This window comes from Aneurinibacillus sp. Ricciae_BoGa-3, assembly GCF_028421645.1.
In the GTDB taxonomy this organism is placed as follows: Bacteria; Bacillota; Bacilli; order Aneurinibacillales; family Aneurinibacillaceae; genus Aneurinibacillus_B.
This window is the reverse complement of record NZ_CP116887.1, coordinates 3270563-3328233: the sequence shown is the minus strand read 5'-3', so window position 1 is coordinate 3328233 and position 57671 is coordinate 3270563. Positions and strand designations below refer to the sequence as shown.

Here is a 57671-nt window from a genome sequence, read left to right as displayed (position 1 = left end):
AACGCATTGTGGATTTCTTAAGCGGCACGGTGTACGCACTGAGTGGCGCCATGCAGAAAATCGGGTATGGCACATTCCTTTGCGTGCCGGAACACATGGAAATGCAGGGAATGATAACAGAAATGATGTTAGATGAAAGAGGTTAATAAATCGAGGTGAAAAGATGATTCAACTTATTAGCTTAATACAAGTTTTGTTTGAGATATACAGCTACGCGATTATCATTTACATTTTAATGTCCTGGGTACCACAGATACGGGAAACGTCCATCGGGCGGTTACTTGGCCGTATCGTTGAGCCCTACCTATCCATATTCAGGCGCATTATCCCGCCGCTCGGCATGATCGACATCTCGCCGATTCTTGCTTTCTTCGCGCTTCGGCTTGCGGAGAGCGGCCTGCTTACGATAATCGGTTATATTGCGGGATTGCGTGCGTAGACTATGAGTTTGTATCATCATTTCAGACCGGAAGAACGCCCCTTTGTTGAGCGGGTGCTGGAGTGGACGCAGCGGGTGCGGGATCGGTACGAAATCATTCGGACCGATTTTCTAGATCCGCGGCAGGCATTTATTGTCCAAGCGCTGGCAAGTCGCGAACCAGGGGTTTTTTTCATGGCCCGTGGAGGTTTTGACGGTGCTGAACGGATGCGTGGTGTTCTGCACCCTGAGTTCATTGAACCTGTAGAAGAGGATTTTGGACTGGCTATCCTGAATGTGACTGGCGCAAACCAATTTCTTTCACTGGAGCACCGTGATTACCTTGGGGCGCTGCTTGGCCTGGGCATTAAACGTGAAAAATTTGGCGATATTCTCGTACATGCTGAACATGCACAAATCATTGTCGCACAGGAAATTGCAGATTATGTCCGGCTGCATATGACTCAGGTTCACAGGGCAAACGTTCTGGTAGAAGTCATTTCGTCTGACCGGCTAATCCTGCCGAATCAATCCTTTCGCAGCCTCTCCTTTACTGTGCAGTCTCCGCGGCTCGATGCGATTGCAGGGGACGTATTCCGGATTTCCCGTGCCAAAATCTTGCCGCCCATTCATAATGGCCGGGTAAAGGTAAATTGGCGTGAAGTGAATGACCCTTCGCTTCGGTTAGAAGAAGGGGATGTCGTGTCGTTTAAAGGCTTTGGCCGTTTTAAAGTTGCATCTGTTGGTGGGGAAACAAAAAAAGGCCGCATTAGAATCGAAGTAAGCATTTATGACTGATGGAGTTCTTGCCTTCGACGGCAGGATTCTGGCCATTTTTGTCGAAAAATAAAAGTTAGAAATTAGCGGGAGGTCGATTACGGTGTCACTTACGCCATTAGATATTCACAATAAGGAATTCAGCCGCTCATTCCGCGGATATGATGAAGACCAGGTTAACGAGTTTTTAGACCAGATTATTAAGGAATTTGATTTGCTGCTTCGTGAAAAAAGAGAGCTGGAGGAGAAAATCGCGGAGCGGGATAAAAAAATCGCTTCCTTTGAGAACATTGAAGAGACGCTGAAGAAAGCGATGTTTGTTGCCCAGGGAGCAGCGGATGAAATGAAAAGCAACGCGCGCAAAGAGGCAGAGCTGATTGTGAAAGAAGCCGAGAAAAATGCTGACCGCATGATTAATGAGGCCCTCTCTAAATCACAGAAGTATTCTAACGAAGTAGAAGAACTTAAGAAGCGGGCGGCTGTTTATCGTTCCCGTTTCCGCTCCATGCTGGAAGCCCAGCTGGCTATGCTCGATAACGCAGACTGGGAGCAGTTTGAGAAGTTGGAAGAAGGTTTCTCCCAGCGCGTCGAGGGATAAAGGTACATATCGGTATAAAAGATTGACTGTTTGTTAACAATTGATTTATAATTTTTAAGACGTGCGAAAAAAGATTCAGGGATAAGATATAACATAGCCTTCTCGTCCCGTGTGGGTAGGGAAGGCTATTTTCTCATTAATAAGTAGAACACTGTAGGAGATGAAGAGATATGGATTATGGTAAGACACTGCATCTGCCGAAGACAGAGTTTCCGATGCGCGGAAACCTGCCAAAACGCGAACCTGACATGCAACAGTGGTGGGAAGAAAGGGATATTTATAATAAAGTGCAGGAACGCACAAAAGACCGCCCTAAATTTATACTCCATGACGGACCGCCTTATGCAAACGGGGACATCCATATCGGCCATGCACTAAACAAAGTACTAAAAGATTTTATTGTCCGCTATAAATCAGCAGCAGGCTTCAACGCACCATATGTACCAGGCTGGGATACACATGGCCTCCCGATTGAGCATGCCATCATTAAAAATGAAAAAATTGATCGCCATAAAGTTGGTGTGGTAGAGTTCCGTGATCGCTGCACGGAGTATGCATGGACATACGTCGAGAAGCAGAAAGGCCAGTTCAAACGCCTCGGCGTACGCGGGGATTGGGACCATCCGTATGTTACACTCCAGCCTGAATATGAAGCGCGCCAGATCAAAGTTTTCGGTGAAATGGCGAAGAAAGGCTATATTTATAAAGGCCTTAAAGCCGTCTACTGGTCACCTTCCTCCGAAACGGCACTGGCTGAAGCTGAGATTGAATACAAAGATAAAAAATCTGCCTCTATTTATGTAGCGTTCCCTGTGGTTGATGGGAATGGGAAGTTAAGCGAGGGGGATAAAGTGGTAATTTGGACCACCACACCGTGGACCATTCCGGCTAATCTTGCCATTGCCATTCACCCGGATTTTGAGTATTCACTTGTTCAGGTAGGCAGTGAGAAATTCCTCGTTGCATCTGGCCTTCTTGAATCGGTAGCGAAGCAGGTTGGTTGGGATTCCTATACGACTGTTACCACCTTTAAAGGCAGCGACTTAGAAGGTGTTGTCTGCCGCCATCCATTCTACGACCGCAAGTCCCCGCTGCTGCTCGGCGAACACGTAACGCTCGAGGCCGGTACAGGCTGTGTACACACAGCGCCTGGGCACGGGGAGGAAGACTTTAATCTCGGACAAAGATACGGACTCGATGTGCTATGCCCGGTCGATGAGAAGGGCATGATGACCAAAGAAGCCCCTGGATTTGAGGGCGTGTTTTACGATAAAGCAAACAAACTGGTTACGGAGAAATTAGAGGAAGTCGGTGTGCTTCTTAACCTTGGCTTCATTACGCACTCCTATCCGCATGACTGGCGCTCAAAGCAGCCTATCATTTTCCGGGCCACTGAACAGTGGTTTGCTTCAATTGACGGTTTCCGCGAGCAGATGCTAGAAGCAATAAAAAAGGTTAAATGGACTCCGTACTGGGGTGAACAGCGGCTGCACAATATGATCGCTGACCGGGGAGATTGGTGTATTTCCCGCCAGCGTGTATGGGGTGTTCCGATTCCGATTTTCTACTGCCGCGACTGCAACGAGCCGCTCATCAACGATGATACCATTAATAAAGTGTCTGATATTTTCCGTCAGGAAGGCTCTTCTGCCTGGTTTGCCAAAGACGTTCAGGAACTGCTTCCGCAAGGCAGTGTATGCGCAAAATGCGGCCACCACGAATTCCGCAAAGAAACAGACATCATGGACGTATGGTTCGATTCCGGCTCCAGCCATGCAGCTGTGCTGCGCGGGCGCGATGAATTGCAGTGGCCGGCCGACCTGTACCTGGAAGGTTCTGACCAGTACCGTGGATGGTTCAACTCATCCCTTTCGACGGCTGTAGCCGTATACGGACAGGCTCCTTATAAAGGTGTATTAAGCCATGGCTTTACGCTTGACGGTGAAGGACGCAAAATGTCCAAGTCACTGGGCAATGTAATTGCACCGCAACAAATTATGGATAAACTCGGCGCCGATATCCTTCGCCTCTGGGTATCCTCAGTTGATTACCAGGCCGACGTGCGTATCTCAGATGGGATTCTGACGCAGATTGCTGAAGTGTATCGTAAAATCCGCAACACATTCCGTTTTCTGCTGGGCAATCTGGAAGGTTTCAACCCTGCGGTGGACCGCCTTCCGTACGACCAATTAGATGAACTGGACCGATACATGATCAATAAAGGCCAGCATGTGATTCAGAAGGTGCGCAGCGCTTACGATGAATATCAGTTCCACACGGTTTACCACACGATTCATAATTTCTGCACCATTCAGCTCAGCGCATTCTATCTGGATATCTCTAAAGACCGCTTATATGCAGATGCGACCAACTCTGTTTCACGCCGATCTGCCCAGACGGTTATGTATGATATTCTTTGTGATTTAGTCCGCCTGCTTTCCCCTATTATTCCGCATACAGCAGATGAAGTATGGCAGTATGTTCCTGGCAAGCAAGCTGAGAGCGTACAGCTTGTGGATATGCCGGAAGCACAAACAGAGTTGTTTGACAGTGCGCTTGAAGCTAAGTGGGATCGGCTGGTTGAAATTCGCGATGAAGTACTCAAGGCGCTTGAAGAGGCCCGCCGTGATAAAGTTATCGGTCAATCACTTGCTGCAGCACTGGACATTTACCCGAGTGAAGAAGTGGCGCAGGCTCTCGCAGGCTGCCGCGATCTCAAAGAGCTGTTTATTGTTTCGGAAGTGAATGTGCATCAACCAGGTGAATCCCCTGCAGAGAACGCCGTACAGCTTGAGGGCCTGTCGGTTCGCGTGTCTCCTGCACAAGGAGAGAAGTGCGAGCGCTGCTGGATTATTACGCCTGAAGTAGGAAAGGATAAAGACCATCCTACCTTATGCCAGCGCTGCGCAAGCGTGCTGAAAGAAGAAGTGGACGCATAGGAGCCCGTACATTGATCTATTATGTGATAGCTCTCATCGTGTTTGCCCTTGACCGCTTAACCAAATGGATGATCGTCAAATACATGGTATTTGGCGAATCCATTCCCGTTTGGAAGGGTGTATTTTACATCACATCCCACAGAAACCGCGGAGCTGCTTTCGGCATTCTGCAAAACCAACGGGTATTCTTCATCATTATTACGCTGGCAGTTATAGTAGGAATTATTTGGTATCTACGCCGGGTTAGCCGGAAGAGTCCGGTGATTGCGTGGGCGCTTGCGCTCATACTAGGTGGTGCGGTGGGAAATTTCTATGATCGTTTTGTAACGGGGGAAGTGGTAGACTTTCTTGATTTCTCACTCATTAACTACCCGATATTCAACGTGGCTGATTCGGCTATCGTTATCGGTGTATGCCTCTTTATCTTTGATGTGCTGCGTGAAATACTACGGGACGGACGGATGAAACGATCATGAACGAGCACCAATTCGAACGGTATGACTGGATAGTTGAAACGGAGGATGCAGGCGAGCGCATCGATAAGTTTCTTGCCGCTGTTCAGGAAGGCTATTCGCGCAGCCAGCTGCAAATCTGGCTCAAAGAAGGCCATGTTACGGTCAACGGCAAGGAAGTCAAGGGAAATTACCGGCTGCAGGATGGGGATGAAATAGTTCTCACCGTGCCGCCGCCAAAGGACCTCGATATCGCTGCCGAGCCGATGGATCTCGCTGTCGTTTATGAGGACAGTGATGTCATCGTGGTCAACAAACCCCGCGGGCTTGTTGTGCACCCTGCACCGGGGCACTACTCCGGGACGCTGGTGAACGGTCTGCTTGCACACTGTAACGATTTATCCGGCATTAACGGCGTGTTAAGGCCGGGAATTGTACATCGCATCGACAAGGATACGTCAGGCCTTATCATGGCCGCGAAAAACGATCGCGCACACGAATCGCTTGCGGCCCAGCTTAAGGCACATACGGTCACCCGTCGTTACATTGCGTTAGTGCACGGGGTAATCGGGCATGATAAGGGGACCATCGATGCTCCAATCGGCCGCGATCCGAAGAACCGCCAGCAAATGGCAGTCGTGTTTGAGAACAGCAAGCCCGCTGTTTCCCATTTTGCTGTTCTCGAGCGTTTCAAGGACTTCACACTTGTTGAACTTAAGCTGGAAACCGGTCGGACCCACCAGATTCGGGTTCACATGAAGTACATCAATCACCCGCTGCTGGGTGATCCGAAGTACGGGCCTAAGAGCGATAGTGATTTTCCCATTGAAGGCCAGGCTCTTCATGCCCGTGATCTTGGGTTTGTTCATCCCACAACAGGGGAGTATATGGAGTTTACTTCACCGCTTCCGGATGATATGGAAAGTATTATTCGGCTGCTTCATCTGCGTGATTAATAACTTCCTGTTGACTTATGTCGAAGACCATGTAATAATTTGTTTAACCACAAAGAAACCTTTAAATCAGTCCAGAGAGACTGGCAAGGGAACCGGATGCGTTCGGTGTTTAGCACGCAGAGATTTGCGTATCTCTGCACTTGCTATACGCCTACGCAAAAAAGCTTCCTGCCTCTGGCGGGAAGCTTTTTTTGTTCAATGAACGAATTGCCAGTACAAATTAAAGGAAGTAGGTGAAGTCAGTGCCTGAGTGGGAAGAAAAAAATATTCTTCTGGATGAAGAGGCGATGCGCCGGGCGTTAACCCGGATTGCGCATGAAATTATCGAACGCAATAAAGGGATTGAGAACTGCGTGCTTGTCGGTATCCGCACACGTGGCATTTATCTGGCAAACCGCCTTGCGGAACGGATTCATCAGATTGAAGGGCGCAAAATTGAGGTAGGAGAACTGGATATAACCCTTTACCGCGATGATCTAACCAACAAACAGGATGAGCCGGTTATCCAGGGAAGCCATCTGCCTTATGACAGCACCAACAAAAAAGTGATTCTTGTCGATGATGTCTTGTTTACCGGCCGTACGGTGCGGGCTGCTCTTGATGCGTTAATGGATATTGGACGCCCACAAAGCATTCAGCTTGCCGTATTAATTGACAGAGGGCATAGGGAACTTCCCATCCGCCCGGATTATGTCGGCAAAAATGTACCCACATCCCGCGATGAGATGATTGTCGTGGAACTCAAAGAAGTAGATGACCGCGAATGTGTGGCTATTAAAGCAAGAAGCAAGGAAAAATAACCTTTAAATCAGTCCGGCGAGGCTGGAAAGGGAGGAGATTTAAAATGAAAAATTTTGTTGATGTAAATGAACCTGTATCCCTGCAGAAACTGTTTCCACTAAGCCTGCAGCACTTATTTGCCATGTTCGGCTCAACGGTACTTGTCCCGCTTCTAACGAAACTCGATGTATCTGTTGCTCTACTCAGCAGTGGCATCGGCACGCTATTGTTTCTCTTTATCACAAAGGGTAAGCTGCCAAACTATCTCGGATCTTCCTTCGCGTTTATCGGGCCAATTCTAACGGTGAGCGCGAGCCAGGGACAAGGGGCTGCAATGCTCGGCTGTCTGCTGGCGGGTGTGGTCTACTTGATTGTCGCGTTGATTGTTAAAGCTATCGGTGTTAACTGGCTGAATAAATTGCTGCCGCCTGTAGTCATTGCCTCGATTATTGTCGTTATCGGCTTAAGCCTGTCAGGCACCGCAGTTGGCTGGGCGCTAAATGACCCGCTGAGCAATCCGCTAAAGCCTGATTACTCGCTCGGCGCTGTAGAAGTCGCGTTTGTTACACTGGCTACAACCGTTATCGCTACAATTTTCTTCCGTGGGTTCCTTTCCGTCATTCCCATTCTCACTGGTATGGTTGTCGGCTATGTCTATACAGTTATTCGCCATCCTGAGTGGATTAATATGGCAAGTGTTCAGCAGGCACCATGGTTTATTACACCACAGCAATGGGTTTCGCACCATCTTATCACAGGTCAATTGGTTTCTGCTTTTCACTCACCGCTTTCCTGGATGACTGCCCTTATCATTGCGCCGGTAGCTCTCGTTACGCTTGCAGAGCATATTGGACATTTGCTTGTCACAGCGAACGTCATGCAGCGCGATTTAATGCGTGACCCTGGTCTGCATCGCTCCCTGCTGGGTGATGGCGTGTCTGTTATTATTGCTTCTTTCCTTGGAGGCCCACCAACCACCACATACGGTGAAAACATTGGTGTGCTTGCGATTACTAAGGTATACAGCCGCATGGTTATTGGAGGAGCAGCGGTTCTCGCCATCGTGTTTGCCTTCGTCGGTAAAGTGGGCGCGTTTCTCATGACCATCCCTAAGCCGGTGCTTGGCGGGGTGACCATTGTCCTCTTCGGGCTGATTGCTGCACAGGGTATGCGTATGTACGTTGAGCACAAAATTGACTTTGCTAACAAACGGAATATGGTGATCTCCGCCATTGTCCTTGTCACGGGGATTGGTGGTTTCAAAATGGATTTTCACCAAATCACGTTCAGCAACTTTATCCATCACCTTACGATTGACAACATTGCAATGGCGACATTCCTGGGGATCATCCTTCATGCTGTGCTTCCGGGTAAAGAAGCGGCATTCGGCGAAGCTCCAGCGAATGAATTAAATACAAAAGTATCGTAAAAACCTTTAAAAACAGTCCTGTGAGGCTGGCAAGGCAGCTGCGATTCTTTTATGCATGCGGGCACGCAGGTACGCTACCCACTCTCCATTAGAGAGCGGCACAGCACCCTGCTCCCCAGGCATGAAAAGAAAAAGCTTCCTTCCCGCCAATCGGCAGGCTGGAAGCTTTTTTTTCACACAAGCGAAGGGACGTCGTTTCTATCGCTATGCTAAACGATGCACGTTAGCGAAGTTTTCGCACAACAATAAAGTTAGGGAGTGAATGAAGAATGGGAATTTTACTTAGGGACGGATTTATTCTAGTCAACGGGGAGCAAGTGAAGCGAGACCTTCTCATTGATGGTAAGGTAATACGGGAAATTACAGAGGGCATAACACCACACGGCCACACTGTTATTGAGGCTGACGGCAAGCTCATATCTCCTGGATTTATCGATATGCATGTACATCTGCGCGAACCGGGATTTGAAGCGAAAGAAACAATTGAGACGGGTACAGCAGCCGCTGCGCGCGGGGGTTTCACCACAGTGGCCTGCATGCCAAATACCCGTCCGGTAATCGATACACCGGAGACGGTTAAACACATTGCGGTTAAAGCGAAGCAGGCCGGGAACGCACGTGTACTGCAGATTGGTGCGATTACGGTGCGGGAACTTGGAGAAGAACTCACCGATATGGCAGCGTTAAAGGAAGCGGGTGTCATTGCCGTATCCGACGATGGAGTCGGAATTCAGAGCAGCCGCATGATGAAAGAAGCCATGATAAAGGCGAACCAGCTGGGCCTGCCAGTCGTCGCACACTGTGAAGATGACAGCCTGGCAGAGGGCGGGTGTGTCCACGAAGGTGATTTCAGCCGGAAAATGGGTCTGCGAGGCATTCCGTCCGAGGCGGAATCTATCCAGATAGCCCGCGATATTTTATTGGCTGAGGCAACAGGCGCTCACTACCATGTGTGCCACATCAGCACGGCAGAATCAGTAAGGCTTGTCAGAGAAGCCAAGCAGCGTGGCGCCCGTGTAACAGCTGAGGTATGCCCGCATCACCTGCTGCTCTGTGATGAAGATATACCGGGTGATGATGCGAATTATAAAATGAACCCGCCCCTGCGTTCCAGTCGAGACCGGGACGCGCTTATTGAGGGGCTTAAAGATGGGTCTATCGATATGATAGTGACCGACCATGCGCCGCACACAGAAGAAGAGAAAGCGCGTGGAATGGCTTTGGCTCCTTTCGGCATCGTAGGACTGGAAACCGCCTTCCCGCTTATCTATACCCAATTAGTAGAGACAGGAATTCTTGACCTGAACGAAGCGATCGATAGAATGACAAGGGTCCCTGCTGAAGTCTTTGGTCTGCCTTATGGTGAAATAAAAGAAGGAGCGCTTGCTGACCTAACACTTGTTGACCTGGCTTCGGTTCGGGAAGTCAATCCGGAGCAATTTGCAAGCAAAGGACGAAACACGCCTTTTGCCGGCTGGAAGTTAAGGGGCTGGCCGATTTTAACCATGCTTGAAGGGAAAATAACCTGGCACGATAACGATGCTGTCGAGGGGGAGGTACACCATGAATAAATGGGCGAGGCTAGTATTAGAAGATGGAACTGTATTTCAAGGAAAATCGTTTGGTGCAGCTGGGGAGTCGCTTGGCGAGGTTGTTTTTAACACCGGTATGACAGGCTATCAGGAAGTATTATCCGACCCATCCTACTGCGGACAGATTGTTACGATGACCTATCCGTTAATCGGCAACTACGGAATAAACCGCGACGACTTTGAATCCATTCGTCCCTTTGTGCACGGGTTTGTTGTGCGTGAACATTGCGAATACGCAAGTAACTGGCGGAATGAAGAGAGCCTGGATTCTCTCCTAAAAGAATATAACATTCCAGGTATCGCAGAGATCGACACACGAAAACTTACCCGGCTCATCCGCCGCCATGGCACGCTAAAAGGCGTACTGACCACAGCGGATACACCGATCGATAGCCTGCTTGAAAGCCTGAAAGCTCCTTTTATGACGGATCAGGTTTCCCGGGTTTCTACGAAAAACATGTTTGCAGTTCCCGGCCAGGACGGTCCCCGCATTGTGTTGGTGGATTTCGGCGCCAAACAGGGGATTTTGCGGGAACTAACCAAACGCAGCTGCGATGTTATTGTCGTCCCATACAATGTGGGCGCGGATGAAATCCGCCGCATTCGGCCTGATGGCGTATTCCTTTCAAACGGGCCTGGCGATCCGAAAGATGTTCCGGAAGCTGTGACCATGCTGCGGGAAATCCTTGGCAGCTACCCGGTATTCGGGGTTTGCCTGGGCCACCAGCTGCTTGCGCTCGCCTGCGGGGCAGATACAGCCAAACTGACATTCGGACACCGGGGCGGGAATCACCCGGTCAAAGAGCTGGCAACAGGGCGTACGCATATTACATCGCAAAACCATGGCTATGCAGTAACCGCAGAATCTGTACAAGGCACTGATCTTGAAGTGAGTCATATTTCGTTAAATGACAATACGGTTGAAGGGCTCGTCCACAAAATTTATCCGGCTTTTTCTGTTCAATACCACCCTGAAGCGGCCCCGGGCCCATTTGATTCAGGCTACCTGTTTGACCGGTTCTTAGAGCAAATTGCACAGCACAAGAAAGGGGATGCGACTTATGCCACGACTCGATAATCTGAAAAAAATACTTGTGATTGGTTCCGGGCCGATTGTTATCGGGCAGGCCGCCGAATTCGACTATGCCGGTACTCAGGCATGTGAGGCGCTGAAAGAAGAAGGCTATGAAGTGATACTGGTAAACAGCAACCCGGCTACGATTATGACGGATACGAATATGGCGGACCGCGTGTATATCGAACCGCTGACGCTAGAATTTGTAACCCGCATCATCCGCAAAGAAAAGCCGGATGGCCTGCTTGCTACGCTTGGCGGACAGACAGGTCTCAATCTGGCAATGGAATTAAACGAAGCAGGCGTACTGGAAGAGGAGAATGTTGTCCTGCTGGGAACGGATTTGGCAGCGATCAAAAAAGCGGAAGATCGGGAATTGTTCCGCTCCCTCATGCAGGAAATCAATGAACCAGTGCCAGCGAGCGATATCATCCATACGGTGGACGAGGCATTGGTTTTTGCAGAGCGAATTGGCTACCCCATCATTGTTCGTCCCGCTTACACCCTAGGCGGCACCGGTGGGGGGATCGTGGCTAACGAACAGGAACTGCGGGAGATTGTAGCAAGCGGCCTCAAGTACAGTCCGATTACCCAGTGCCTGGTAGAAAAAAGCATCGCGGGTTTTAAAGAGATTGAATACGAAGTGATGCGTGATGCTAATGACAATGCGATAGTGGTCTGCAACATGGAAAACATCGATCCGGTTGGCATTCACACAGGAGACAGCATTGTCGTTGCGCCGAGCCAGACGCTGTCTGACCGGGAATATCAAATGCTCCGCTCTGCCTCTTTAAAAATCATCCGTTCCCTGAATATTAAAGGGGGCTGTAACGTTCAGCTTGCGCTGGACCCCCACAGCTACCAGTATTATGTCATTGAAGTGAATCCGCGCGTTAGCCGCTCTTCCGCCCTTGCATCGAAGGCGACTGGCTATCCAATTGCCAAAATGGCGGCGAAAATAGCGGTGGGTTATACGCTTGATGAACTGCAAAATCCGGTTACGAAACAGACATACGCTTGCTTTGAACCGGCGCTGGATTATATCGTGACTAAAATTCCGCGCTGGCCGTTTGACAAATTTATATCGGCTAACCGCAAACTGGGCACACAGATGAAGGCCACAGGTGAAGTGATGGCGATCGGCCGCACGTTCGAGGAATCCATTCACAAAGCTGTCCGCTCATTAGAAATCGGGCTTCACTCCCTGGAACTTCCGGAAGTTGGGGAACTTAGCCGTGAGGAGCTGGAAACCCGCCTCGCAAAGGCGGATGATGAGCGCATCTTCCTCGTGATGGAAGCCTTGCGCCGCGGCCTAACCAAGGAAGAAATTCATAGGCTAACACGTATTGATTATTTCTTCTTAGCCAAATTTGAAAAAATCGTTAACTTTGAACAAGAACTGCGTGACAGTTCATCACCAGGAACTATCAGCTTAGACCGCATAAGAGAAGCAAAGCGGATGGGCTTTACCGACAGGCGTATCGCCTCGCTTGCAGGACTTGCGGAAGAGGAGATCAGCAAGGCACGCCGGGAAGCCGGGATTGTCCCGGTATACAAAATGGTCGATACATGCGCGGCGGAATTTGAAGCTGCGACCCCCTATTACTACTCAACGTATGAAGAAGAAGATGAACGGGAAGAAACGGCTAAACCAAGCGTGATTGTCCTTGGTTCCGGTCCAATTCGGATTGGACAGGGGATTGAGTTTGATTACTCAACCGTACATGCTGTTTGGGCGCTTAAAGAAATGGGTTATGAGGCGGTTATTATTAACAACAATCCGGAAACGGTATCCACCGACTTCAGCACGTCTGACCGCCTGTATTTTGAACCGCTTTTCCTTGAGGATGTCCTGCATATTGTGGAAAAAGAAAAACCTGTCGGTGTCATCGTACAATTCGGCGGACAAACGGCGATTAACCTGGCTGCAGGCCTGGAAAAAGCAGGTGTTACGATTCTCGGGACATCGCTTGAAAACATCGATGCGGCGGAAGATCGCGAGAAATTCGAGCAGGTGCTCCGTTCCTTGCGGATAGCCCAGCCGCCGGGAAAAACGGCTACATCTGTCGAGGTTGCTGTAGAGGCCGCACGATCGCTGAGTTACCCGGTTCTTGTACGGCCTTCATACGTACTCGGCGGGCGCGCAATGGAGATCGTATATAACGAGCAGGAGCTTCTCACCTACATGACAGAAGCTGTAAAAATTAATCCGGATCATCCGGTATTAATCGACACATACCTCATGGGTACAGAAGTCGAAGTGGACGGCATTAGCGATGGGGAAAATGTGCTCATCCCGGGGATTATGGAGCATATTGAACGGGCAGGCGTACACTCCGGTGATTCGATTGCCGTATACCCGGCGCAAAATATTTCGCCCACACTAAAAGACGAATTAATTGAAATGACGACGAACATCGCACGCGGTTTACAGATAAAAGGGCTGTTCAACATTCAGTTTGTTATCCATAAAGGAAAACCTTATGTTCTTGAAGTCAACCCGCGCTCGTCCCGGACCGTACCTTTTCTAAGTAAAATTACAAACATTCCAATGGCTAATATCGCGACTAAAATTATTCTCGGTTCCACCATCCCAGAGCTAGGGCTTACGCCTGGTTATCACAAGGAAGCGGACTATGTATCGGTGAAAGTGCCGGTATTCTCCTTTGCGAAGCTTCGCCGTGTGGATACAACCCTCGGGCCTGAAATGAAGTCTACCGGGGAAGTGATGGGCCGTGACCGAACATTGGCTAAAGCCCTGTACAAAGGTTTGATTGCATCCGGTATTAAAATCCCGACCCACGGGTCCCTGCTTGTAACGGTCGCTGATAAAGATAAAGAGGAAGCACGCGATATTTGCCAGGGATTCAGCGAGCTTGGTTTTACTCTTATGGCCACGGAAGGAACGGCTAACTTTTTACAAAAGGCAGGTATGGCTGTTAAGCGAGTGCGCAAGATTCATGAAGATTCGCCAAACCTCCTCGATGTTATTCGGACCGGAGAAGCCAGCTTTGTCATTAATACGCTCACCAAGGGCAAGACGCCGCAGCGCGATGGTTTCCGCATTCGCCGGGAAGCGGTAGAAAATGGCGTCGTATGCTTAACATCGCTTGATACGGCCCGGGCACTGCTGAAAGTTCTGGAAACGATCACGTTTACCGCTGAAGCGATTCCGCATGAGCCTGTTCGAAAAGAGGTGTTAGCCCGTGGTTAATGGCACAGCAAGTGGCGCACACGTATCGGTCAAGTCGAACAGGCAGATCGCGGATCGTATTTTTCGCATGGAGGTTCAGGGGGAGCAGATCGCGAAGATGACGGCTCCCGGCCAGTTTGTCCACGTAAAATGCGGGACAGGCATTGACCCTCTCCTGCGGCGCCCGATCAGCATATGCGATCTGAACCAAGAGGAGGAGGTACTCACGATGATTTACCGGGCAGAAGGACACGGCACCCGCGTGCTGAGCGAATACGTGCCAGGTCAGTCTGTCGATATACTAGGTCCGCTTGGGCAGGGTTTTCCTATAGACGGAAGGGAGAAGGGCGAGCATGCCCTTCTAGTCGGCGGCGGAATCGGGGTGCCTCCCCTTTATTACCTGGGAAAACAGCTTAAAAGCATGGGGGTTAACGTAACGTATGTGATTGGTTTTGGAAACGCCGGGCAGGTGTTTCTGGAAGAGGAACTTAGCCATGTAGGAACCGTTCATGTGGTCACAGTGGACGGAAGCCGCGGGGTGAAAGGTTTTGTAACCGATGTGCTGAAAGAGGAGTACCAGCTTGCTGAAAACGATTGGGACGCTCTGTATGCCTGTGGTCCGCTCCCGATGCTCACCGCTCTGCAGGAACGTTATCAATCCTCCGGCAAAGAAGGCTATATTTCACTGGAGCAGCGGATGGGATGCGGCATCGGAGCCTGTCTCGCATGCGTCTGTCCGGTACAGGATGCGGCAGGCGGCAAGAAATACCGCAAGATTTGTTCAGACGGACCGGTCTTTCCGTTCGGGGAGGTTAAGCTATCATGAGCTTTAGTCATTCACAGCGGCTTGCTGTATCTTTGGCGGGCATTGAAATGAAAAACCCGATTATGCCTGCTTCCGGCTGTTTTGGCTTTGGGCGGGAATATGCACAGTTTTATGATTTGAACCAGCTCGGTGCCATTGCCGTAAAAGCCACAACGGTTGAAGAAAGACAGGGGAACCCGGCACCCCGTGTGGCCGAGACACCGGGTGGGATGCTGAACGCGATTGGCCTGCAAAACCCGGGGCTTGATGAAGTGATGGAGTCAGAGCTTCCATGGCTTGAGCGGTTTGGCCAGCTTCCTGTTATCGTGAATGTAGCCGGTACGGTCAGCGAAGATTATATTGCCGTAGCAGAGCGCATTAGCCAGGCATCGAATGTGGCCGCGATCGAGCTTAATATCTCCTGCCCGAACGTGAAATGCGGCGGAATTACATTTGGAACGGATCCGGTTATTGCTGCAGAACTGACGTCGGCTGTAAAAGAAGTAAGCCGGGTCCCTGTGTTTGTCAAACTTTCACCAAATGTGACGGATGTCGCATCTATTGCGAAATCCGTGGAGCGGGCTGGAGCAGATGGTTTGAGCATGATCAATACACTGCTTGGCATGCGGATTGATTTAAAGACACGCAAGCCTATTCTAGCGAATAAAACAGGCGGCCTGTCAGGACCGGCCATCAAACCGGTTGCCATCCGGATGATTTATGAAGTGAGCCAGCAGGTAAATATACCGATTATCGGCATGGGCGGCATCCAATCGGCAGATGATGTGATTGAGTTTTTTATGGCCGGAGCATCTGCAGTGGCTATCGGGACTGCGAATTTTGTAGAGCCGATGATCTGTCCACAAATCATTGCAGATTTAGAGGAAAAGCTTGATCAATACGGGGTAGATACAATCGCGGAATTAACAGGAGCGGGGTGGAGATGATGGACGCATCCAGAATTATGGTGGCGCTGGACTATCCTGGTGTCAAGGAAGCTTCATCCTGTGTGCAGGACTTAAGCGGGAGCGGTGTTTATCTAAAGGTCGGCATGCAGCTGTATTATGCAGCAGGTCCAGCTTATGTAGCAGCTTTAAAAGAAAACGGTTATTCCGTTTTCCTGGATTTAAAAGTACACGATATTCCCAATACCGCCAGCGGTGCGATGCAAAGCCTTGCCTCGCTCGGCGTGGATATGGTCAATGTGCATGCTGCCGGCGGCCGCCGGATGATGGAGGCGGCACGTGAAGGGCTTGAGAAAGGCACACCTGCGGGCGGCAAACGATCTCTTCTAATCGGTGTTACGCAGTTGACCAGTACGAACATCGAAACGATGAACTGGGAGATCGGCATACCCGGTTCGGTAGAAGAATGCGTTGTGCGTTATGCGCAGCTTGTGAAAGATTCTGGGCTTGACGGGGTGGTTGCTTCCCCGAGGGAAGTGCCGCTCATTAAACAAGCTTGCGGAGCGGATTTTCTGACCGTCACGCCGGGGATAAGACCGGCTGGTGCGGATGCCGGGGATCAACAGAGAATTACTACACCTGAGGAAGCCATAAAGCTGGGCTCTGATTATCTCGTCATTGGGCGAGCGATCACACAGGCTGCCCAGCCGAGGCAGGCGCTGGATGATATTGTGCAGCAGATAAGCAGCCTTGGGGTGTAAAAATATAAACAATGAAAGGCAGTGTGAGACATATGAGTACAGCCCGTAAAATTGCGGAAGAACTTTTGCGAATAGAAGCCGTATCCCTGAGGCCGGATGAACCATTCACATGGACTTCAGGAATTAAAAGCCCCATATATTGTGACAATAGGCTGACCATGTCTTACCCTGAAGTCCGCCGCTTAATTTGCCGGTCATTTGCCTCTATCGTACGGGAACAATTCCCGGAAACAGAAGTCATAGCCGGAACCGCCACAGCAGGCATTCCTCATGCAGCCTGGCTGGCGGAAGAATTAAATCTTCCGATGATTTATATTCGCTCCAAACCAAAAGGCCATGGAAAAGGAAATCAGATTGAGGGAAGGCTTGCTGAAGGTGCGAAAACGATTGTCATTGAAGATTTAATTTCGACAGGCGGAAGCTCTATTGAAGCAGCTAAGGCCATACAGGACGCTGGCGGGCAAGTTGTTAGCGTACTGGCCATTTTCTCCTATCAATTTCCCCGGGCTGAGCAGGCCTTCGAACAAGCAGGCCTTATATTCCAAACGCTCAGCCATTACACCGCTTTACTGGAAACAGCAGGTGAGGCAGGGATTATAAAATCCGAGCAGATAGATGCACTTGCGGCCTGGCGGAAGTACCCGGAAGAATACAGGTAAGAATAAACATCGCGGACATGCCGCTCTGTCCTTTCCCCCCGCAGAAGATTTTTCGCCCTCTGTTCCAGATGCTCCTAAAGGGGAAAGAAAGGAGCCGGCATTGCCTCGCGATGTTTTTCTTTAGCATTTTGGGGACCATATGGTCCCATTTAAGAAATTACATGTTACTTTAATGCTTTATAGTAACATATAATTTCTTTCTGTATAAAACAAGGACCTAGCTCATATGGTGAGCAGGTCCTTTGCATTTTTTGGAAATTGAGGAATGCTGTTTTAGCATACTGTCAAGTGGTAAATAATAAACATAAAGCAAGAAGGTATGGATTTCGATTTCTACGCGCCAGAAGAAGAATAAAACAGAGAAGCACTCTCATACATGCCTATCGAAAAACCATAACCGTGTATACAGCAGTAGAGAGGGCGGATTATGAGATGGATAAGAAAGAGTGGGAAGCGCTATATTTGTCGCATAAGAACTGGAAAGAGTTTATATCCGAACTGCTTGAGAATAAAGAAGAAGCAGCTGATAACCCGATGGTAAAACAAATCCAGCTTGAAATACATGAAATAGATAATCTACTTAAGAAGCTTTCGGATAACGAGCATATGGCTTGACAAAAGAGTGGACGCATTAATGAAGTCCACTCTTTTGCTGTTCAATAAAGGCAGGAAGAATCCGGTAGCGCGACAACACGTGGTACACACGCTGGAAGACGCCTGGCAGATACTGAATTTCACGGATATCGATCCCGTTAAGCCAGAAGAGGCCTATGCCATACGCTGAGAGGCTGACAAGAGCGATTATGCAAGATTCGAGGCCATAAAACAAGAAATTAGGCAAAGGGATAGAGGGCCTTATACGTAACCCCATCTCGACAATTACCCAGCCTACCAATACCATCGCAAAGCAAGAAACGAGAAATCCTCTCCACTTTTTCCCCAGTATTGAAAGCTTCGTATACCTGTTTATCGAACGCATATTTAACACCATCACGACTACAAAGCAAAGTGTCGTGGCCAGAATGATGCCATATATACCGAATAGAGGGGCAAAAATATAGTTTCCAATCCATTTAATCAGCACACCGATTGCCACATGCAGCATTGGCAGGTGACTGCGGCCCAGCCCCTGCAAAATGCCGCTGGAGGTCATCATCATAATTTGAAAAATGGTGCCGAAGCACAAGGCCGCAATGATACCTGAAGCGGTCGTGAAAATCTCACTCGAGTTTTTAAACAAAAACCCATTCACAGGATAAGCGGCAACCGTTAGGTACAGAGCGGCGGGCACCCCTGTTAGAAGCGACATGCGCAGCGCGAGCGAACTCATGCGCTGGACTTCCCGGCGGTCTCTGCGCGAATGAGCGGCAGAAACGACCGGGATAATGGACATGCTGAGCGCCGTGGCGAGGATAATCGGCAATCCAGCCAGCGACTGCGCACTGCCGGATAGAATTCCATTCAATTCCATAGCCTGGTTATAACCTTGCAGCTGATCGGTAAAAAATCGCTGCGGAACCATCGGCACGGAACCCTTATATTTATTAGGTTGAAACATGCCAAGATTTTTTCCGTTGACGACAACTGGCTTTTTTAGGGTAAGCCAGACATCGGTTTTTCCGCGCACATAATGAACCATTTGCCGCGACTCGTTCCAGCTAATGCGGGCGCCCAGCGCCTTTCCAACACTGTCGAACGGAACCATCGCCACATTGTGGTCGAGATAGGGAGCTGCAGGCAGCGTGAGGCTCTGGCCTGCAACGATGGCTGATTGGCTGTTAATCGTGAAATTCACGCGTTCCTGTACCGGAGTCAGCAGGCGCAGCCCTGTGGACGAATCGATGAAGTAAAGCAGCGGTACGGCCAGTGCTGACAGCGTAATCGGTACGGATAGCCTGAATAATTTACCATAGATTTCACGCAGCGGCAGAATGCTGTAAGATCGCTGTGTGGCAAGTTTTCTCTTCTGGTCCGGTCTGTGTTTCTTGTAGAAATACATCATCACGGCAAGCGCTGCAATGCTTCCAGTAAATGCGCCAAAGGAAGCACCGGCAACCGCTACATCCTTGTTGTACCCGATATGGAGCAGGACAATTGGAAAAACCACGGCTGTTACCACGCGCAGGATTTGTTCGTTTATTTGCGAAATGCCAGTCGGGTGCATAATCTGCTGTCCCTGAAAGTACCCGCGCATAATTGAAATAACCGGAAAGAATAGCAGCGTAGGCGCAATCGCTTTGATAGCCTTCTCTGCTTCCGGGGCCAGGACCCAATCTGCATAAAAGGGAGCGGCGAGATATAACAGAAGCGCCATAAAGACGCCTCCTACCAGCGTAAAGTTGCGGGCAGCCCGGTACGTTTGGAAGGCTTCATGATACCTTCCCAGTGCATTGTAACCGGCCACCTGCTTGCTTAAAGCGCTTGGGATGCCAAGGGTGGCAATCGTAAACAAAAGGTTATAGATGTTGTAAGAAATGCTGTATAAATTCATGCCGTCATTGCCCATAATGTGCTGCAGCGGCACGCGCTGGACAACGCCCAGCAGCCTTGCCACGACCGCTGCCAGGGTTAGGATCAGCGTACCTTTTAAAAATGAATTATTTGACATACTGTTTCCTCATTAAGCTAGTTCTACTTATCCGCTAAATTCCGGATTACCGATTCATCCGGTGTTACGAACAGCGTTTTTTGCTGCTCATAAATGACAAAGCCGGGTTTTGCTCCTTTGGGTTTTTTGACATGGCGAACCAGCGTGTAATCAACAGGCACCTGGCTGGACTCCCGTCCTTTGCTGAAGTAGGCGGCCAACTGCGCTGCTTCATGAAGCGTTGCTTCTCCATAAGAAGCGGATTTAATCACAACATGGGAACCCGGTATGTCTTTCGTATGCAGCCAGGTATCCTCGCTGCCGGCGACTTTGCTGGTCAGGTAATCGTTTTGCCGGTTGTTTTTACCGACATAAATCGGAATGCCCTCGCTGGATGTGTACTGTGCAATGACAGGGGCCTTCGGTTTTGCTTTGCGGTTGTTTTTCGCATGCCGAGCCCTGATATACCCCTGCTCGATCAATTCTTCTCGTATTTCTTCAATATCCTGTAAGCCGGCCCCTTCGATTTGCTGTAAAATGGTATCAAAGTAAGCTATTTCCTTTCTCGCATGCTCGATTTGATCACCTACAATAGCCACGCTGTTCTTTGCCTTCGTATATTTCTTGAAATAAGCCTGCGCGTTTTCGGAGGGTGTGAGTGCGGGATCGAGGGGAATCGACACAATTGGTGCGTCTTCCTTATAATAGTTTAACACGTTTGCCTCCGTTTGGCCCCGCTCAAGCTGATAAATATTTGCGGTAATCAATTCACCGAACTGCTGAAATCGTTTGGCATCTTCCGCTTCTTCAAGGGTCAGCTTCAGCTTTTCGATTTTTTTTGCGTTTTTATTGCGTTCGTTGCTGACGAACCGGATAAGATCATGCAGTTTTTGTTTAACGGCGTCGCGCTGCGCTTTTCCGTGGTAAAAGGCTTCCAGGCATTCGCTTACCGTGCCGAATACTTCGTTCGTGCCGCTCGTAAACTGGGTTAGCTGGATCACGGAGAAAGCTGTTTTATCGCCGAATTGAATATTTGGCACATATTTGTTGTTCTTGACCGGTCCCATTATGGTATTAAAGGCTTTCCACAACGCTTCGCGGGTGGAAAGCCCCGCCCGGTAGACTATTTCATCTGCGACAAGCGGGCTGATGCCCGCGAAACTTGCTACAATTTGCCTGCTGATTTTTCCCTGGTTCAAATCGATCAGCCGGATAAAATCGTTATAGTCCGCCGTTAGCGGATTTATTTTGTCCTGAGGAGGCGGAGCTACATAGGGACGTCCGGGAAGTACAACCCGGTGCTGGCTTATCGCAGGCGTCACATGGTGCAGGCCATCGTGAATCAAGCCGGTTTCAGGATCAAGCAAGATTAAGTTACTGTGACGGCCCATAATTTCAAGAACGAGACGCTTGCGCCTGTCATCGCCAAGTTCATCCCGGCTTTTGATATCTATATGAATAATCCGTTCCATGCCAGCCTGCGTAATCGATTCAATAATCGCTCCCTCACAGTATTTACGAAGCAGCATGCAGAACATAGGAGGCTCAAGCGGATTCTGGTACTCTTTCTTCGTAATATGTAACCGGGGAAAACTGTGGCTGGCCGACAGCAGCAGGCGTGTATTGCCATTTCGAGCCCGAATTTGCATCACAATCTCTGTATCCGTGGGCTGGTAAACCTTTGTAATGCGCCCGGTAACAAGAGAAGCCAATTCATGAACAGCGGCTCGCGTTACAATGCCATCAAAGGCCATAAAGAAATCACCTACCTCTTTTCTTGGTTCCAAAACACCCAAGAAAAACATCGTGAGGCACATTCCGCACCTTTCTTTCCCGTGTGGAGCGTGTGGAACAGAGGGCGAAATAGACCGGCAACTGTCTCCATCGCTGAGATACCCAAATGTTTTGCCGGTCCGACCGTCGTTCCACAAAGCGGCCTTATAAACTTCTATGTGGGGAAAGGAGAGAGCGGAATGGCCTGCGATGTTTTTCTACAATGTTAACAGTATAGCATTTTTTACAGCTTGTCAGAATAAGTTAGCTAATGGAAAGTAAGACGGGAATGGGAGGGACGGCAAAGTGAGTCAACAGCACTACTGGTTCAGCTACGAAACAGACGAGCTTGCAAGAATACTAAAGACCAACGTAAAAAACGGTCTATCAAACGAAGATGCGCGTGAGAGATTGGAGGGAATCGGGGAGAACGTACTCGCAGAAAAAGAAAAAATATCTTTGCTGGCCCTTTTTCTGGGACAATTCAAGGATTTCATGGTGCTCGTGCTGCTGGCAGCTACTTTAATATCCGGATTTCTCGGTGAATATATTGATGCGATTGCCATTATTGCCATTGTAATCATTAACGGCATCCTTGGTTTCATCCAGGAATCCCGGGCGGAAAAATCCCTCTCCGCTTTAAAGGAACTAACCGCCCCGCTCGCCCACGTGATTAGAGGCGGAAAGCTGGAACAGGTTGCGGCTAGGAGCCTCGTGCCGGGAGATATCGTATATATAGAAAGCGGAGATCGCGTACCGGCTGACATCCGCCTGATTCAGGCAAACGGCCTTCATATTGAAGAGTCTACACTTACAGGGGAATCGGTGCCTGTATTAAAAAATATAAAAACATTGGAGCATTCGCAAATCTCGCTAGGTGACCAGCATAACATGGCTTTTATGGGTACGATGGTTACCGCTGGCACCGGGTACGGTGTTGTGGTGACAACCGGCATGATGACAGAAATGGGGAAAATAGCAGACCTGATCAATACTGCAGAAACCATGCAGACACCCTTGCAGCACAAGCTGGAACAGCTCGGCAAAATATTAATCGCCGTCGCGCTTGGTTTAACCGCGCTTGTTGTAGCGGTGGGCATCTGGCACGGCCAAAATATTTATAACATGTTTTTAGCGGGTGTAAGCCTTGCCGTGGCGGCCATTCCCGAGGGACTTCCCGCCATCGTTACGGTTGCACTCGCGCTAGGCGTGCAGCGCATGATCAGGCGCAACGCGATTGTCAGAAAGCTGCCATCTGTAGAGACGCTCGGCAGCGCAAGCATAATCTGTTCAGATAAAACCGGAACGCTAACCCAGAATAAGATGACCATCACCCACATGTATGTGGACCAAACGATGTTTGAAATAAGCGGTACAGGTTACGCACCAGAAGGCTCCTTTACCCTCGACCAGCGGGAAGTAAGGCCGCGGAGCCACGCAGTTCTCTTTAAAATGCTCCAGCTGGGTGTGGCCTGCAACAACGCCGTTCTCGATTTGCAGGTTGACAAGAAAGGCCTATTTAAAAAAACACAGGAGAACTGGGTCATCACCGGTGATCCAACAGAAGGAGCGCTGCTGGTAGCAGGAGCGAAAGCGAACCTCAACCGGGAAGAAGTGGAGACGTCGTGGACTCGAATCGGAGAATTTCCATTTGATTCCGTGCGCAAAATGATGACGGTTATCCTGCAGGATCCATACGGCAAGCGGATGCTGGCAGCAAAGGGAGCTCCCGATATGCTAGTTGGCAAGTGCTCCCATATTCTGCTTGGCGGGCGTGTTGTCCAGCTTACTCCCACCATACGAAGGCAAATTGTACTTTCGAATGAAGCGCTTGCCAAAAAAGCGCTGCGTGTGCTGGGTGTAGCCTATAGGGATTTAAATGCAGGAGAACTACCCCGTGATGAGAGAGGCGCTGAACGCAATCTGGTCTTTGTCGGGCTAGCCGGCATGATCGACCCGCCCCGCGAGGAAGTAAAGCTTTCCATAAAAAAATGCCGTCAGGCGGGAATACGTACCGTTATGATTACCGGGGACCACCAGACGACGGCGGAAGCCATTGCTGCCCAGCTTGGAATTCTTACCCCGGACGCCTTGACATTAAATGGACAGGATTTATATAATATGTCCGATAATGAGTTCGATAATATAGTAGAAAAGGTATGTGTATATGCGAGGGTTTCGCCTGAGCATAAGCTCCGGATAGTGAAAGCCCTGCAGAAAAAAGGCCACGTTGTTGCAATGACCGGGGATGGTGTCAATGACGCGCCTGCCATTAAATCTGCGGATATTGGTATCGCCATGGGGATTACTGGAACCGATGTAACGAAAGAAGCAGCTTCCCTTGTTCTGGCGGATGATAATTTTGCGTCGATTGAAGCAGCCATTGAAGAAGGCCGTACCATTTATGATAACATCCGAAAGTTTATCCGTTATTTGCTGGCATCTAACGTCGGGGAGATCATGGTAATGTTCTTTGCCATGTTGGCCGGGCTTCCGCTTCCGTTGGTTCCAATTCAAATTCTCTGGGTTAACCTGGTCACAGACGGGCTGCCTGCCCTGGCACTCGGCGTAGACCAGCCGGAAGAGGCAACCATGCAGCGCCCGCCACGCTCCCGGCTTGAAGGCGTGTTCGCCAACGGCTTGGCCTGGAAGATTGTATCGCGGGGCATTTTGATCGGTCTTGTGACACTGGCCGCCTTCTGGATTACCTATCAGGCCTATCCAGGTGAGCTGATCCGGGCACAAACCATAGCCTTCACCACACTCGTTATGGCACAGCTTATTCACGTGTTTGACTGCCGGAGCGAAGTTTCGATCTTCAGCCGCAATCCGCTCCAGAATAAAGCGCTGGTGCTGGCCGTTATCTCTTCGATCGCCCTCGTTTTACCGGTTGTATATACGCCTTTTCTGCAGCAGATTTTTAATACAGTGGCGCTGACACCTGGCGAATGGGTGTTTTCTATTCTATGGGCCGCGATTCCGACCTTTGCTACTGGAATTTTCTCCTTCGCAAGGTTTAAAGCTCGCAAATCACGAAAGGTTGGGGCGTAATTGAATTTCACAAAAATGAATGGACTGGGCAACGACTTTGTAGTCGTTGCCCATTTTGAAACACTTCCTTCCCATGCCAGAGAAATGGCTACACTGATGTGCAACCGCAATTTTGGAGTCGGCGCGGATGGCCTCGTATTTATTCTTCCATCCACGCAGGCGGATTTCTGCATGCGCATTATAAATGCCGATGGCTCTGAACCCGAGCAGTGCGGCAATGCCATCCGTTGTGTTGCGAAGTATGTATACGATCACCATATGACGGACAAAATGGACATTTCAATCGAGACGCTCGCCGGCATCCAGCATGTCTCTCTTACAGTTGAAAGCGGGAAGGCGGTAAACATTAAAGTAAACATGGGCAGACCGGTACTACACGGGCCTGAAATACCCGTTGCACTTGCTGATAACCAGATCGTTGAGCATCCCATCACAGTCCAAAATCAGCACTTCGCCTTCACAGGTGTATCCATGGGTAATCCGCATGCGGTAATTTTTGTTGACGACGCCGTGTCGTTTGCCGTTGATGAATGGGGACCGCTCCTTGAAAACCATGCGATGTTTCCCCGTAAGGCTAACATTGAATTTGTCTCGATCCGCTCGGCGAATGAGGTCGATATGCGGGTATGGGAAAGGGGATGTGGACAGACGCTTGCCTGCGGAACCGGTGCCTGTGCGACTGCGGTTGCCGGGGTGCTAGCCGGGAAAATGGATCGTTCTGTGCTTGTTCACCTGAAGGGCGGCGATCTTCATATTGAGTGGTCTTTGGATGGCCCTGTATACATGACAGGACCGGCAGAAGAAGTGTTTGCCGGTGAATGGAAAAAGGGAGCGGCAGCATGGTCTACAGTATGACGGGTTTCGGGCGGGCTGAGCGCCGCAGCGGCCAGGCCCATTTTTTTGTGGAAATGCGTTCGGTTAACCACCGTTTTAATGAAATATCCATTCGCCTCCCTCGGGAGCTTAACGTTCTTGAGGATAGCGTCCGCAAAGCGGTACAGGAAAAAGTAAAGCGCGGGCGGGTTGACATTCTTATCGTAATGAAAGCCGAAAACCCGTCCGTTACACTCGAAGTAAACTGGAAGCTAGCCAGACAGTACCAGGAGGTCGCCAGGCGCATGTCGGAGATGCTTAATCGGCCAGATGAAATCACTGTCCAGCAGATCATGGCTTTGCCGGATGTTGTGCGCGTGGGGGAGGAGCAGATTGACCCCAACAAGTACCGTGCTCCGCTAATGGAGGCCGTGGAAGAAGCTATTTCGTTGCTCGTATCCATGCGCAAGAAAGAGGGACAGGCTTTGCGGGAGGATATCCTGCGGCGGATCGGATTTATGCAGCAGCTTGTCACCGCGATTGAACAACTAGCCCCGCAAGTCATAGACGGGTATCGGGAACGCATCCGCGCCCGGATCGAGGAATATATACAGGAGCAGGTGCAGATCGATGAAATGCGGTTGTTGAACGAGGTGGCGCTATTTGCCGAACGGGCCGATATTTCGGAAGAACTGACCCGTTTGAAAAGCCACTTTTTACAGTTTTTCCAGATTGTTGAGGAGCCCGATTCGATAGGGCGGAAGCTCGATTTCCTCGTGCAGGAGTGCCACCGCGAGATTAACACCATGGGGGCCAAAGCAAACCACTTGGATATAAGCCAGAAAGTGGTCATGCTAAAGGCAGAGCTAGAAAAAGTGAAAGAACAGGTGCAAAATATAGAATAAAGAAGTAAAATAGGCATAACTGCTCCGAAAAGAGGGAGGCACACGGGATGGCTATTAAACTCATCAATATTGGTTTTGGCAACATCGTTTCAGCAAACCGCATTATATCCATTGTCAGCCCGGAATCTGCACCTATTAAACGCATTATTCAGGAAGCCCGGGATCGGGGAATGCTAATCGATGCGACTTATGGAAGGCGAACCCGGGCGGTTATTGTAACGGATAGCGATCATGTGATATTATCGGCGGTACAGCCAGAAACAGTGGCCCATCGATTAACCAGCAAAGATGATGAGTCAGATGAATAAGTAAGTGGAGGTTTATCATGACGCAAGAAAAAGGGTTGTTGCTCGTTCTTTCGGGCCCCTCCGGGGTAGGGAAAGGAACGGTATGCTCTGCGCTCCGGCCTTTTATGAAAGATTTGGTCTACTCAGTCTCCGCTACGACTCGCACTCCCAGGGCAGGCGAGAAGGAAGGCGTAAATTATTTCTTTAAGAGTCATAAAGAATTCGAGCGGATGATCCAACAGGATGAACTGCTTGAATGGGCTGAATATGTCGGTAATTTTTATGGCACGCCGCGGAAATTTGTTGAAGATACGCTTAATGCGGGCAAGGATGTCATACTGGAAATTGAGGTCCAGGGCGCTCTGCAGGTTAAGGAGAAATTCCCGGAAGGCATCTTTATTTTCTTGGCGCCGCCGGATTTAAAAGAACTGCGCACCCGTATTACCGGCCGGGGGACAGAATCAGAAGAGACGATCCACCGGCGCATGCAGATGGCGAAAGCTGAACTGGATTTGATGGAGCACTATAACTATGTGGTTGTCAATGACGAAGTTCATAAAGCCTGTGACCGCATTCAGGCCATTCTGGTCGCTGAACACCTGAAGAAGGAAAGACAAATAGCAAAATACCGCCATTGGATTGAGGAGGTTAACATATGATTTATCCATCGATAGACAAGCTGCTTGAGAAAGTAGACAGTAAGTACACATTGGTGAGCATCGCCTCCAAGCGTGCCCGCCAGATGCGTGAACACGAAGGACTTTTAATCGCCCGCCCGGTATCAAGCAAATATGTGGGACGGTCCTTGGAAGAGTTTCACGCCGGAGAAATTCAGTTCGAGAGATTAAAATAAGAGGCATCAAGCGCATATCCATACCCGTACTGCTCCAATAACGGCGGGGAGGATATGCGCTTTCTCATTGAACAGGAAAGTGTATTTTACTATAAATTGTTAAAGTTTTTCTTATTAGGAGTGAATTAGAGGTATGATGCAGGGAAAAACAATCGTAATCGGAGTAACCGGCGGCATTGCCATCTATAAGATTGCGGATCTATGCAGCAAGCTGACCCAAAAGGGCGCCGATGTCTGGGTATTGATGACGGAGTCCGCTACCCGTTTTGTCCAGCCGATTACCTTCCAGGCACTCGTGCGCAATCCTGTCCTGACGGATACTTTTCAAGAGCCAAATCCATCGGTTATCTCCCATATTGATGTGGCGGACAGAGCTGATTTATTGCTGATTGCTCCTGCAACGGCCAATGTGATAGGCAAGCTGGCGAACGGAATTGCAGATGATATGATAAGCACTACCTTTCTTGCAACCAAGGCGCCTGTTTGGATTGCGCCGGCTATGAATGTAAACATGTATGCCCATCCTGCAGTCCAGGACAACATGAGCAAGCTTGCCTCATGGGGCTGCCGGTTTATCGAACCGGAAGAGGGCTACCTTGCATGCGGCTGGATTGGAAAAGGCAGGCTCGCTGAACCCATGGATATGCTGGCTCAAATTGAAGCGTTTTTCTCAGAAGGCACATGCCAGAAGGATGCGGCTTTGCTAAAAGTTCGCCAGGATCTTCAAGGCATTAAGATGGTCGTAACGGCCGGCGCTACACGGGAAGCCATCGACCCTGTTCGGTTCTTCACTAATCATTCTTCAGGGAAAATGGGCTACGCTATAGCGGAAGCAGCGGCAAAACGCGGCGCTGATGTTACGCTCATTAGCGGGAAAACGAACCTCGCGCGGCCCGAAGATGTCGAGGTTGTTGAAGCTGTTTCAGCGGAAGATATGTTCCGGGAAGTGATAAAGCGGTATGCGCATGCGGATGTGGTGGTGAAGGCCGCTGCGGTAGCCGATTATCGGCCGAAAATGACCTATGATCACAAAATGAAAAAGCAGCCTGGAGACCTGGTCATTGAGATGGAGCGGACCACGGACATCTTAGCAGAACTTGGCGCCCGAAAAACGCATCAATTCCTGGTGGGCTTCGCGGCTGAAACGCAGGATGTTGAGGCCAATGCCCGGGGCAAAATGGAGCGTAAGAACACGGATATGATTGTGGCGAACAATGTGTCCCAGGAGGGTGCCGGGTTCGGTGTGGATACCAATATTGTGACGGTTTACCTTAGAACCGGAGAGTCCTACCCGCTTCCTCAAATGGATAAATCACAGCTTGCTCACCGCCTGCTTGATTTCATCCTGGAAGCACGGAGGGGTAAGGTTGAGTAGTCCGGAATACGCGCGAGTCATTGTCGACGTACCGGCCGCGAGTACAGACAGGCCCTTTGATTATCGCATTCCTCAGGTTCTTCGTCCCATTATAAACGTCGGAAGCCGGGTATCGGTCCCATTCGGCCCTAGAAAATTGCAGGGATTTGTGGTCCAACTGTCTGAACAAGCGGAAGTAAAGAAAACAAGGGATATCCTCGATGTACTGGATGTTGAGCCGCCTCTGACGAAGGAAATGGTCGAGGTGGCCCGCTGGCTCAGCGAGAAATACATTTGTACATTTTATGCCGCCCTGCAGTCCATGATTCCGGCTGCCCTTCGTTCCAGCTATGAAAAGATGGTTTCCCTGGCAGAAGGGGCGCAGCTTGCTGCTAGGCCCCCTGATGAGCAGGAATTTTATGCTTATATCGAGAAACGGCAGCCTGTCGCGTGGGAAAAATTACGCAGGCAGTTTGCAATCACGGCCGATGAATGGGTCATGCGAGGCCTCTCCGAAGGAACGCTTCATGTTGAGCAGGTGGTTGACGGCCGCGCAGGCAAAAAAACCGTGACGGTAATCGGGCCTGCTGTATCACCTGGCGAACTGGAAACGGTGCTGAATCAGCTTCCTAAATCCGCAGCGCGCCAGAAAGAAGTGCTGGCTTATTTTACCCGACACCACGGGGCCGTTGCCAGACCGGAGCTGCTCAGCCAGCTGCAGATTTCGCACCAGACGGTAAAAACCCTTCTGGATAAGGGCATTTTATACAGCAGAGAGCAGGAGGATTACCGGGATCCCTTCGCTGGCAGGACATTTGAGCCGGTTGCCAAGCACTCGTTTACACCGCAGCAGGCAGCAGTTATAGAGGGGATCGCAGAAGGGATGGCCAGCAAGGCGTATTTCCCATGTTTAATCCACGGAGTAACAGGCAGCGGAAAAACCGAAATTTATTTAGAAATTATGGAAAGAACCATTGCCGAGAGCCGGGAAGCGATTCTGCTGGTGCCTGAGATTTCGCTGACCCCCCAGATGGTAAACCGGTTTAAAGGGCGTTTCGGCGATCAGGTAGCCGTCATGCACAGCCGTCTTTCCCAGGGAGAGCGTTACGATGAGTGGCGGCGCATCAGGCGGGGAGAAGTGAAAATCGCCATTGGCGCCCGCTCGGCCGTTTTCGCTCCTTTTGAAAACCTGGGCCTCATCATTATCGATGAAGAGCATGAAAGTTCCTATAAACAGGAAGAAACCCCGCGGTATCATGCAAGAACGGTTGCCCATTACCGGGGCCACTACCATCAGGCTGTTGTCATTCAAGGGAGCGCTACGCCATCCCTTGAATCGTATAACCAGGCTGTCACGGGAAGAATCCGCCTGTTCACTATGGAGAAGCGGGTCGCCAACAGGCCGATGCCGGATGTATCTATTGTCGACATGCGCATAGAGCTGCGGGATGGGAACCGAACAATGTTCAGCCGTGAATTGATGGATAAAATAAAAGACAGGCTCGCTAAACAAGAACAGATGGTATTGTTTCTGAACAGGCGGGGTTTCTCCACATTTGTTATGTGCCGAACGTGCGGTTTTGTTTCCCAGTGCCCGCACTGTGACATCTCGCTGACGTATCACCGGAGCAACCACACACTGCGCTGCCATTATTGCGGCTACACGGAAAAAGAGCCAACCGTATGCCCAGAGTGCGGCAGTGAGCATATCCGGTTTTTCGGAACCGGGACACAGAAGGTGGAAGAAGAGCTTGCGCGTCACTTTCCGGGTGTGAGGGTGATTCGGATGGATGTTGACACTACTTCCCGCAAAGGTTCGCATGAAAAATTGCTGCAGGCTTTCCGGGAAGGAAAGGGAGATATTCTGCTTGGCACACAGATGATAGCGAAGGGACTGGATTTTCCAAACGTCACCCTGGTTGGTGTACTCGCCGCCGATAGCATGTTGAATCTGCCAGACTTCCGTGCGGGTGAACGGACATTTCAGCTGCTTACCCAGGTTGGGGGACGGGCGGGCCGCCACCAGAAGAAGGGCGACGTTATTATCCAGACCTACACCTCCGAGCACTACAGCATCCAGTACGCCAGCAAGCATGATTTTAACGGATTCTTTAATGAGGAGATCAACCAGCGTTACCAGAAGAACTATCCACCATTCTGCAGGCTTGTTTTGTTTACATTTGCCCATGAGAGTGTACCGCTGGTGATTAAAACAGCCGAGTGGTTTGCTGGCAGGCTCCGTGGAATTATTCCGCCAGGCGCTTTCTTGCTGGGACCGGTAGCCTCACCCATTTCCCGCATCAAAGATAGATATCGATTTCAATGCATGATAAAATATAAAAACGATCCCCACGTGATAAGCCGTATTCATACGCTTGTAAGGGAATTTGAAGAAGAACGGAAAAAAACGGGCCTGGCGCTTACGGTTGACGTTGACCCGCAAATGATGATGTAACTCATATAATATAGATAATAATGGTCAAAAATGATAAGCAGGAGGATTTTCTACAAATGAGTATTCGCGTAATTGTAAAACACCCCGATCCGGTGCTTCGCGAAAAATGCATTCCGGTTCGCAAGTTTAATGCCAATCTTCACAAGTTGCTCGACGATATGGCGGAAACCATGTATGACGCGGAAGGTGTGGGACTTGCCGCTCCGCAGGTTGGCATTACAAAGCGAGTCGTCGTTATTGATGCGGGCACTGGCTTAATCGAGATGATTAATCCTGAAATTGTGGAACGCAGGGAGGAACAGTTCGGTTCAGAAGGCTGTCTCAGCATTCCTGGCCTGTACGGGGATGTGCGCCGGTCTAAGTGGGTCAAAGCGAAGGCCTTTGACCGGAATGGCAATGAAATCATGGTAGAAGGCGAGGATTTGCTCGCGCGGGCCATCCAGCACGAAATCGATCACCTCAACGGTGTGCTTTTTATTGATATTGCGGACAAAACATACAAGCCAAAAGAAGAATAAATAGCGACCGCTAAGAGGAGGTGTAACGCTGTGCAAATTGTTTTTATGGGGACCCCTGATTTTGCGGTCCCTTCTTTGCAGAAATTGCTTCGTAACGATCACAACGTCGTAGCCGTAGTGACCCAGCCGGATCGCCCGAAAGGCCGGAAAAAACAGCTTGCGGCTCCCCCTGTCAAAGAGGCAGCGCTTCTTCTGGGGCTGCCTGTGCTGCAGCCCGAAAAACTCAAAGTTAGCGGTGTGCAGGATATTTTGGAATATAAGCCGGATTTGATTGTTACGGCGGCCTTTGGCCAGATATTACCGAAAGAGCTTATCGCATATCCCCGCTATGGGTGCATCAATGTCCATGCCTCTCTCCTCCCGGAATACCGCGGTGGCGCCCCGATTCATAAAGCGATTATGGATGGCAAAAGTGAAACGGGCGTAACCATTATGTATATGGTGGAGAAGCTTGATGCAGGCGATATTATCTCACAGGTTCGTGTTCCAATCGGACAGGATGATAATGTGGGCACGATGCACACGAAACTGGCCGACGCAGGATCAAAGCTTTTAATTGAGACGCTGCCCAAACTAATTAACTGCGAGATACACCCCGTTAAACAGGATGAAGCGAAAGTTACATATGCGTGGAATATCAAGCGTGAGGATGAACGGATTCAATGGAATAAATCGGCCCGGCAATTATTTAATCAAGTGCGTGGACTGAATCCATGGCCGGTGGCGTATACGGTGCTAGAGGGACAGGTTATGAAAATATGGCAAGCGCAAGTCCAGCAGGAGGAAGGCGCTGGAACACCTGGAGAAATACTTGCGGTATCGCCTGAAGGCATTGACGTGCAGACAGGCAATGGTATCCTTCGCTTGCTCGAAGTCCAGCCGTCCGGCAAAAAGGCCATGCCAGTCAGCGACTATGTGCGGGGTTCTGGCGCTTCGCTTGCTGCAGGAGCCATATTTGAAACGGAGCAAATCCATGAGTAAGCGAATAAAAAAGCCGTCCACTGCCAGGGAATGGGCGGTGTACATACTGGTACAGGTTGAAGAGAAGCAGGCCTACAGCAACCTGGAACTTAAAGAAGCCTTAGCGCATGCCGGCCTTTCCTCCCGCGACACGAATCTGGTGACGGAACTCGTGTACGGAACGCTAACCCGGCTTAATACGATCGACTGGATGCTTAGCCGTTATTTATCGCGGCCGAGCGCTAAGCTTGAGGGGTGGGTACGCAATCTACTGCGAATCAGCTTCTATCAGATTTCCTACCTTGACCGAATACCAGACCGGGCAGTTGTCCATGAAGCGGTTGAAATTGCAAAATCCTGGGGCCATCAGGGAATTGCGGGCATGGTAAATGGTGTACTGCGCAGCCGCCTACGGCAGCCGGAAAAGGCTGAGATTCCAAACAACCTGTCTGCTGCCAAACGCATTTCGCTTGTCCATTCACACCCTGAATGGATGGTTGCGGAATGGATCAAACGGTATGGCATGGAGGAAACGGAAAGAATGTGCGAGGAGAACAACCTGCCGCCTGAGGTGAGCCTGCGGGCCAATAGCCTGAAGACGGATAGGGACAAGCTGGCCCATGCAATAAAGGAGCAAGTTGAAGATGCCTCTGTACAGCCTTCATCCGTTGCACCGGAAGGGCTGGTGATCCGGGGAACGGGCAATATCGCAGCACTGCCAGCGTACAGACAGGGAAGCTGTACCGTTCAGGATGAAAGTTCGATGCTTGTTGCACACGCCGTAGCGCCAAAGCCTGGAATGTCTGTGCTGGATACATGCGCAGCACCCGGCGGCAAAACAACGCATATAGCGGAGTTGATGAATAACCAGGGTGCAATCACAGCACTTGATATTCACCCGCACAAGCTTGATCTTATCGCTGATAACGCCCGGCGGCTGGGTCTCTCCATTATCGATGGCAGGCAGGCTAACGCCGTCGATGCCGATACGATTCTAACCGGGTATATGTACGACCGTGTGCTGGTTGACGCCCCCTGCAGCGGGCTCGGGGTTATCCGCCGCAAACCGGACATCAAATGGAGAAAGACGGCCTCCGACACGAATTCCATCCGAGGCATACAGCTTGAGATACTTGAGGCAGCAGCCAAACTGGTGAAGCCCGAAGGCAGGCTGGTATACAGCACATGTACGGTGCAGGCTGAGGAGAATGAAGATCTGATCCAGGACTTCCTGAATCAACATGCGGACTGGGAACTGGATGGCGGGCTCGTGCAGGATATGCCGGAATCCGTCCGCTTGAAGTATTCGACCCTATCAAGGGGATACATGCAGATTCTGCCCCACCACTTCCATTCGGACGGTTTTTTTATCGCACGTTTAAAAAGAAAAATCAGCGATTTCTTTAACGTATAAGAAAGTATGTATCGCTTTAAAGTATTAAAGTTATTTCTGGTGGGACCGATAGGTCCCTTTCTCTTTTTTGATTTGGAGTTTATGTGCTACACAGTGTTGAAGTGCCTTATGCGATTTTTTAAATGGGACCTCCGGTCCCCAAACACCCAAGAAAAACATCGTGAGGCGCATGTCCGCACCTTTCTTTCCCCCAGGCCGAAAGGTGTTTCGATTTTACCTTTCGGCATAAGTGCAACTTAGGTTGCTGCCTGCGCTATAACTTGGCCGAAACCTAGTTTTCTAATGGAGCGTGTGGAACAGAGGGCGAAAAAGACCGGCAACTGTCTCCATCACCCCGATACCCAGATGTTGCACCTAAACGGTATAAAGGAATCTAAGACCATCGACTGCGCTTACGCTTGCCGCTGGCCAAGATTCCCTAATGCCGGTCCGTTTGTCGTTCCACAAAGCGGCGTAAAAACTTCTATGAGGGGAAAGGAGAGAGCGGCATGGCCCGCGATGTTTTTCTCAGGTGCGGGCATCTCAGGCACAGGGGCGTATAGGCGGATAATCTTCGTCCCTTGGGTCTACTAATCAATATATTTTAAATGTGATACAATATACAATGTGCGGCTGCGAACATGCAAGCAGCAACGTACAATAAACTGAATGGTGATACCTAAATGAAAACTTTTATTTATAATTTAACGCTTTCCGCGTTGAAGGACTGGCTTGCTGCCAATGGCGAAAAAGCTTTCAGGGCTGCTCAAATCTTTGACTGGCTCTATGTTAAGCGTGTAGCTTCGTTTTCGGACATGACCAATCTCTCCAAGGAACTGCGTGATAAAATGGAAGCCAGCTTCCGGATGGACGCGCTGAAGGAAATAACGCGCCAGGAATCAAGCGACGGGACTATTAAGTTTCTTTTCTCCCTGCACGATGGACACGCAATCGAAACCGTGATTATGCGACATAACTATGGAAATAGCATCTGCGTGACCACTCAGGTTGGGTGCCGGATTGGCTGCACATTCTGTGCTTCCACGCTTGGCGGGCTCAAGCGAAATCTGGAAGCCGGCGAAATCGTTATGCAGGTACTGGCAGCCCAGAAGGCGCTGGATAAGGATGGGGAACGCGCCAGCCATGTAGTAGTGATGGGCATTGGCGAACCTTTTGAGAATTATGACGCGCTCTTAGGTTTTATGCGTATTATTAATGAAGACAAGGGCTTAAACATTGGGCAGCGTCACATTACGGTGTCCACCAGCGGCATCGTGCCTTCCATTTACCGTTTTGCAGATGAGAAGCTACAAATTAATCTGGCCATCTCTCTGCATGCGCCGAACAGTGAAATCCGCTCACGCCTTATGCCGGTAAACAGGCGGTATCCACTGGATGAGCTCATGGAAGCATGCCGCTATTACATTAAAACAACAGGGCGGCGCCTAACTTTCGAATATGGGCTTTTTGGCAAGGTAAATGACCAGCCGCAGCACGCGGAAGAGCTGGCCGATTTGCTTAAGGGCATCATGTGCCACGTGAATCTTATTCCGGTTAACTATGTTCCAGAGCGTGACTATGTAAGAACTTCGCGAAATGACATCTTTGAATTTATGCGCACGCTTGAAAAGAGAGGCGTAAACGTAACGATTCGAAGGGAGCACGGGAGTGATATTGCTGCTGCCTGCGGCCAGCTTCGGGCACAGCATGCGAAACAGACGACGAGGTGAGATGGGAATGGAATCAGCCATACAGACACACATCGGCTGTGTAAGACAGACGAATGAAGATTCAGGAGCCATTCGCCGTTTGGACAACGGGTGGGTTCTGGGAATTGTTGCAGACGGAATGGGAGGCCATCAGGCAGGCGACGTAGCCAGCCAGATGGCTGTAGAGGTGATTACCAAACACATCTCGGCCATTAACGAAGAAACGCCAGATGCCATACAGAGCAAGCTGAATGAAGCCATTCAGCTTGCCAATGAGCAAATTTTCTCCTACGCCGCCACGCATGAAGAGTGCAGAGGAATGGGCACCACGCTGGTGCTGGCGCTTGTAAATGAGCAGTATGGCATACTTGCGCATATTGGCGACAGCCGGATATACCGCTACTGCTGCCAGGACGGGGAACTGCATCTGGTTACCCGCGATCATACACTGGTTAACGAACTGGTGAAAAACCGCCAAATCACCGAAAAGGAAGCAGCTGTCCATCCACAGCGCAATATATTAACCCGTGCGCTTGGAACAGACAGGAAAGTCAAGGCTGATTTTAACGTGTTAAACTGGGATCCTCAGGATATTTTGCTTTTGTGTTCAGACGGGCTATCGGGAAAAGTGAACGCGGACAGCATGAAAGAAATTCTTCAGAGTCAGTCTCTCGAACACATGGTTAATACGTTAATTAACCGCGCGCTTGATTCCGGTGGTGAAGATAATATTACGGTTGTACTCCTGCGTAACCGTAATGGACTCAAGGAATGAAGGGAGGGCAATTTATGATTGGAAACAGACTCGGTGGCCGTTATGATATCGAGAAGAAGATAGGCGAAGGCGGTATGGCAGTTGTCTATCGGGCTCGCGATATCCTATTGAACCGTACGGTAGCCGTAAAAATTTTGCGCTCCCAGTTTGGCAACGATGATGATTTTATTACTCGCTTCCACCGTGAAGCTCAGGCTGCTGCCAGTCTTTCCCACCCGCATGTCGTGAACATTTATGATATAGGCCAGGAAGATGACGTCTATTACATCGTTATGGAATATGTGGAAGGGGAAACACTAAAGGAATATATTAATGAAATGGCTCCTCTCGATGTCCGGGAGGCCGTGAATATTGCGATTCAAATTTGCGATGCCCTGGATCACGCCCACCAGAATCATCTCATTCACCGTGACATAAAACCGCACAATATTATGATTAACAAGAATGGGAAGATTAAAGTAACCGATTTTGGAATTGCCCGGGCCGTTTCGGCTGCGACTATTACCCACACAGGATCTGTGCTGGGCAGCGTCCATTATTTTTCCCCGGAACAGGCTAAGGGTGTGATGACGAATGCGAAGTCAGATCTGTACTCCATGGGGGTTGTGCTGTATGAGATGCTTACGGGTCAGCTTCCTTTTTCCGGCGACTCACCGATAAGCGTTGCGTTAAAGCACCTTCAAGAGCCATACATACATCCACGTCAATTGCGGCCCGAGATCCCACAAAGTTTGGAAAATGTGATTATCCGGGCGCTGGCTAAGGACCCTATCTACCGGTATGAATCGGCACACGAAATGCTCGATGATTTAAAAACCTGCCTCTCGCCCGAGCGCAGAAACGAACCGGAATATGTACTGCCAGAGAAGTATCAACAGGATGATGCCGATATCACACGCGTCATTCCGGCCATTAAACCAGAGATGCTCGGCAGGCGCTCCTGGGAGGACGATACAGTTCCAGGCCCGCGCGGTGTTCCCCTGGATGTGAAAAATAATCAAGGGGAAGAAGAGGACGATCCAGATGAGCACCGGGAGAGGCACCGAAAAGGCCTGATCAAGAAAGGCGTTATCTGGGCAGTTGGCATCGGTTTATTCCTTCTGCTAAGCATCGTCGGATCTTACTATGCAATGAGCCTTTTGAATGTGCCGAATGTGACGGTTCCAGCCGTTGAGCACCTGCCTGTTGATCAGGCGAGAAAAGCGCTGGAAGCCCAGCAGCTTGTGGCCCAGATTACCGAACAAAACGACCCGACCGCGCAGCCAGGCACCGTAATCAAACAGACGCCAGCCGCCAAGATGCAGGTAAAACAAAAGACGGTTGTCCAACTGCTGGTGAGTAAAGGGAAGCAGCAGACGGCTATGGCGAATTACATAGGCAAAAAGCAAAGCGATATACAATCCGAGCTGTCCTCCTATAAAAAGGTAACGGTTGATGAAGTTACGAATGATCAGAAAGATCCCGGAACGATACTCGATCAGCAGCCGGCGCCGGGCCAGCAGATTGTTCCATCGGACACCGAATTGCATCTAACCATTAGCAAGGGGCAGGATACCGTTACGATGCCAAACCTGATTGGGCTCACACAAGATGAAATGCAGGCAAAAATGGATAGTCTCGGCCTGACAGCTAACGTGAAGCAGGTACAGAGCTACCAGAAACAAGGCATTGTTATCCAGCAGTCGTATGGAGCGGGCAAGCAGCTGACAAAGAATTCTACTGTAGATGTTCAGGTAAGCGCTGGAATGCCACAGGAAGCGCGTAAAACGAAAGTGCCGGTCGAGGTGTATTTAAACCCTGGAGAACAGGCGGATATCGAAATTCGTCTGACCGACGCTACCACTTCAAACGAAACAGTAGAAAAAACAACGATTAACCAGAGTACAAGATTTGATGTGACATGTGTGGTATCACCAACGCAGAACGCTATTATTCAGGTGTTCAAAAATGGGGCACAAATGGATCAAAAAATAGTGAAATATACGGATATCCAGTAACGGGAGGGAATATATGCAGGGTAGAATTTACAAGGCACTGGCGGGTTACTATTACGTTTCTAACGGAGAATTCTCCTGGCAATGCAGGGCGAGGGGGATTTTCAAGAAAAGGGGGCTCACCCCGCTTGTAGGGGATGAAGTGCAGTATGAAGAAATCGGACGCGGTGAAGGCATAATTAACGAAATACTCCCCCGTCAAAGCGAACTTATCCGTCCCCCGATCGCAAATATTGACCTGGCCGTGCTTGTTTTTTCACTCGCAGAACCGAAATTCAATCCCCAACTGCTGGATACGTTCCTGGTGCACACAGAAGCGGCGGGCGTGGACGCATTAATCTGCCTGACAAAGGCAGACCTTTATCAGGATGAAGCAGAACTAGCCAAAATTCGCAGCCAGTATGAGGCAATCGGCTATCAAGTGGTAACCACCAGTTCCAGAAGGAATGCGGGTATTGAAGACATCAGGCGCTTTCTGAAGAACCGGCTGTCCGTTTTTTCCGGCCAGTCCGGGGTTGGCAAATCGTCACTTTTAAATGCGCTGTTTGCAGATTTAAACCTGGAAACAGCACCTATCAGCCTTAAGTTGGGGCGTGGCAAACATACCACCAGGCATGTGGAATTGATTCCCCTGCCGGAAGGAGGCTGGGTCGCAGATACGCCAGGGTTTAGTTCGCTTGATTTTTCTACGTTCGAGAGGGAAGATTTGGCGCTGAACTTTCGGGAGATGCGAGACAGGGTAGGCCAGTGCCGGTTCAGGGGCTGCCTGCATGCGAATGAGCCCGGCTGTGCCGTGCGCGCAGGAGTAGACGATGGAACGATCGCCGCTTCCCGTTATGCACATTACATTCAATTTTTGCAGGAAATTACAGAGAGAAAGCCGAGGTATTAAACGATGGTTAAAATTGCACCTTCTATTCTGTCAGCTGACTTTTCCCGCCTGGGAGACGAGATTAAACAAGTGGAACAGGGAGGGGCGGACTGGATCCATGTAGATGTCATGGACGGGCATTTTGTCCCCAACATCACGATTGGGCCGCTTGTTGTTGGGGCGATTCGCCCCAACACGTCATTGCCGCTTGATGTACACTTAATGATTGAAAATGCCGACCAGTATGTGGCTGATTTCATTAAGAATGGCGCCGACAGCATTACGGTGCACCAGGAAGCATGCATCCATCTTGACCGCACCCTCCAGCATATAAGGAGCCTTGGTGCTAAAGCTGCCGTGTCGCTGAACCCTTCGACACCTGTTTCCACGCTGCAGCATGTCCTGCACAAGTTGGATATGGTTCTCTTAATGTCAGTAAATCCCGGGTTTGGCGGCCAGCAATTCATACCGGAAGTGTTAACGAAGTGCCGACAGTTAAAGGATATGCTTCGTGAGAAAGGGCTCGCCGACAGGGTTGAGGTTCAGATCGACGGCGGGGTTAATACGGAAACGGCAAATCAGGTTGTGGATGCTGGCGCCACCTGTCTTGTTGCCGGTAGCGCAGTATTTGGCCAAGCCGACCGCGCTCAAGCCATTTCCGCTCTGAAGCGTGCCTGTGAGTAACAAAAACGCGGCCAATTCCGGCCTTTAGCCTGTGAGCGAGTAAAGCTATCAGGCTTTTTTTATCGTACCAGACAGTACATATCGCTTAAGAGTATTGAGTTAATTTTTGTTGGGACCGATAGGTCCCTTCTCTTTGTTGATATGTAAAACCTATGTTTCACTGTGATGAACTGCCTTGAGCGTTTTTTAAATGGGACCTCCGGTCCCGAAACACCCTAGAAAAACATCGTGAGGCGCATGTCCGCGCCTTTCTTTCCCCCAGGCCGAAAGGTGTATCGACTTTACCTTTCGGCATAAGTGCAACTTAGGTTGATGCCTGCGCTATAGCTTGGCCGCAACCTAGTTTTCTAATGGAGCGTGTAGAACAGAGGGCGAAAAGACCGGCAACCTGTCTCCATCACCCCGATACCCAGATGTTGCACCTAAACGGTATAAAGGAATCTAAGGCCATCGCCTGCGCTTATGCTTGCCGCTAGCCAAGATTCCCTAATGCCGGTCCGTCCGTCGTTCCACAAAGCGGCCGTAAAAACTTCTATGAGGGGAAAGGAGAGAGCGGCATGCCCCGCGATGTTTTTCTTATTTTTTATGAAACCATTCATTTCTGGCCTTATGATGAATAGACTAGAGTAACGGTACATGAATGAGGAGGGGGCATCATGCGTTTTTATACGTTTAAACTGCCTAAATTCTTAGGTGGTATCATACGGGCGTTACTAGGCAGCGGTGGAAAGAGATAGGATGGGGATAAAAAAAGCCTGGTATTATGTAGAATAAAAAAGCACCCGGACGGGGTGCTTTTTTGTCATTTTCACTACGCGCGGGTTACAAGCCCGGATTTCAGCGCTTTTGTGCTTACATAAACGCGTTTTGGTTTTCCATCAACAAGGATACGTACCTTTTGTACGTTTACACCCCATTTGCGCTTGTTTGCACGGTTGGAGTGGCTTCGGGAGTTGCCAGTCTTAGCTCGCTTACCAGTTACATAACATACTCGTGCCATTTATTTCCACCTCCTTCATGAGATGAGGACAATCATCGTGACTCTTATTACATACTTAAGCATAATAGCATAATGGATACTAGAAATCAATACACCTGTCAAGATTTTATCCTTTACAATCTCATTTGTTTTCTTTAAAAACATACCTGACTTATAGTAAAATGGGTAGGAGTTCACGAAAACGGCAGGTTAACACGAGGAGGTTAAAGAAATGGCGGTAGAAGTAACGACTGAGCTGGGTAAAATCGAGATCGAAGAAGAGGTGATTGCCACGCTGGCCGGTGCGGTTGCAATGGAGTGCTATGGGCTTGTCGGCATGTCCTCTCGCAGCACGATGAAAGACGGCATTGCTGAAATTTTGCGGCGTGAAAATTTATCCCGCGGGGTGGAGGTACGCAAAGAAAACGGCCTTCTTCATATCAATCTCTATATCATTGTCCGGTATGGCACAAAAATATCCGAGGTAGCCAATATCGTGCAAGAGAGGGTTAAATACCAGTTGAACCAAAACCTGGGGCTAATCATTGATGAAGTCAATATATTTGTACAGGGTGTTCGTGGCGAGAACTCCTAATGTAAGGAGGAAATAGAACGTGTTTGAAACAACTTTAAGCGGACAAGTCCTGCGCCGAATGTTCAAGGCAGGGGCCAGCCGGCTGGAACAATATGCTTCCCGCGTAAATGAATTGAATGTATTCCCCGTACCGGATGGCGATACCGGTACGAATATGAATTTAACCTTTCGCTCCGGTATAGAGGAACTGGAGAAACATACAGATAACGACATCGACAAGGTTGCAGCCGGTCTCTCACGCGGACTATTGTTTGGAGCACGTGGCAACTCCGGTGTCATTCTATCGCAGCTGTTCCGCGGATTTGCGAAAGGAGTAACGGGTTTATCCACTGCCAGCCCGGTGCAGCTGGCGGAGGCGTTTTCCCAGGGTGTAGATATGGCCTACAAAGCCATAATGAAACCTGTAGAGGGAACCATTCTTTCTGTCGCGCGGGAAGCTGCGAAAGCGGCGAGAAAAGCAGCAAGAAGCGGGACAGTTACCGTGGTCATTGAATCTCTAGTGCAGGAGGCACAGCGGGCGCTGGACAATACGCCCAATCAGCTGCCCATTCTCAAAGAGGTAGGTGTTGTCGACTCAGGCGGACAGGGACTGGTCTACATCTATCAGGGCTTTCTGAATGCTTTGTCAGAGGGGGGGTTCATGAAGCACAAGCTGAACTGCAAAGCATGGACCCCGTAAAAGAAGAAAAATTTGAAGAACACGTTCAGATCGAACACCATTTTATCAACCCTACTGCCATAACGTACGGCTATTGCACCGAATTCATGGTCCACCTACAAGAAGAGCGGAATTTCTCGGAAGCCAGCTTCCGGGACAAATTAAGCCAGTATGGGGATTCCCTGCTGGTTGTTTCAGATGAAAACGTGGTAAAAGTCCATATCCACGCGGAAGAGCCAGGTAGGGTTTTAACCTATGCCCAGCAGTATGGTTCGCTGGATCGAATGAAGATTGAAAATATGCGGCTGCAGCATGAACAGGTGCTGAAAAACCAGGCAGAACAATCACACAAGCAACCCATTCGGGAAATCCAGAATAAGATAGACAGTGAACCGCGATCGGAGACTGCGCGTAAACCATTCGGACTGGTGGCAGCAGCTTCCGGTGAAGGCATTATGGGCATCTTTAAAAGCCTTGGGGTGGATATTGTAATAGAAGGCGGGCAGACGATGAATCCCAGCACGGAGCAATTCCTCGAGGCTATAGCAGACTGCAAAGCAGAGCATGTGATTGTGCTGCCTAATAATAAGAATATTTTGATGGCTGCCCAGCAGGCAGCTGAACTGGCAGAGGTGGACGTAGAAGTGGTTCCATCGAGGACCATTCCACAGGGGCTATCTGCAGTGCTGGCTTTTAGTTCAGAAGCCAGTCTTCCCGCTAACGGGAAAAAGATGACCCAAGCGCTTGGGCTTGTGAAAACGGGTCTAATAACGCATGCGGTACGCGATACAAAAATAAACGATGTGCAAATCCATGAAGGCGATTTTATGGGGCTGGTTGAAGGGGATATCGTTACAGCGGGACCGGACATGTACCTGGTAACGATGAATGCGCTTATACAAATGGTCGAAGAGGATCATGAACTCATAACGGTTTTATACGGGGAAGGGATCAACGAATTAGAGCTGGATGCTTTCGTTAAGAAGCTCCAAACTTCTTTTCCTTCTCAGGAGATTGAGGTACACAACGGTGGACAGCCGGTATACGCATTTATATTGGCTGCAGAATAAACACCTGCAAAAGGGGCAATATGATGACTATCAAAATTGTAACAGACAGCACCGCTGACCTGCCGAAGAGTTTACTAGAAGAGCTGGGCATCCAGATTGTGCCTCTTAAAATTCACTTCGGCGAGGAAAGCTATCTCGACAGCATAACGCTAACATCGGACCAATTTTATGAGAAACTGGCCTCATCTGATAGGCTTCCAACTACTTCCCAGCCGTCACCCATTGATTTTACAGACGTGTATGAACGGATTGCGCAGGAAGGCGGCACTCAGATATTATCGATTCATTTATCCGGTTCCTTGAGTGGTACGGTGCAGACGGCGTCCATTGCGGCAGGAATGGTAGAAGACAAAGTACGGGTTCACGTGTTGGACAGCAAAATAGCCGCCTATCCGCTTGGCATGGTTGTGATTGCGGCTGCCCGGGCTGCGAGAGAAGGAAAATCGCTGGCTGCCTGCATAGAGGCAGCAGAGAAGGCCATCTCTACCCAACGTGCTTTTTTTGTAGTGGATACGCTGACTTATCTACAGAAAGGCGGCCGCATCGGGAAAGCATCCGCACTTGTTGGTTCGCTGCTGAATGTGAAGCCCATCCTTACGATAGATGAAACAGGTACAGTAGCCCCCGTTGAAAAAATACGCGGCAAAAAAAAAGCGGTGGCGAGGATTTTAGAGATGGCAAAGGAATATGCGGGAGACAACCCTGTGGTGGCAGCCGCAATCTATTCGACCGGGGAAGAGGAAGCCAGGGTGCTGGCGGAAGAAGTAGGCAGTCAACTAAATGTGGTTGAGCCTGTGGCCATCGGCCAGCTTGGCCCTGTTATCGGCACATATGGCGGACCCGGACTTTTGGCTGTTTCCTTATATAAGATAGAATAGGATAATAAGAACAAACAAACATACATTCCTATCTGGATTCTTGTGATAGGAATGTTTTCCTGTTAGGAGGACACCATGAAATATCGTTCTGTGTTTGACATAATAGGTCCTGTCATGATTGGCCCGTCAAGTTCCCATACCGCAGGTGCGGCGCGTATTGGACGCGTGGCCCGCACGATTTTTGGAAAGCAGCCCGACGCCATAGACATTACTTTTTACGGTTCCTTTGCCCAGACGTATAGAGGCCACGGGACCGATATTGCCATTGTCGGCGGCATTCTGGACTTTGATACGTTCGATAAACGAATTGTAGACTCCATTTCCCTCGCGAAAGAGTTGGGGATAGCCGTTCTTTTTCATGTGAGTGATGAAGAGGTGGGCCATCCCAATACGGCCAGAATTAAGTTAACGGATAAAGATGGAGAGAATCTGGAGATTGCGGGCATATCCATTGGCGGAGGAAAAATAGAGATTATCGAAATAAACGGGTTTCCCCTTAAGCTATCCGGCAATGCACCTACTTTGCTTGTCCTCCATGAAGATCGCTATGGGTTGATCGCGGGTGTTTCTAATATATTAACGAAGTATGCAATCAATATCGGAGCGATGGAAGTGGCACGCCGGGACAAAGGTTCTGAAGCGCTGATGGTAATTGAGACGGATCAGGAAGTTCCCCGGTCCGCGCTGGATGAGGCAAAGAAAATCCCTTATGTCATCTCGGTTTCTGTTGTCATGCCATAAGCGAAAAATACGGGAATTTTATTTACGAGAGGGGCAGCATCATGAAGTTTAGAACAGTTGCTGAGCTGGTTGAATTGTCAATATCTGAAGGCAAACCGATATCAGAAGTTATGATTCTTGCCGAAATGGAGCTATCGGGCCGCCCGCGAGAATCCATTATGAACGATATGTACCGCAATCTTGACATTATGGAAGAGGCTGTTCACCGCGGCATTACAGAAGATATAAAATCCCGCAGCGGATTAAGCGGAGGCGATGCGAAGAAGCTCCAAGCCTATATTCAGAAAGGAAAAACGATTGCGGGAGCCGATATTTTAGACTCTGTTAGCAAAGCAATCGCCACCAACGAAGTAAATGCAGCCATGGGGACCATTGTGGCCACGCCTACGGCAGGTGCATGCGGCATTGTTCCCGGTACGCTGTTTTCCATATCCCATAAGCTAGGCGCCAGCCGAGAAGCCATGGTCCGCTATTTATTCACAGCCGGAGCGATAGGATTTGTCATCGCAAACAATGCCTTTATATCCGGGGCGGCCGGGGGCTGCCAAGCGGAGGTGGGTTCTGCAACCGCGATGGCTGCGGCGGCTATTGTCGAGATGGCTGGAGGAGGGGCTGAACAATCCGCAACCGCAACCGCTATCGCCCTTAAAAATCTCCTTGGGCTTGTTTGTGACCCGGTAGCTGGGCTTGTCGAGGTTCCCTGTGTTAAGCGAAACGCAATGGGTGCAGCGATAGCCACAGTCGCTGCAGATATGGCGCTTGCGGGTATTGAAAGCCGCATTCCGTGTGATGAAGTGATTGGCGCCATGTACCGGATTGGCAAAAGCATGCCCCATACCCTGCGGGAGACAGCACTAGGAGGTCTGGCGGCAACACCAACCGGCAGGGCATTAGAAGGAAAAATTTTCGGTGTGCCGCTGAATGTAAAACCGTGAACCATTTAAAAAAGCCGGTAACGGCAGTTAAAGGGATTGGGGCCGAAAGCGCTGCAGAGCTCCAGTCCTTTCATATTGAAACCGTGCAGGATCTTCTGGAATATTTTCCGTATCGCTATGAAGATTACCGGGTGCGCGACCTGTCCGAAGTGAAGGAAGGCGAGAAGATTACCATTGTGGGAACGATTTATGGTGAGCCTGCCGTTCGATTCTACGGGAAAAAGAAATCAAGAACTTCCGTGAAAGTAGTCGTTGACCGCGTGGTAGTTACCGCTATATGGTTTAACCGCCATTTCCTTAAAGATCAGCTTAAGTCCGGGCTTGAAATCATGATAAGCGGCAAGTTTGAGCGCTCACGCCTACAGATGACCGTTAGCGAACACCATTTTATGGACTCATTGCGCATGAAAGAACGGGAAGGCACCATAGAACCGGTGTATTCTACAACCGCGTCTGTGACCGTAAAACAAATGCGCAAGTGGATCGGCAGTGCGCTTGATAAATTCGGCGCAGATGTTCCAGAAATTCTACCGCCTGATTTACTCGATAAATATAAGCTGATGCCCAGAGCAGAGGCGATTCAGAATATCCATTTTCCAGCAAGCGTACGGGATGGCCAGCAGGGGAGAAGACGGCTTGCCTTTGAAGAGCTTTTATTGTTCCAGCTCAAGATGCAGGCGTATCATGCCGTGAACCGTAGAGAAGCGGATGGGGTACGCCAGGAGATTCCGCTTGAGAAGGTAGCTGAGTTTACACAAAGTCTTCCTTTCCCGTTAACGAATGCCCAGCGGAGGGTGGTTGGCGAGATTTTAAAGGATATGCAGGCACCTTACAGTATGAATCGTTTGCTGCAAGGCGATGTCGGATCAGGCAAAACGGTTGTCGCAGCCATTGCGCTGTATGCAACTGTATGTGGGGGCTATCAGGGGGCCTTAATGGTGCCGACTGAGATTCTGGCTGAACAGCATTTTGTCACACTAAAACAATTGCTTGCGCCGTTCGGGATGGAAGTTGCGCTTTTATCGGGAAGCGCAACCGCCCGCCAGCGACGCGACATCCTGGCCGAACTACAGTCCGGAATGCTTAACATCATAGTAGGAACCCACGCGCTTATTCAAGAAGATGTGTATTTTGCCAGGCTCGGACTCGTTATCACAGATGAACAGCACCGATTCGGTGTGGAACAGCGCCGTGTTCTTCGGGACAAAGGGCTTCACCCCGACGTCTTGTTCATGACCGCGACCCCCATTCCACGAACATTAGCGATTACAGCATTTGGTGATATGGATGTATCCACCATTGATGAACTCCCAGCTGGCCGCAAACCAATCGAAACGTATTGGGTGAAACATGACATGTTTGATCGCGTCCTTAGCTTTATTCGGAAAGAGCTGGGCAAGGGAAGGCAAGCTTATGTAATTTGTCCGTTGATAGAAGAATCGGATAAGCTGGATGTCCAGAACGCCATCGATGTCCATGCGCAACTCAGCCAGTTTTTTGCGGATGCTTATCAGGTTGGCCTTATGCATGGGCGGCTGCATCCAAAGGAAAAAGATGACGTGATGCAGCGCTTCAGCCAGGGAGAAGTGGATGTGCTGGTTTCGACAACCGTAGTTGAGGTCGGCGTTAATGTGCCAAATGCATCTGTTATGGTTATTTATGACGCGGAACGATTCGGCCTTGCCCAGCTCCACCAGCTGCGCGGTCGGGTTGGGCGCGGAGCCGATCAGTCCTTCTGTATTCTAATAGCTGATCCGAAGTCAGAAGTAGGAAAAGAGCGGATGCACATCATGACCGAAACGAACGACGGATTTGAAGTGGCCCGGCGTGACCTTGAACTACGCGGGCCGGGCGATTTCTTTGGCACGAAACAGAGCGGGATGCCTGAATTTAAGCTGGCTGATGTTGTACAGGATTATCGCATGCTTGAGGTGGCCCGGCAGGAGGCTGCGGAAATGGTAGGCGGAACAGCCTTGTGGGAAGAGCCGCAATTTGCTCCGCTCCGACGGATACTGAAGGAGGATGAATTTTTTACAGGGAAAATACGGGATTAATCTTTTTCTTTTTCCTGGTCACCGCCATACGATTTCGTATGGCTCTTTTCTACTTTCTCTCCCAGCCGTTTTACGATATACATCACGATCATCGTAAAGATTGCAATCCCATAAAAACCGGCACCAATGGCGATACCCATTCCCCCTGCGAAAAACACCATAGCAGAAGAGGTTAGGCCATGTATCGACCTTCCCTGCTGAATAATGAGGCCGGCACCCAGAAACCCGAGCCCGGAAACGACCTGTGCGGATAGCCGCATCGGATCCATATTGGTGTGGGGGTACACAGAATAGCGGGCTACTGCATAAATTGAGACAATGGTAAGCAATGTCGAAGCAACGCTTACAAACGTGTAGGTTTTGATGCCTGCGGGTTTTGCTTTGCTGGTTCTTTCAAGACCAATGCAGAAGCCGAAGCACGCACTGAGCAGAATTCGAATATACATCTCCCGGTTGTCGATGCCGGCTATTTCTTGAAATATCTTTACTAGAATTTCCATATCCATGACCTCGTAGCACTAAGATGCAGCATATATCAATCAATGCTTTCAATCTATTATATTCTAGTTTGCTGCGCAGGTGAGAAAAAATAAATCCCAGGCTATTGAGCCGGGGATTTAAACGAATGCATCCTTTCTTCTATCTGTTCAGCTGGAAGCGGAGGTGTGAATAAATACCCCTGTGCTTCCTTACAGTATTGAGATTTCAGGAACGACAATTGTTCCTCTGTTTCTACGCCTTCTGCTATCACGTTTAGCTTGAGATTATGTGCCATCGTTATGATGGTGGTCACGATCGCGGAGTCCTTGGTGCCCTGGTGGATGTCCCGTACGAAAGACTGGTCTATCTTTAAGCGGTTTATTGGGAATTTCTTCAGGTAATTAAGCGAGCTGTATCCGGTTCCGAAATCATCCATGCTTATCTGGACACCCAGACGGCGCAGCCGATACAGCGTTTCTATCGCTGGTTCAACATTCATCATCATGCTCTCGGTAATTTCAAGTTCCAGATGTTGTGGGTCTAATTTGGTTTCTTTCAGAATACGATCGACTGTCTCTACCAGGTTTCCTTTGCGGAACTGGCGGGAGGAGAGGTTGACAGCCATTCTCATAGGAGGATAACCGGCATCCTGCCATTGCTTGTTCTGCCGGCAAGCGGTGAGCAGGACCCATTCACCGATTTCTTCAATCAGCCCTGTTTCCTCGGCAAGCGGGATAAAGGCAGCTGGAGAGATAAACCCACGCTCCGGGTGCTTCCAGCGAATAAGGGCCTCTGTTCCAACGATCACTCTGGTGTGAATATCAATCTGAGGCTGATAGAATAGAACAAATTCACCCCGCTGAAGCCCTTTACGTAAACTGTTTTCCAGCAAAAGCTTATCAAACGCGGAGTTGTTCATATCGGATGTATAAAACACATAAGGCGACTGCTGTTCTTTTGCATGGAAGAGCGCGGTATCTGCTTTCTTAAGAAGAAGCTCAGTTTCATCAGTATCGTCGGCCAAGACAATCCCAATTAGAGGCGTAATATGCAAATCATATTCATCGATAACAAACGGTTTTTTAAATGTATGTATGATTTCAAGCGCTTTCTGCTCCACTTCTATCTTCTGTGCATCAGGGAGCAGCAGGGCAAATTTATCGCCATCAAGTCGGGCTGCTATTTGATCCTTCGCGGCAAATTGACGGAATCGTTTCGCGACAGCCTGCAGAAGCCTGTCACCAAATATATGGCCAAGCGAATCATTTAACATGCTAAACCGATCCAAATCCATAAACATCACGGAAGGCTGTTTATGCTCAAGAAAAGCCTGTGAAAGCTGATCGGTGAACGCCCGGCGGTTAGGAAGTCCGGTAAGCGAATCATGATAAGCAATAAAATTTATTTTTTCTTCAATTTTTTTGCGTTCGGTTATTTCGTTGCGGATGGAAATGTATTGATAAGGATGTCTGCTTTCGTCCAAAAAAGGCACAATCGTGGTCTGTACCCAGTAAATGGACCCGTCTTTAGCCCGGTTTTTAATCTCGCCCTTCCAGATCTCCCCCTGGCTGATGGTCTGCCACATCTCTTGGAAAAATTCGGGCTCATGATAACCCGATTTTATAATCCGGTGGCTTTGGCCTATTAACTCTTCATAGGAAAAACCTGAAATCTCACAAAACTTCTTATTGACATACTGAATCACACCAGCCTGATCCGTAATAGCCACAATGGAGGATTCATCCAGAGCATGTGTAATATCTAGCAATTTATTCATTACCGATTTTAAAGCCATATTTCTTTGTCTAAAAACACAGCTTTTGACTCTTTTTGTTCTGTTGTTGTCCATGATGACCCCCACGCCCTTACTGGAACGGATATCCTCAGTATGAAAATATGACCACAGTCAAGTTAAGTATAATCCAGAAGTCATTAAATTTCTATACCATAAAAAAAACCGCCCGTCTATTAAGAAACGGGCGGGCAAACGAGAGTTTTACCTGCCGTTTGCATAATGGGAGAGGAGAAACCGGAGGAAGAGCTTATGGGGAAACGTAAGTCTTCTCCGCGGTTGTCACAGCACACTCACGTGCTGATAGTTGTATTGTGGTCACTTTTAGGAAAGAATATACACTGAAAGGAAAACTTAGCAGAGCAACACACTTGCGATGGGATTAGGGAGAGTCCTCTCTAGTAGAAAAACCGCATCCGGGCCAGTTTGGACTGTCATATTTTATTTCCTAAAAGGTTCGGTTTGTGTTACGATGATGGAGGTAAAAAGACCCCTGAAAGCGAGGGTTATCGTGATGCGAGTCGTATCAGGTTCAAAGAAAGGACATCCGCTGCAAGCGGTTCCAGGTAAAAGTACAAGGCCAACAGTGGATAAAGTTAAGGAGTCCATTTTTAATATGATCGGCCCTTATTTCAACGGGGGCACTGCGCTTGATCTGTATGCAGGCACCGGCGGGCTTGGGATCGAAGCGCTAAGTAGAGGGATGGAGCGCTGCATTTTTATTGATGCCAACCGCAAAGCCGTTTCGGTTGTAAGGGAAAACCTGTCTACTACTGGGCTGAAAGATCAGGCCGAGGTATTCTGCAACGATGCCAATCGTGCTCTTAAGGCTTTAATTAAGCGGGAGCTCAGTTTTGATGTGGTTTTTCTAGATCCGCCATATGCGGAACAACAAATCGAAAGCCAAATTGCCATTATGGATGTACATAGTTTGTTGCATGAGGGCTCACTTGTTGTAGCTGAACACAGTTCTGGGGATGTACTCCCCGATGCAATTGGCAGCGTATTAAAAATTAAAGAAACGGAATATGGGCAGACCACTATTACTGTATTTCGCAAAGATTGAGGATGCCGCATAGAAGTGGGGGAGAAGAATATGAGCATAGCCGTAATTCCAGGAAGTTTTGACCCGGTTACTTACGGCCACCTGGACATTATTAAGCGAGGGGCAAAAGTTTTTGATAAGGTCATCGTATCGGTATTGATTAACCGGAACAAATCACCCATTTTCACTGTCGAAGAGAGAATGGAACTCCTGCGGGAAGTGACACAAAAGATGCCCAACGTGGAAGTCGACAGTTTTCATGGGCTTCTTGTTGATTATATGCATACAAAAGGTGCCCGGGCAATCATTAAAGGACTTCGTGCGGTTTCTGATTTCGAATATGAAATGCAGATGGCTTCCATTAACCGGCTGCTTGATCAGAAGATTGAGACCTTTTTTATGATGACCAACAATCAATTCTCATTCCTAAGTTCTAGCATCGTTAAAGAAGTGGCGAAATATAACGCGGATGTGAGCAGTCTCGTCCCGCCAATTGTCGAAAAAGCATTAAAGCAGAAATTTCAAGAACCCCGCGAATAGGGGTTCTTTTCTGTTCGTTATTTTTTTGCATATACTTTACTTACACCGAGTAAAAGAATGTAAAGGGAAACAAAGGCGGCGCACAGGAGGAAGGAATAGCGGGTGAAGGTGAATGCCGTGCCCTCCTGAATGGATGGCGGGGTAAACATGGCTGAGAAGGCTGCAAGCGCCTTGGTGGAAACCGTTTTGGCAATAAAAGGCCCGACCGCAAGTGTTAGCAAAAAAGAAATGCAGGCATGGCAAACCCGCGCAACAAAAAAAGGAAAATACCGAATGCCTGTTTGGGCGAGGATGCTGGCAACCTGGGCGTGAATAGAGATGCCGCCCCAGCCGAGTACAGCAGCGGTTAACGCAATAATGAATGCCACGGAACCGGTACCCATTGCTTCGCTTGCTTCTTTTGCTCCAAGGGTCACTTCGAACAGGCCGAACGAAATGCTTCCTGTGGATTTCTCAGGCAAACCTGCCGCAGTCATAAAGCTTGCCAGCGCATGGTTGAAACTGCTCATGATGTGAAGCTGCGTCAGCAGGGCTAACACAACCGAAAAAAACATAATAAATCCGCCGATCATAAGCTGCATTTGAATCGAGGTCGCTACCGCATCTCCCATCAGCTTTCCGAGTGGCCGGCCGTCTGATAGCCTGGCCCTGTGCATGGCAGAAAAAGCCCGTTGCAACACTGGCTGATTGGATGGGTTGAGGGAGGGTGTCTTTGGCGAATGGGGTTTATGGCGGGACATAACAATGCCGACGAGCAGGGCTGACGCATAATGAACAACCATAAGAATGAGTCCGATGCGCACGCTTTGGAAAAAACCTACAGCAACGGCCCCCGTTATAAATACCGGATCGGCTGTTGTAGTAAAAGATACGAGCCTTTCTCCCTCCTCGTTGGAAATCAAGTTTTGTTCGCGCAGCCTTGAGGTTAATTTGGCGCTCATCGGATAACCGGATGCAAATCCCATGGTCAGCACAAAAGAGCCTGCACCAGGCAGGTTAAAGATGGGGCGCATCAGCGGTTCAAGCAGAACACCCATAAAATGTGCGAGACCCAGGCCAAGCAGAATTTCCGATGCAATGAAAAAGGGAAGCAGTGCGGGGAATACCACGTCCCACCATATAGCAAGCCCCCGCAAGGAAGCCTTAAAGGCTGCATCCGGGTATATAAGCAGGCTCAGTGCGATCAAAAAAGAGCCGCCTGCAAGCAGCAAACTCAAAATATGTTGGCGGGTTAGGCGCATGTTCATTCCTCCAATCGTACAAACCTTATTACACTGTACGTCCTTTTTAGCGAAATAGACCACCCCTCTGGGGATTTATAAACGAGGTGATTAAGATGCCTTCCATTGGGTTAGCGCTTGGTGCAGGAGGGGCGCGTGGTTTTGCTCATATCGGGGTATTGGAAGTGCTGGAGCAGCACGGAATCCTTCCGTCTTATCTTGCCGGAAGCAGCATGGGCAGCCTGATCGCTTCCCTGTATGCAAGCGAATTTACCCCGCTTATGATGGAGAAGCTCGCAATCAATTTAAAGCGGAAACACTGGCTCGACATCAGTATGCCGGGTCTCGGGTTTGTCTCGGGCGAGAAACTTCGGCAGGTGGTGCAGCTTCTAACCAAAAACCGAAACATTGAAGAACTGTCCCGCCCGCTTGCCATCGTTGCAACCGATTTGCAAACAGGCGATAGGGTGGTGTTTAAAGAAGGAAAGATCCACCATGCCGTGCGAGCGAGCGTATCCATACCCGGGATTTTTGTACCGTATAAACTTGACGATAAATGGCTGGTCGATGGAGGCGTTGTCGATCGGGTGCCGATCGATGTAGTGCGTGATATGGGGGCGGATTTGACGATAGCGGTAGATGTAGCGGCTTCCCCGGTGAGCACGCCTGTGCGCTCGTTCTTTGATGTCATCTACCAAACAGTGGACATTATGGAGCGGGAAATTTTCCGGCATCGTTCTGTCCATGCCGATATTATGATTAGACCGGACGTAGGCAACTACAGTTCTACATCGTTCACTCATAACGAACAGATAATTGAAGAAGGGCGAATAGCTGCCCAATTGATGGTACCCCATATTCAGCAGAAAATTGAAGAGTGGAGGATAAACAATGAATCACAGCGGAAGACGGACCCGGTGGTTTAACCGCTGGTCTGCCTCGGTTCTTGTCATAATAGCTGCCCTTGCCGTAATGTGGGTGGCACTTACACCAACCCCTTATTACGCGATTCGCCCGGGTTCGGCGATTGAACTTCAGCCTATCGTCAACGTGCAGGGTGGAACAAAGAAAGAAAAAGGGACGTTAATGCTGACGACGGTCCAAATGGGGCCGACAAACGTTCTGGGGTACATACTTGCCAAATATGACCCGTATGCGGATTTAATGAAAGCCGATGAGATACACAGCCCGAGCCAAAGCGATGCGCAGTACGAGAAGCAAGAGCTGGAAGTAATGAGAACGTCCCAGCAGAAAGCGGAGATGGTTGCCTTCCGTAAAACCGGAACGCCTTTTACTGTTAAAAATGAAGGGGCGATTGTCATGGATTTCGTTCCCGGCAAGCCGGCAGAGAAGTATCTGCAGGTGGGGGACACAATCGTGGCCGTAGACGGGGAAAAAGTAACGACAGGGACTGACCTGCTAAACGTGCTTAAAGGAAGGAAAGTCGGAGAGAAAATCGCAATAAAGCTGCTGCGGGACGGACAGCCGAAACAGGTCAGCATTGCGCTTGCGCAGCTTCAAACCGTAAAGGGCCAGCCGGCTCGTGCTGGCCTTGGAATTTTTAATCCAGAAACAAAAAGGCAGCTAATGCTCTCCCGCAACGTTACGATAATTTCAGACCAAATTGGGGGCCCTTCCGCCGGTATGATGTTTACCCTGGAGATTATTAACCAGTTGTCGAAGCAAGATCTCACGAAGGGTTATCGGATAGCGGGAACCGGGGAGATTTTCGAAGACGGCTCTGTCGGACGAATCGGCGGAATCGCCCACAAGGTGCAAGCATCTGATAAAGTAAAGGCTGACATCTTTTTTGCACCCAACGATATTGTTCCGGCAGGCGTTAAAAGCAATTACGAGGAAGCGAAAGAAGCAGCGGACAAGCTGCATACGAAAATGAAGATTGTGCCAGTCCGCACGGTTGACGATGCGCTGGCATATTTGCGCAGCCTTCCGCCAAAAAAAATAAATGCTTATAACTGCACAGGGGCTTGCCAGTAATCCCTCAGTTTTTCCCTTTCGCGCAGCTGTTCAGGCAGGCCCATAGCGTACATCATACCTGCCCGGATATCCAGGTCCAGCATCGGGTGTTTCACCTGACCAATTCGGGTAATAACCGGTAACGAGGATTTATCTTTCATTTTGCGCAGCAGGGATCGCCCTTTATCGGTAAAACCAAGAACGCGTATGTATGCGGGTTCGCTTCCTGCCCGGGCCGTTTTTTCCCGGGTAAGCCGGAACAAGGTATACAGAAGAACGCGTTGCAGCCTGTTCCATGTATAGCGCTTGGTCTTGAGCTGATCCATCAGGCTGTCAAAGCTTCCGGCGTGTGGCATGGTTTTCATGATCCTGTTTTCAAGCCCTTCCGTTATTTCCAGAATAAATTGCAGCTCGTCTGGCTGATTGGCAATCATCATCGATTGAAGATAGGGAAAAAATAAATCCCAGGACATCGGAAAATGGCCTGCCACAGCAAACCGGTTAAGAATATCATACGTTGCACCCGGCACGTATGGCTTAATCGCCGATAAATCCTTTTCAAAAATGAGCTTGCGCAAAGCCGTAGCGCTGGCAATTCTGTTATCTGTAATATGGGACTGGTGGTAGCCAGCCTTTGTTCTTTGGATGGTGGCCGGCACAATGGGGCTCTTTAGCCGCTCCAGCGCCACACAATAACCTAGCCCGAGAATGTTGTTAGGTTCGCTTACATTCACACCTGGGCTTAAACCCTGCGATGCGGCAAAATCGTTAACGGCAAGCCCGTATGCTGTGGGGTAGCTTACACCCGAATCTAACGCTTGCCTGATTTTATCTTTAAACGATTCCGGCTCCACTGTGAGGTGGCGGGCGAGCTTAACCATCCAGTCAATCTTGCCGCTTTCAGAACCAAAGCACAGCGTATCCACTACCCCGGTGGCGTGCAGGGTAGCGACAGCTCCGTAGGAAAAGATTTCTGCGTTTCTGACTGCAAACACAAACGGAAGCTCAAGCACAAGATCTACGCCTGCCCGAAGCGCCATTTCGGTTCTGGCCCACTTGTTCACAATAGCGGGCTCACCCCGCTGCAGAAAGTGGCCGCTCATAACGGCCACGGCCGCTTCGGCACCTGTCTGCCGCTTTGACTCCTGTAAATGGTAGGCATGTCCATTATGCAGGGGATTGTATTCCACGACGACTCCGACTGTTTTCATAAACGCCTCCTGTAGATATGGAAAAACGCGTTAATTATTTTAGCAGATAAGAAAGTTATACTTGTGTTTCTGCATTCGTGCAACTAAGGAAGCCGCCAATGACCATGCCTGCTGCCTCACGTGTTATTTACCATTTTAAGATTGACAAAGCAATGTTAATCCAGATATAATATAATTTGTTGCTTGAAAAAAGAGGTGACTCTCGGTGAAATTACGTAAAAATGATTTTCTTCAGCTGCATGGCCAGAAGATGGAACTGGATGAGAGCGGCATTGATCTCGACCTGAAGGGAAAGCACCCCCAGATAGTTGCTGCACAACCAGCGCGCTTTGCGGGTGAAGCTTATGCAACGTCCGGCCTTTACATGGTGGAAGGCGAGGTAGAGGGCACGCTTACGATGGAATGCGCGCGCTGCCTTACACATTTCCCCTATGCCTATCGTGTTCCTGTGAAGGAAACGTTTGTGGATGAGAAGGAAGCCGAGATTGAGTTAGACGAAGAATTGGAAATTCAAGCCTTCGATGGAGATGACATGGAGCTCAATCCTTATTTAGAAGCAGACATTTTACTTTCGCTGCCGCATACGCTTGTATGCCGGGATGATTGTAAGGGCATTTGTCCTGAATGCGGAGTAAATAAAAATGAACAGAACTGCGGCTGTGTGGTGGAACGCATTGATCCCCGACTGGCGGTTCTTAGTGAACTTTTCGGCAAACAGAATAAATAAACGCTTTTCTTTTGACTGAAAATCAGGTAATATTGTTTTGTTTTGATGGATACCTTGTCCTATCAAATAGATTTGTTTATGTACTCTGATAAGGGGGTGGGACTCATGGCAGTACCTCAAAGAAGAACGTCTAAAACTCGCAAAAACAAGCGTCGTACTCACTTCAAATTAGAAGTGCCCGGTATGGTAAAATGCCCACAGTGTGGCGAGCTTAAGCTAGCGCATCGTGTATGCAAAAGCTGCGGAACATACAAAGGTAACCAGATCGTTAACCAATAGTTACGAGCAAGGCAGGATGAAGAAACACTCATCCTGTCTTTTTTTGTTACCTTTTCTGGCGGGCAGGAATTGCAAGACGGTACAGCGAATGTTTTTTTTCTGCTGGAAAAGCAGGAAAAATAGCGTATTGTTTTTTAGAGTCCTTTTATATATACTAACTCTTAAGACC

52 protein-coding genes and 1 pseudogene (1 of these 53 cut by a window edge) are annotated in these 57671 nt (G+C 49.4%); 46 read left to right on the top strand and 7 right to left on the bottom strand.

Going from position 1 to position 57671, the window contains the following annotated elements; translation table 11 throughout:
- The 17 genes from PP175_RS16820 to PP175_RS16740 all read left to right on the top strand — a co-directional run.
- On the top strand, window positions 1-146 hold the 3' end of the coding sequence (locus PP175_RS16820) for a cell division protein SepF (RefSeq protein WP_272439468.1). 292 nt of this gene lie to the left of the window's left edge; 146 of the gene's 438 nt are visible here — the last part of the coding sequence; its start codon lies beyond the left edge, outside the window; the stop codon is at window positions 144-146.
- A gap of 17 nt (window positions 147-163) precedes the next feature.
- Window positions 164-439 carry a YggT family protein gene (locus PP175_RS16815; protein ID WP_272439467.1) on the top strand — a complete coding sequence of 92 codons (276 nt, stop codon included), beginning with the start codon at window positions 164-166 and terminating at the stop codon, window positions 437-439.
- A gap of 3 nt (window positions 440-442) precedes the next feature.
- Window positions 443-1216 carry a YlmH family RNA-binding protein gene (locus tag PP175_RS16810; protein WP_272439466.1) on the top strand — a complete coding sequence of 258 codons (774 nt, stop codon included), beginning with the start codon at window positions 443-445 and terminating at the stop codon, window positions 1214-1216.
- 82 nt (window positions 1217-1298) lie between these two features.
- Complete coding sequence (locus tag PP175_RS16805; RefSeq protein ID WP_272439465.1) at window positions 1299-1793, top strand: DivIVA domain-containing protein; 495 nt, start codon at window positions 1299-1301, stop codon at window positions 1791-1793.
- Between the two features lie 170 nt (window positions 1794-1963).
- Entirely contained in the window at window positions 1964-4732 is a 2769-nt protein-coding gene (ileS, locus tag PP175_RS16800) for an isoleucine--tRNA ligase (protein WP_272439464.1), read from the top strand.
- A gap of 11 nt (window positions 4733-4743) precedes the next feature.
- A complete protein-coding gene (gene lspA, locus PP175_RS16795) occupies window positions 4744-5208 on the top strand; it encodes a signal peptidase II (protein ID WP_272439463.1) in 465 nt (154 codons plus the stop codon).
- A complete protein-coding gene (locus PP175_RS16790; protein WP_272439462.1) occupies window positions 5205-6140 on the top strand; it encodes an RluA family pseudouridine synthase in 936 nt (311 codons plus the stop codon). The genes lspA and PP175_RS16790 overlap by 4 nt, the downstream gene beginning before the upstream one ends.
- Before the next feature lie 242 nt (window positions 6141-6382).
- Window positions 6383-6940, top strand: a complete 558-nt coding sequence (gene pyrR, locus PP175_RS16785; protein ID WP_272439461.1) for a bifunctional pyr operon transcriptional regulator/uracil phosphoribosyltransferase PyrR — start codon at window positions 6383-6385, stop codon at window positions 6938-6940.
- A 44-nt stretch (window positions 6941-6984) separates the two neighbouring features.
- Entirely contained in the window at window positions 6985-8349 is a 1365-nt protein-coding gene (locus PP175_RS16780; RefSeq protein WP_272439460.1) for a solute carrier family 23 protein, read from the top strand.
- Window positions 8350-8618: 269 nt separating this feature from the next.
- Window positions 8619-9920, top strand: coding sequence for a dihydroorotase (locus PP175_RS16775; RefSeq protein WP_272439459.1), 1302 nt, complete (start codon window positions 8619-8621; stop codon window positions 9918-9920).
- Window positions 9913-11019 (top strand): glutamine-hydrolyzing carbamoyl-phosphate synthase small subunit, encoded by a 1107-nt coding sequence (gene carA, locus PP175_RS16770; protein ID WP_272439458.1) that lies wholly within the window; start codon window positions 9913-9915, stop codon window positions 11017-11019. Before PP175_RS16775 ends, carA begins: the two co-directional genes overlap by 8 nt.
- A complete protein-coding gene (carB, locus tag PP175_RS16765) occupies window positions 11003-14230 on the top strand; it encodes a carbamoyl-phosphate synthase large subunit (protein ID WP_272439457.1) in 3228 nt (1075 codons plus the stop codon). The genes carA and carB overlap by 17 nt, the downstream gene beginning before the upstream one ends.
- Window positions 14223-15035, top strand: a complete 813-nt coding sequence (locus PP175_RS16760) for a dihydroorotate dehydrogenase electron transfer subunit (RefSeq protein WP_272439456.1) — start codon at window positions 14223-14225, stop codon at window positions 15033-15035. The genes carB and PP175_RS16760 overlap by 8 nt, the downstream gene beginning before the upstream one ends.
- A complete protein-coding gene (locus PP175_RS16755) occupies window positions 15032-15961 on the top strand; it encodes a dihydroorotate dehydrogenase (protein ID WP_272439455.1) in 930 nt (309 codons plus the stop codon). The genes PP175_RS16760 and PP175_RS16755 overlap by 4 nt, the downstream gene beginning before the upstream one ends.
- On the top strand, window positions 15958-16680 hold the full coding sequence (gene pyrF, locus PP175_RS16750) for an orotidine-5'-phosphate decarboxylase (protein WP_272439454.1): 723 nt from the start codon (window positions 15958-15960) through the stop codon (window positions 16678-16680). The genes PP175_RS16755 and pyrF overlap by 4 nt, the downstream gene beginning before the upstream one ends.
- A gap of 32 nt (window positions 16681-16712) precedes the next feature.
- Complete coding sequence (pyrE, locus tag PP175_RS16745; RefSeq protein ID WP_272439453.1) at window positions 16713-17339, top strand: orotate phosphoribosyltransferase; 627 nt, start codon at window positions 16713-16715, stop codon at window positions 17337-17339.
- 432 nt (window positions 17340-17771) lie between these two features.
- Entirely contained in the window at window positions 17772-17954 is a 183-nt protein-coding gene (locus tag PP175_RS16740) for a hypothetical protein (protein WP_272439452.1), read from the top strand.
- A 16-nt stretch (window positions 17955-17970) separates the two neighbouring features.
- Here PP175_RS16740 and PP175_RS16735 read toward each other — a convergent pair whose 3' ends face one another.
- Both PP175_RS16735 and PP175_RS16730 read right to left on the bottom strand, forming a co-directional pair.
- Complete coding sequence (locus PP175_RS16735; RefSeq protein WP_272439451.1) at window positions 17971-19947, bottom strand: oligosaccharide flippase family protein; 1977 nt, start codon at window positions 19945-19947, stop codon at window positions 17971-17973.
- Between the two features lie 23 nt (window positions 19948-19970).
- Entirely contained in the window at window positions 19971-21680 is a 1710-nt protein-coding gene (locus tag PP175_RS16730) for an Rqc2 family fibronectin-binding protein (RefSeq protein WP_272439450.1), read from the bottom strand.
- A 325-nt stretch (window positions 21681-22005) separates the two neighbouring features.
- Here PP175_RS16730 and PP175_RS16725 point away from each other — a divergent pair, with 325 nt between their 5' ends.
- The 17 genes from PP175_RS16725 (at window position 22006) to spoVM (ending at window position 41058) form a co-directional block, all read left to right on the top strand.
- Window positions 22006-24750 carry a calcium-translocating P-type ATPase, SERCA-type gene (locus PP175_RS16725; RefSeq protein WP_272439449.1) on the top strand — a complete coding sequence of 915 codons (2745 nt, stop codon included), beginning with the start codon at window positions 22006-22008 and terminating at the stop codon, window positions 24748-24750.
- Window positions 24751-25605 (top strand): diaminopimelate epimerase, encoded by an 855-nt coding sequence (gene dapF / locus PP175_RS16720; RefSeq protein WP_272439448.1) that lies wholly within the window; start codon window positions 24751-24753, stop codon window positions 25603-25605. It begins immediately after the preceding gene.
- On the top strand, window positions 25590-26468 hold the full coding sequence (locus PP175_RS16715; protein ID WP_272439447.1) for a YicC/YloC family endoribonuclease: 879 nt from the start codon (window positions 25590-25592) through the stop codon (window positions 26466-26468). The genes dapF and PP175_RS16715 overlap by 16 nt, the downstream gene beginning before the upstream one ends.
- 47 nt (window positions 26469-26515) lie before the next feature.
- Window positions 26516-26776, top strand: a complete 261-nt coding sequence (gene remA, locus PP175_RS16710; RefSeq protein ID WP_272439446.1) for an extracellular matrix/biofilm regulator RemA — start codon at window positions 26516-26518, stop codon at window positions 26774-26776.
- Between the two features lie 17 nt (window positions 26777-26793).
- Window positions 26794-27414, top strand: coding sequence for a guanylate kinase (gene gmk, locus PP175_RS16705; RefSeq protein WP_442870386.1), 621 nt, complete (start codon window positions 26794-26796; stop codon window positions 27412-27414).
- Complete coding sequence (rpoZ, locus tag PP175_RS16700) at window positions 27411-27608, top strand: DNA-directed RNA polymerase subunit omega (RefSeq protein WP_272439445.1); 198 nt, start codon at window positions 27411-27413, stop codon at window positions 27606-27608. The genes gmk and rpoZ overlap by 4 nt, the downstream gene beginning before the upstream one ends.
- Before the next feature lie 133 nt (window positions 27609-27741).
- Entirely contained in the window at window positions 27742-28983 is a 1242-nt protein-coding gene (gene coaBC / locus PP175_RS16695; RefSeq protein ID WP_272439444.1) for a bifunctional phosphopantothenoylcysteine decarboxylase/phosphopantothenate--cysteine ligase CoaBC, read from the top strand.
- Window positions 28976-31417 carry a primosomal protein N' gene (gene priA, locus PP175_RS16690; RefSeq protein WP_272439443.1) on the top strand — a complete coding sequence of 814 codons (2442 nt, stop codon included), beginning with the start codon at window positions 28976-28978 and terminating at the stop codon, window positions 31415-31417. Before coaBC ends, priA begins: the two co-directional genes overlap by 8 nt.
- Before the next feature lie 56 nt (window positions 31418-31473).
- Window positions 31474-31935, top strand: a complete 462-nt coding sequence (gene def / locus PP175_RS16685; RefSeq protein WP_272439442.1) for a peptide deformylase — start codon at window positions 31474-31476, stop codon at window positions 31933-31935.
- Between the two features lie 45 nt (window positions 31936-31980).
- Window positions 31981-32916: a methionyl-tRNA formyltransferase gene (fmt, locus tag PP175_RS16680; RefSeq protein WP_272443297.1), complete on the top strand. Its 936-nt coding sequence runs from the start codon at window positions 31981-31983 to the stop codon at window positions 32914-32916.
- On the top strand, window positions 32909-34309 hold the full coding sequence (gene rsmB / locus PP175_RS16675; protein ID WP_272439441.1) for a 16S rRNA (cytosine(967)-C(5))-methyltransferase RsmB: 1401 nt from the start codon (window positions 32909-32911) through the stop codon (window positions 34307-34309). Before fmt ends, rsmB begins: the two co-directional genes overlap by 8 nt.
- Window positions 34310-34971: 662 nt before the next feature.
- Window positions 34972-36018: a dual-specificity RNA methyltransferase RlmN gene (gene rlmN, locus PP175_RS16670; protein WP_272439440.1), complete on the top strand. Its 1047-nt coding sequence runs from the start codon at window positions 34972-34974 to the stop codon at window positions 36016-36018.
- A gap of 7 nt (window positions 36019-36025) precedes the next feature.
- Complete coding sequence (locus PP175_RS16665; RefSeq protein ID WP_272439439.1) at window positions 36026-36772, top strand: Stp1/IreP family PP2C-type Ser/Thr phosphatase; 747 nt, start codon at window positions 36026-36028, stop codon at window positions 36770-36772.
- A 14-nt stretch (window positions 36773-36786) separates the two neighbouring features.
- Entirely contained in the window at window positions 36787-38769 is a 1983-nt protein-coding gene (gene pknB, locus PP175_RS16660) for a Stk1 family PASTA domain-containing Ser/Thr kinase (RefSeq protein WP_272439438.1), read from the top strand.
- 13 nt (window positions 38770-38782) lie between these two features.
- The gene (gene rsgA, locus PP175_RS16655) at window positions 38783-39658 is read left to right on the top strand and encodes a ribosome small subunit-dependent GTPase A (RefSeq protein WP_272439437.1); all 876 of its coding nucleotides are present in this window, start codon (window positions 38783-38785) and stop codon (window positions 39656-39658) included.
- A 3-nt stretch (window positions 39659-39661) separates the two neighbouring features.
- On the top strand, window positions 39662-40321 hold the full coding sequence (rpe, locus tag PP175_RS16650) for a ribulose-phosphate 3-epimerase (protein WP_272439436.1): 660 nt from the start codon (window positions 39662-39664) through the stop codon (window positions 40319-40321).
- A gap of 656 nt (window positions 40322-40977) precedes the next feature.
- Window positions 40978-41058 carry a stage V sporulation protein SpoVM gene (gene spoVM, locus PP175_RS16645; RefSeq protein WP_272443296.1) on the top strand — a complete coding sequence of 27 codons (81 nt, stop codon included), beginning with the start codon at window positions 40978-40980 and terminating at the stop codon, window positions 41056-41058.
- Window positions 41059-41132: 74 nt separating this feature from the next.
- On the opposite strand, the gene rpmB is transcribed toward spoVM, so the two are convergent.
- The gene (gene rpmB, locus PP175_RS16640) at window positions 41133-41321 is read right to left on the bottom strand and encodes a 50S ribosomal protein L28 (protein ID WP_272439435.1); all 189 of its coding nucleotides are present in this window, start codon (window positions 41319-41321) and stop codon (window positions 41133-41135) included.
- 211 nt (window positions 41322-41532) lie between these two features.
- Between rpmB and PP175_RS16635 the strand changes: the two genes are divergently transcribed.
- The 6 genes and pseudogenes from PP175_RS16635 to recG all read left to right on the top strand — a co-directional run bounded on the left by PP175_RS16635 (window position 41533) and on the right by recG (window position 48231).
- The gene (locus PP175_RS16635) at window positions 41533-41895 is read left to right on the top strand and encodes an Asp23/Gls24 family envelope stress response protein (protein WP_272439434.1); all 363 of its coding nucleotides are present in this window, start codon (window positions 41533-41535) and stop codon (window positions 41893-41895) included.
- A 19-nt stretch (window positions 41896-41914) separates the two neighbouring features.
- Window positions 41915-43623 (top strand): annotated as a pseudogene (locus PP175_RS30055) (DAK2 domain-containing protein).
- A gap of 20 nt (window positions 43624-43643) precedes the next feature.
- Window positions 43644-44501, top strand: coding sequence for a DegV family protein (locus PP175_RS16625; RefSeq protein ID WP_272439433.1), 858 nt, complete (start codon window positions 43644-43646; stop codon window positions 44499-44501).
- Between the two features lie 75 nt (window positions 44502-44576).
- Window positions 44577-45242, top strand: a complete 666-nt coding sequence (gene sdaAB / locus PP175_RS16620) for an L-serine ammonia-lyase, iron-sulfur-dependent subunit beta (RefSeq protein ID WP_272439432.1) — start codon at window positions 44577-44579, stop codon at window positions 45240-45242.
- 41 nt (window positions 45243-45283) lie between these two features.
- Window positions 45284-46177, top strand: a complete 894-nt coding sequence (sdaAA, locus tag PP175_RS16615) for an L-serine ammonia-lyase, iron-sulfur-dependent, subunit alpha (RefSeq protein WP_272439431.1) — start codon at window positions 45284-45286, stop codon at window positions 46175-46177.
- Window positions 46174-48231 (top strand): ATP-dependent DNA helicase RecG, encoded by a 2058-nt coding sequence (recG, locus tag PP175_RS16610; protein ID WP_272439430.1) that lies wholly within the window; start codon window positions 46174-46176, stop codon window positions 48229-48231. Before sdaAA ends, recG begins: the two co-directional genes overlap by 4 nt.
- Here recG and PP175_RS16605 read toward each other — a convergent pair.
- Window positions 48228-48731, bottom strand: coding sequence for an MgtC/SapB family protein (locus PP175_RS16605; RefSeq protein WP_272439429.1), 504 nt, complete (start codon window positions 48729-48731; stop codon window positions 48228-48230). The genes recG and PP175_RS16605 overlap by 4 nt on opposite strands.
- Before the next feature lie 101 nt (window positions 48732-48832).
- Window positions 48833-50560, bottom strand: coding sequence for a putative bifunctional diguanylate cyclase/phosphodiesterase (locus PP175_RS16600; RefSeq protein WP_272439428.1), 1728 nt, complete (start codon window positions 50558-50560; stop codon window positions 48833-48835).
- 457 nt (window positions 50561-51017) lie between these two features.
- On the opposite strand from PP175_RS16600, the gene rsmD reads away from it, so the two are divergent.
- Together rsmD and coaD are read left to right on the top strand one after the other, a co-directional pair.
- Complete coding sequence (gene rsmD / locus PP175_RS16595) at window positions 51018-51569, top strand: 16S rRNA (guanine(966)-N(2))-methyltransferase RsmD (protein ID WP_272443295.1); 552 nt, start codon at window positions 51018-51020, stop codon at window positions 51567-51569.
- A 30-nt stretch (window positions 51570-51599) separates the two neighbouring features.
- Window positions 51600-52088, top strand: coding sequence for a pantetheine-phosphate adenylyltransferase (coaD, locus tag PP175_RS16590; protein WP_272439427.1), 489 nt, complete (start codon window positions 51600-51602; stop codon window positions 52086-52088).
- A gap of 17 nt (window positions 52089-52105) precedes the next feature.
- On the opposite strand, the gene PP175_RS16585 is transcribed toward coaD, so the two are convergent.
- Window positions 52106-53329, bottom strand: coding sequence for a nucleoside recognition domain-containing protein (locus PP175_RS16585; protein WP_272439426.1), 1224 nt, complete (start codon window positions 53327-53329; stop codon window positions 52106-52108).
- 95 nt (window positions 53330-53424) lie between these two features.
- Between PP175_RS16585 and PP175_RS16580 the strand changes: the two genes are divergently transcribed.
- Window positions 53425-54234, top strand: a complete 810-nt coding sequence (locus PP175_RS16580) for a patatin-like phospholipase family protein (RefSeq protein WP_272439425.1) — start codon at window positions 53425-53427, stop codon at window positions 54232-54234.
- Window positions 54200-55306, top strand: a complete 1107-nt coding sequence (locus PP175_RS16575) for a SepM family pheromone-processing serine protease (protein WP_272439424.1) — start codon at window positions 54200-54202, stop codon at window positions 55304-55306. The genes PP175_RS16580 and PP175_RS16575 overlap by 35 nt, the downstream gene beginning before the upstream one ends.
- Here PP175_RS16575 and PP175_RS16570 read toward each other — a convergent pair.
- Window positions 55279-56496 (bottom strand): nucleotidyltransferase, encoded by a 1218-nt coding sequence (locus PP175_RS16570; RefSeq protein ID WP_272439423.1) that lies wholly within the window; start codon window positions 56494-56496, stop codon window positions 55279-55281. The two genes, PP175_RS16575 and PP175_RS16570, sit on opposite strands and share 28 nt — an antisense overlap.
- Window positions 56497-56701: 205 nt before the next feature.
- Between PP175_RS16570 and PP175_RS16565 the strand changes: the two genes are divergently transcribed.
- Window positions 56702-57223: a YceD family protein gene (locus tag PP175_RS16565; RefSeq protein ID WP_272439422.1), complete on the top strand. Its 522-nt coding sequence runs from the start codon at window positions 56702-56704 to the stop codon at window positions 57221-57223.
- A 105-nt stretch (window positions 57224-57328) separates the two neighbouring features.
- Window positions 57329-57502 carry a 50S ribosomal protein L32 gene (gene rpmF / locus PP175_RS16560; RefSeq protein ID WP_081413162.1) on the top strand — a complete coding sequence of 58 codons (174 nt, stop codon included), beginning with the start codon at window positions 57329-57331 and terminating at the stop codon, window positions 57500-57502.
- Window positions 57503-57671 lie beyond the last annotated feature (169 nt).

Bases quoted from the DNA above. Each gene is read 5' to 3' on its own strand.
- carB (WP_272439457.1), top strand. From the start codon at position 11,003: ATGCCACGACTCGATAATCTGAAAAAAATACTTGTGATTGGTTCCGGG.
- coaBC (WP_272439444.1), top strand. From the start codon at position 27,742: ATGATGCAGGGAAAAACAATCGTAATCGGAGTAACCGGCGGCATTGCC.
- PP175_RS16790 (WP_272439462.1), top strand. From the start codon at position 5,205: ATGAACGAGCACCAATTCGAACGGTATGACTGGATAGTTGAAACGGAG.
- PP175_RS16735 (WP_272439451.1), bottom strand. From the start codon at position 19,947: ATGTCAAATAATTCATTTTTAAAAGGTACGCTGATCCTAACCCTGGCA.
- sdaAB (WP_272439432.1), top strand. From the start codon at position 44,577: ATGAAATATCGTTCTGTGTTTGACATAATAGGTCCTGTCATGATTGGC.
- pyrE (WP_272439453.1), top strand. From the start codon at position 16,713: ATGAGTACAGCCCGTAAAATTGCGGAAGAACTTTTGCGAATAGAAGCC.
- rpoZ (WP_272439445.1), top strand. From the start codon at position 27,411: ATGATTTATCCATCGATAGACAAGCTGCTTGAGAAAGTAGACAGTAAG.
- remA (WP_272439446.1), top strand. From the start codon at position 26,516: ATGGCTATTAAACTCATCAATATTGGTTTTGGCAACATCGTTTCAGCA.
- PP175_RS16730 (WP_272439450.1), bottom strand. From the start codon at position 21,680: ATGGCCTTTGATGGCATTGTAACGCGAGCCGCTGTTCATGAATTGGCT.
- rsgA (WP_272439437.1), top strand. From the start codon at position 38,783: ATGCAGGGTAGAATTTACAAGGCACTGGCGGGTTACTATTACGTTTCT.
- PP175_RS16580 (WP_272439425.1), top strand. From the start codon at position 53,425: ATGCCTTCCATTGGGTTAGCGCTTGGTGCAGGAGGGGCGCGTGGTTTT.
- rlmN (WP_272439440.1), top strand. From the start codon at position 34,972: ATGAAAACTTTTATTTATAATTTAACGCTTTCCGCGTTGAAGGACTGG.
- PP175_RS16775 (WP_272439459.1), top strand. From the start codon at position 8,619: ATGGGAATTTTACTTAGGGACGGATTTATTCTAGTCAACGGGGAGCAA.
- PP175_RS16600 (WP_272439428.1), bottom strand. From the start codon at position 50,560: ATGGACAACAACAGAACAAAAAGAGTCAAAAGCTGTGTTTTTAGACAA.
- coaD (WP_272439427.1), top strand. From the start codon at position 51,600: ATGAGCATAGCCGTAATTCCAGGAAGTTTTGACCCGGTTACTTACGGC.
- PP175_RS16810 (WP_272439466.1), top strand. From the start codon at position 443: ATGAGTTTGTATCATCATTTCAGACCGGAAGAACGCCCCTTTGTTGAG.
- ileS (WP_272439464.1), top strand. From the start codon at position 1,964: ATGGATTATGGTAAGACACTGCATCTGCCGAAGACAGAGTTTCCGATG.
- PP175_RS16665 (WP_272439439.1), top strand. From the start codon at position 36,026: ATGGAATCAGCCATACAGACACACATCGGCTGTGTAAGACAGACGAAT.
- def (WP_272439442.1), top strand. From the start codon at position 31,474: ATGAGTATTCGCGTAATTGTAAAACACCCCGATCCGGTGCTTCGCGAA.
- PP175_RS16570 (WP_272439423.1), bottom strand. From the start codon at position 56,496: ATGAAAACAGTCGGAGTCGTCGTGGAATACAATCCCCTGCATAATGGA.
- PP175_RS16625 (WP_272439433.1), top strand. From the start codon at position 43,644: ATGATGACTATCAAAATTGTAACAGACAGCACCGCTGACCTGCCGAAG.
- carA (WP_272439458.1), top strand. From the start codon at position 9,913: ATGAATAAATGGGCGAGGCTAGTATTAGAAGATGGAACTGTATTTCAA.
- rpmB (WP_272439435.1), bottom strand. From the start codon at position 41,321: ATGGCACGAGTATGTTATGTAACTGGTAAGCGAGCTAAGACTGGCAAC.
- rpmF (WP_081413162.1), top strand. From the start codon at position 57,329: ATGGCAGTACCTCAAAGAAGAACGTCTAAAACTCGCAAAAACAAGCGT.
- pyrF (WP_272439454.1), top strand. From the start codon at position 15,958: ATGATGGACGCATCCAGAATTATGGTGGCGCTGGACTATCCTGGTGTC.
- PP175_RS16715 (WP_272439447.1), top strand. From the start codon at position 25,590: ATGGTCTACAGTATGACGGGTTTCGGGCGGGCTGAGCGCCGCAGCGGC.
- spoVM (WP_272443296.1), top strand. From the start codon at position 40,978: ATGCGTTTTTATACGTTTAAACTGCCTAAATTCTTAGGTGGTATCATA.
- PP175_RS16815 (WP_272439467.1), top strand. From the start codon at position 164: ATGATTCAACTTATTAGCTTAATACAAGTTTTGTTTGAGATATACAGC.
- pknB (WP_272439438.1), top strand. From the start codon at position 36,787: ATGATTGGAAACAGACTCGGTGGCCGTTATGATATCGAGAAGAAGATA.
- gmk (WP_442870386.1), top strand. From the start codon at position 26,794: ATGACGCAAGAAAAAGGGTTGTTGCTCGTTCTTTCGGGCCCCTCCGGG.
- PP175_RS16740 (WP_272439452.1), top strand. From the start codon at position 17,772: ATGGATAAGAAAGAGTGGGAAGCGCTATATTTGTCGCATAAGAACTGG.
- PP175_RS16635 (WP_272439434.1), top strand. From the start codon at position 41,533: ATGGCGGTAGAAGTAACGACTGAGCTGGGTAAAATCGAGATCGAAGAA.
- PP175_RS16780 (WP_272439460.1), top strand. From the start codon at position 6,985: ATGAAAAATTTTGTTGATGTAAATGAACCTGTATCCCTGCAGAAACTG.
- PP175_RS16575 (WP_272439424.1), top strand. From the start codon at position 54,200: ATGAATCACAGCGGAAGACGGACCCGGTGGTTTAACCGCTGGTCTGCC.
- PP175_RS16605 (WP_272439429.1), bottom strand. From the start codon at position 48,731: ATGGAAATTCTAGTAAAGATATTTCAAGAAATAGCCGGCATCGACAAC.
- sdaAA (WP_272439431.1), top strand. From the start codon at position 45,284: ATGAAGTTTAGAACAGTTGCTGAGCTGGTTGAATTGTCAATATCTGAA.
- rpe (WP_272439436.1), top strand. From the start codon at position 39,662: ATGGTTAAAATTGCACCTTCTATTCTGTCAGCTGACTTTTCCCGCCTG.
- PP175_RS16585 (WP_272439426.1), bottom strand. From the start codon at position 53,329: ATGCGCCTAACCCGCCAACATATTTTGAGTTTGCTGCTTGCAGGCGGC.
- PP175_RS16755 (WP_272439455.1), top strand. From the start codon at position 15,032: ATGAGCTTTAGTCATTCACAGCGGCTTGCTGTATCTTTGGCGGGCATT.
- rsmD (WP_272443295.1), top strand. From the start codon at position 51,018: ATGCGAGTCGTATCAGGTTCAAAGAAAGGACATCCGCTGCAAGCGGTT.
- rsmB (WP_272439441.1), top strand. From the start codon at position 32,909: ATGAGTAAGCGAATAAAAAAGCCGTCCACTGCCAGGGAATGGGCGGTG.
- fmt (WP_272443297.1), top strand. From the start codon at position 31,981: ATGGGGACCCCTGATTTTGCGGTCCCTTCTTTGCAGAAATTGCTTCGT.